The 57,671-nt window shown below is 69.7% G+C and carries 48 protein-coding genes and 1 pseudogene (2 of these 49 only partly in view); 16 read left to right on the top strand and 33 right to left on the bottom strand.

The window, feature by feature from the left end; all coding sequences use genetic code 11:
* On the top strand, window positions 1–437 hold the 3' portion of the coding sequence (locus tag OG272_RS20290) for a TetR/AcrR family transcriptional regulator (RefSeq protein WP_326582246.1). 241 nt of this gene lie to the left of the window's left edge; the window shows 437 of its 678 coding nt (coding positions 242–678); its start codon lies off the left edge, out of view; it ends in the stop codon at window positions 435–437.
* Window positions 438–576: 139 nt separating this feature from the next.
* Here OG272_RS20290 and OG272_RS20295 read toward each other — a convergent pair whose 3' ends face one another.
* The 5 genes from OG272_RS20295 to OG272_RS20315 form a co-directional block, all read right to left on the bottom strand.
* Window positions 577–2,661: a glycosyltransferase gene (locus OG272_RS20295; protein ID WP_405894314.1), complete on the bottom strand. Its 2,085-nt coding sequence runs from the start codon at window positions 2,659–2,661 to the stop codon at window positions 577–579.
* A gap of 480 nt (window positions 2,662–3,141) precedes the next feature.
* A complete protein-coding gene (locus OG272_RS20300; protein ID WP_326582244.1) occupies window positions 3,142–4,008 on the bottom strand; it encodes a PaaX family transcriptional regulator C-terminal domain-containing protein in 867 nt (288 codons plus the stop codon).
* 356 nt (window positions 4,009–4,364) lie between these two features.
* Window positions 4,365–5,729, bottom strand: coding sequence for an MFS transporter (locus OG272_RS20305; RefSeq protein ID WP_405894315.1), 1,365 nt, complete (start codon window positions 5,727–5,729; stop codon window positions 4,365–4,367).
* A gap of 255 nt (window positions 5,730–5,984) precedes the next feature.
* Entirely contained in the window at window positions 5,985–6,344 is a 360-nt protein-coding gene (locus OG272_RS20310; protein ID WP_326582242.1) for a glyoxalase, read from the bottom strand.
* Window positions 6,341–7,159 carry a trans-aconitate 2-methyltransferase gene (locus OG272_RS20315; protein ID WP_405894317.1) on the bottom strand — a complete coding sequence of 273 codons (819 nt, stop codon included), beginning with the start codon at window positions 7,157–7,159 and terminating at the stop codon, window positions 6,341–6,343. The genes OG272_RS20310 and OG272_RS20315 overlap by 4 nt, the downstream gene beginning before the upstream one ends.
* Window positions 7,160–7,308: 149 nt before the next feature.
* On the opposite strand from OG272_RS20315, the gene OG272_RS20320 reads away from it, so the two are divergent.
* Window positions 7,309–7,806 (top strand): MarR family transcriptional regulator, encoded by a 498-nt coding sequence (locus OG272_RS20320; protein WP_328506991.1) that lies wholly within the window; start codon window positions 7,309–7,311, stop codon window positions 7,804–7,806.
* Here the strand turns inward: OG272_RS20320 and OG272_RS20325 are convergent.
* Window positions 7,765–8,547 carry a response regulator transcription factor gene (locus tag OG272_RS20325; RefSeq protein ID WP_326582239.1) on the bottom strand — a complete coding sequence of 261 codons (783 nt, stop codon included), beginning with the start codon at window positions 8,545–8,547 and terminating at the stop codon, window positions 7,765–7,767. The two genes, OG272_RS20320 and OG272_RS20325, sit on opposite strands and share 42 nt — an antisense overlap.
* A gap of 249 nt (window positions 8,548–8,796) precedes the next feature.
* Here OG272_RS20325 and OG272_RS20330 point away from each other — a divergent pair, with 249 nt between their 5' ends.
* The gene (locus OG272_RS20330; RefSeq protein ID WP_405896044.1) at window positions 8,797–9,252 is read left to right on the top strand and encodes a GNAT family N-acetyltransferase; all 456 of its coding nucleotides are present in this window, start codon (window positions 8,797–8,799) and stop codon (window positions 9,250–9,252) included.
* Window positions 9,253–9,594: 342 nt separating this feature from the next.
* Here OG272_RS20330 and OG272_RS20335 read toward each other — a convergent pair whose 3' ends face one another.
* Window positions 9,595–10,380: an ATP-binding protein gene (locus OG272_RS20335; RefSeq protein ID WP_328223263.1), complete on the bottom strand. Its 786-nt coding sequence runs from the start codon at window positions 10,378–10,380 to the stop codon at window positions 9,595–9,597.
* A 541-nt stretch (window positions 10,381–10,921) separates the two neighbouring features.
* On the opposite strand from OG272_RS20335, the gene OG272_RS20340 reads away from it, so the two are divergent.
* The gene (locus tag OG272_RS20340) at window positions 10,922–11,794 is read left to right on the top strand and encodes a helix-turn-helix domain-containing protein (RefSeq protein WP_405894320.1); all 873 of its coding nucleotides are present in this window, start codon (window positions 10,922–10,924) and stop codon (window positions 11,792–11,794) included.
* Window positions 11,791–12,033 carry a DUF397 domain-containing protein gene (locus OG272_RS20345; RefSeq protein WP_328223265.1) on the top strand — a complete coding sequence of 81 codons (243 nt, stop codon included), beginning with the start codon at window positions 11,791–11,793 and terminating at the stop codon, window positions 12,031–12,033. The genes OG272_RS20340 and OG272_RS20345 overlap by 4 nt, the downstream gene beginning before the upstream one ends.
* Before the next feature lie 98 nt (window positions 12,034–12,131).
* On the opposite strand, the gene OG272_RS20350 is transcribed toward OG272_RS20345, so the two are convergent.
* From OG272_RS20350 to galT, 10 genes are all read right to left on the bottom strand, one after another.
* Window positions 12,132–12,359, bottom strand: a complete 228-nt coding sequence (locus tag OG272_RS20350; protein ID WP_328223266.1) for a hypothetical protein — start codon at window positions 12,357–12,359, stop codon at window positions 12,132–12,134.
* A gap of 122 nt (window positions 12,360–12,481) precedes the next feature.
* Window positions 12,482–13,135, bottom strand: coding sequence for a hypothetical protein (locus tag OG272_RS20355; protein ID WP_405894323.1), 654 nt, complete (start codon window positions 13,133–13,135; stop codon window positions 12,482–12,484).
* Window positions 13,135–15,420, bottom strand: a complete 2,286-nt coding sequence (locus OG272_RS20360; RefSeq protein WP_328223268.1) for a hypothetical protein — start codon at window positions 15,418–15,420, stop codon at window positions 13,135–13,137. The genes OG272_RS20355 and OG272_RS20360 overlap by 1 nt, the downstream gene beginning before the upstream one ends.
* 9 nt (window positions 15,421–15,429) lie before the next feature.
* Window positions 15,430–15,900, bottom strand: coding sequence for a hypothetical protein (locus tag OG272_RS20365; protein ID WP_328223269.1), 471 nt, complete (start codon window positions 15,898–15,900; stop codon window positions 15,430–15,432).
* Window positions 15,901–16,074: 174 nt separating this feature from the next.
* Window positions 16,075–17,439 (bottom strand): type VII secretion-associated serine protease mycosin, encoded by a 1,365-nt coding sequence (mycP, locus tag OG272_RS20370; RefSeq protein WP_405894325.1) that lies wholly within the window; start codon window positions 17,437–17,439, stop codon window positions 16,075–16,077.
* A 31-nt stretch (window positions 17,440–17,470) separates the two neighbouring features.
* Window positions 17,471–18,994, bottom strand: a complete 1,524-nt coding sequence (locus tag OG272_RS20375; RefSeq protein ID WP_405894326.1) for a translation initiation factor IF-2 — start codon at window positions 18,992–18,994, stop codon at window positions 17,471–17,473.
* Window positions 18,994–19,545 carry a hypothetical protein gene (locus OG272_RS20380; RefSeq protein ID WP_405894327.1) on the bottom strand — a complete coding sequence of 184 codons (552 nt, stop codon included), beginning with the start codon at window positions 19,543–19,545 and terminating at the stop codon, window positions 18,994–18,996. The genes OG272_RS20375 and OG272_RS20380 overlap by 1 nt, the downstream gene beginning before the upstream one ends.
* 230 nt (window positions 19,546–19,775) lie before the next feature.
* Window positions 19,776–20,936, bottom strand: a complete 1,161-nt coding sequence (gene galK / locus OG272_RS20385; RefSeq protein WP_327729341.1) for a galactokinase — start codon at window positions 20,934–20,936, stop codon at window positions 19,776–19,778.
* A 150-nt stretch (window positions 20,937–21,086) separates the two neighbouring features.
* Window positions 21,087–22,049, bottom strand: a complete 963-nt coding sequence (galE, locus tag OG272_RS20390; RefSeq protein WP_328223273.1) for a UDP-glucose 4-epimerase GalE — start codon at window positions 22,047–22,049, stop codon at window positions 21,087–21,089.
* The gene (galT, locus tag OG272_RS20395) at window positions 22,046–23,107 is read right to left on the bottom strand and encodes a galactose-1-phosphate uridylyltransferase (protein ID WP_327729340.1); all 1,062 of its coding nucleotides are present in this window, start codon (window positions 23,105–23,107) and stop codon (window positions 22,046–22,048) included. The genes galE and galT overlap by 4 nt, the downstream gene beginning before the upstream one ends.
* A gap of 401 nt (window positions 23,108–23,508) precedes the next feature.
* On the opposite strand from galT, the gene OG272_RS20400 reads away from it, so the two are divergent.
* Window positions 23,509–24,051 carry an MOSC domain-containing protein gene (locus tag OG272_RS20400; protein ID WP_327729339.1) on the top strand — a complete coding sequence of 181 codons (543 nt, stop codon included), beginning with the start codon at window positions 23,509–23,511 and terminating at the stop codon, window positions 24,049–24,051.
* 93 nt (window positions 24,052–24,144) lie between these two features.
* Here the strand turns inward: OG272_RS20400 and OG272_RS20405 are convergent.
* Together OG272_RS20405 and OG272_RS20410 are read right to left on the bottom strand one after the other, a co-directional pair.
* Window positions 24,145–25,023 (bottom strand): annotated as a pseudogene (locus tag OG272_RS20405) (hypothetical protein).
* A 36-nt stretch (window positions 25,024–25,059) separates the two neighbouring features.
* Window positions 25,060–25,485, bottom strand: a complete 426-nt coding sequence (locus OG272_RS20410; RefSeq protein ID WP_327729337.1) for an ATP-binding protein — start codon at window positions 25,483–25,485, stop codon at window positions 25,060–25,062.
* 207 nt (window positions 25,486–25,692) lie between these two features.
* On the opposite strand from OG272_RS20410, the gene OG272_RS20415 reads away from it, so the two are divergent.
* The 5 genes from OG272_RS20415 (at window position 25,693) to OG272_RS20435 (ending at window position 29,667) form a co-directional block, all read left to right on the top strand.
* Window positions 25,693–26,544, top strand: a complete 852-nt coding sequence (locus OG272_RS20415; protein ID WP_326582222.1) for a helix-turn-helix transcriptional regulator — start codon at window positions 25,693–25,695, stop codon at window positions 26,542–26,544.
* Between the two features lie 5 nt (window positions 26,545–26,549).
* Window positions 26,550–26,756, top strand: a complete 207-nt coding sequence (locus tag OG272_RS20420) for a DUF397 domain-containing protein (protein WP_326582221.1) — start codon at window positions 26,550–26,552, stop codon at window positions 26,754–26,756.
* Between the two features lie 39 nt (window positions 26,757–26,795).
* Window positions 26,796–27,071 (top strand): DUF397 domain-containing protein, encoded by a 276-nt coding sequence (locus OG272_RS20425; RefSeq protein WP_326582220.1) that lies wholly within the window; start codon window positions 26,796–26,798, stop codon window positions 27,069–27,071.
* Between the two features lie 71 nt (window positions 27,072–27,142).
* Window positions 27,143–28,348 carry a serine hydrolase domain-containing protein gene (locus tag OG272_RS20430; RefSeq protein WP_405894329.1) on the top strand — a complete coding sequence of 402 codons (1,206 nt, stop codon included), beginning with the start codon at window positions 27,143–27,145 and terminating at the stop codon, window positions 28,346–28,348.
* A gap of 353 nt (window positions 28,349–28,701) precedes the next feature.
* On the top strand, window positions 28,702–29,667 hold the full coding sequence (locus OG272_RS20435; protein ID WP_327729335.1) for an SGNH/GDSL hydrolase family protein: 966 nt from the start codon (window positions 28,702–28,704) through the stop codon (window positions 29,665–29,667).
* Window positions 29,668–29,772: 105 nt separating this feature from the next.
* Here the strand turns inward: OG272_RS20435 and OG272_RS20440 are convergent, their stop codons facing one another.
* The 4 genes from OG272_RS20440 to OG272_RS20455 form a co-directional block, all read right to left on the bottom strand.
* A complete protein-coding gene (locus OG272_RS20440; RefSeq protein WP_326582217.1) occupies window positions 29,773–30,477 on the bottom strand; it encodes a LuxR C-terminal-related transcriptional regulator in 705 nt (234 codons plus the stop codon).
* A 274-nt stretch (window positions 30,478–30,751) separates the two neighbouring features.
* Window positions 30,752–32,749 (bottom strand): PQQ-binding-like beta-propeller repeat protein, encoded by a 1,998-nt coding sequence (locus OG272_RS20445; RefSeq protein ID WP_405894331.1) that lies wholly within the window; start codon window positions 32,747–32,749, stop codon window positions 30,752–30,754.
* Window positions 32,750–32,927: 178 nt separating this feature from the next.
* Window positions 32,928–34,730: a PQQ-binding-like beta-propeller repeat protein gene (locus OG272_RS20450; protein WP_405894333.1), complete on the bottom strand. Its 1,803-nt coding sequence runs from the start codon at window positions 34,728–34,730 to the stop codon at window positions 32,928–32,930.
* 365 nt (window positions 34,731–35,095) lie between these two features.
* A complete protein-coding gene (locus OG272_RS20455) occupies window positions 35,096–36,904 on the bottom strand; it encodes an ABC-F family ATP-binding cassette domain-containing protein (RefSeq protein WP_327729332.1) in 1,809 nt (602 codons plus the stop codon).
* Window positions 36,905–37,900: 996 nt separating this feature from the next.
* On the opposite strand from OG272_RS20455, the gene OG272_RS20460 reads away from it, so the two are divergent.
* The gene (locus tag OG272_RS20460; RefSeq protein WP_405894335.1) at window positions 37,901–39,523 is read left to right on the top strand and encodes a S8 family serine peptidase; all 1,623 of its coding nucleotides are present in this window, start codon (window positions 37,901–37,903) and stop codon (window positions 39,521–39,523) included.
* Between the two features lie 133 nt (window positions 39,524–39,656).
* Here the strand turns inward: OG272_RS20460 and OG272_RS20465 are convergent, their stop codons facing one another.
* The 10 genes from OG272_RS20465 to rsmI form a co-directional block, all read right to left on the bottom strand.
* A complete protein-coding gene (locus OG272_RS20465) occupies window positions 39,657–41,669 on the bottom strand; it encodes a nitrate- and nitrite sensing domain-containing protein (RefSeq protein WP_328223279.1) in 2,013 nt (670 codons plus the stop codon).
* A gap of 147 nt (window positions 41,670–41,816) precedes the next feature.
* Window positions 41,817–42,596 carry an MHYT domain-containing protein gene (locus OG272_RS20470; RefSeq protein WP_326582211.1) on the bottom strand — a complete coding sequence of 260 codons (780 nt, stop codon included), beginning with the start codon at window positions 42,594–42,596 and terminating at the stop codon, window positions 41,817–41,819.
* A 231-nt stretch (window positions 42,597–42,827) separates the two neighbouring features.
* Window positions 42,828–44,216 (bottom strand): acyltransferase, encoded by a 1,389-nt coding sequence (locus OG272_RS20475; RefSeq protein ID WP_327729329.1) that lies wholly within the window; start codon window positions 44,214–44,216, stop codon window positions 42,828–42,830.
* Window positions 44,217–44,283: 67 nt separating this feature from the next.
* Window positions 44,284–45,198, bottom strand: a complete 915-nt coding sequence (locus OG272_RS20480; protein WP_405894337.1) for a 4-(cytidine 5'-diphospho)-2-C-methyl-D-erythritol kinase — start codon at window positions 45,196–45,198, stop codon at window positions 44,284–44,286.
* Window positions 45,195–46,190, bottom strand: coding sequence for a 16S rRNA (adenine(1518)-N(6)/adenine(1519)-N(6))-dimethyltransferase RsmA (rsmA, locus tag OG272_RS20485; RefSeq protein WP_327729328.1), 996 nt, complete (start codon window positions 46,188–46,190; stop codon window positions 45,195–45,197). Before rsmA ends, OG272_RS20480 begins: the two co-directional genes overlap by 4 nt.
* Before the next feature lie 149 nt (window positions 46,191–46,339).
* Window positions 46,340–46,468 carry a hypothetical protein gene (locus tag OG272_RS20490; protein WP_405894339.1) on the bottom strand — a complete coding sequence of 43 codons (129 nt, stop codon included), beginning with the start codon at window positions 46,466–46,468 and terminating at the stop codon, window positions 46,340–46,342.
* Window positions 46,469–46,680: 212 nt separating this feature from the next.
* Window positions 46,681–48,051 (bottom strand): ubiquitin-like domain-containing protein, encoded by a 1,371-nt coding sequence (locus OG272_RS20495; RefSeq protein WP_405894341.1) that lies wholly within the window; start codon window positions 48,049–48,051, stop codon window positions 46,681–46,683.
* Between the two features lie 155 nt (window positions 48,052–48,206).
* Window positions 48,207–49,109: a TatD family hydrolase gene (locus OG272_RS20500; protein WP_326582206.1), complete on the bottom strand. Its 903-nt coding sequence runs from the start codon at window positions 49,107–49,109 to the stop codon at window positions 48,207–48,209.
* 59 nt (window positions 49,110–49,168) lie between these two features.
* Window positions 49,169–49,594, bottom strand: a complete 426-nt coding sequence (locus tag OG272_RS20505; protein WP_327729325.1) for a hypothetical protein — start codon at window positions 49,592–49,594, stop codon at window positions 49,169–49,171.
* A gap of 374 nt (window positions 49,595–49,968) precedes the next feature.
* A complete protein-coding gene (rsmI, locus tag OG272_RS20510) occupies window positions 49,969–50,817 on the bottom strand; it encodes a 16S rRNA (cytidine(1402)-2'-O)-methyltransferase (RefSeq protein WP_405894343.1) in 849 nt (282 codons plus the stop codon).
* Window positions 50,818–51,005: 188 nt separating this feature from the next.
* On the opposite strand from rsmI, the gene OG272_RS20515 reads away from it, so the two are divergent.
* The 4 genes from OG272_RS20515 to OG272_RS20530 form a co-directional block, all read left to right on the top strand.
* Complete coding sequence (locus OG272_RS20515; RefSeq protein ID WP_405894345.1) at window positions 51,006–52,745, top strand: dolichyl-phosphate-mannose--protein mannosyltransferase; 1,740 nt, start codon at window positions 51,006–51,008, stop codon at window positions 52,743–52,745.
* A gap of 139 nt (window positions 52,746–52,884) precedes the next feature.
* Window positions 52,885–53,433: an N-acetyltransferase gene (locus tag OG272_RS20520; RefSeq protein WP_327729322.1), complete on the top strand. Its 549-nt coding sequence runs from the start codon at window positions 52,885–52,887 to the stop codon at window positions 53,431–53,433.
* 522 nt (window positions 53,434–53,955) lie between these two features.
* Entirely contained in the window at window positions 53,956–55,590 is a 1,635-nt protein-coding gene (locus OG272_RS20525; RefSeq protein WP_328223284.1) for a penicillin-binding transpeptidase domain-containing protein, read from the top strand.
* A 373-nt stretch (window positions 55,591–55,963) separates the two neighbouring features.
* On the top strand, window positions 55,964–57,671 hold the 5' portion of the coding sequence (locus tag OG272_RS20530; protein ID WP_328223285.1) for a penicillin-binding transpeptidase domain-containing protein. Its footprint extends 26 nt past the window's final position; only the first 1,708 of its 1,734 coding nucleotides appear in the window; its start codon is at window positions 55,964–55,966; its stop codon lies beyond the right edge, outside the window.

Genomic DNA, 57,671 nt, shown 5'->3' on the forward strand with positions numbered 1-57,671 from the left:
TGGTGGACCGCGAGATGAGCCGTCTGCTGGACATGGTCACCAGCTCCCTGACGGCGGGCCACCCCCGCGAACTGCTCGAACAGGCCGCCTTCGCGCTCCTCGACTTCATCGAGGATCACACGGACGGCTTCCGCATCCTGGTCAGGGACTCCCCCATCCCCCAGTCCACGGGGTCCTTCGCGTCCCTGATCTCCGACATCGCCACCCAGGTGGAGGACATCCTCGGCCGCGAGTTCAAGAGCCGGGGCTTCGACCCCAAGCTGGCCCCCCTGTACGCCCAGGCCCTCGTCGGCATGGTCGCCCTGACGGGTCAGTGGTGGCTGGACGTCCGCCGCCCGAAGAAGGCGGAGGTGGCCGCCCACCTGGTCAACCTGGCGTGGCACGGCCTGGACGGCCTCAACTCCAAGCCGCGGTTGATCGGCCACCGCAAGAGTTAGTGGGCGGTACGGATTCGTTGCGGGGTGCGGGTGAGTGGCTGAAAAGCAAGGGGCGCAGCCCCTGCTTTTCAGGGGCGCGGGGAACTGCGCGAGAAGCCCCACCGCACCCGCACCCCGCCGACCCACCCGAACCCCCGAGCTACTGGGCGCCCTCGTCAACATCCTTCGCGCTGAGCGCCAGCTCGTTGTTCACGGTGAAGTACGGCCGCACCCGAGTCCGCCCCCGCTCACCGTGCTGGAACACCTGCCCGGGCACGAGATCCGTCTTCCGCCGTTCCACCACATCCCCACCGATCCGCCCCACCGGAACCTCCCCCAGGTGCAGATCCCACAGATCGTGCTCGACACTCCGCCGGGCCATGATCTCGCCGTACGGAACGGTGAACCGGAACCCGCGCTCGCCCACGGCCCACGCGGCCACGGAGAAGTCGTACGCCGTATCGGTCCGGGAGACGACCCGCACCACGGCCCCCTCCCCCACCGGAGCGGCGGCCCCGTACGCGGCCCCGTACAGCGTCGCGGTCACGGTCACCGACCCGTCCCCCACCTCGACCGTGTCGATCTCCGCATGCGCGGGCCGCAGCCACGAGCGCACCGCAAGGAACCCGTCGGCGGTCGCGTACGGGATCCACGCCCCCACTCCCCGCTGGTCGACACTCGGCGCCCGCCCGACCAGCGCGGCCTGCTCGACCATCCGTGCGGTCAGCCGCACCCGCTTGTTGGTGCCGCGTGGCGCGACATAGCAGTCCCACCGGCCCTCGGCGAGGGTGTGCTCGACTCGGTGGAGGGTCGCTCCGGACACCGTGTCCGGCGCGTCGGCGCTCGGCAGTACCGGCACCCGGACCTGCCGCTTGCCGGGGTCGCGGCGCAGCCGGGCGATGAAGTCGAGGGGCCCGGAAGGCAGCTCGGCCGGGTCGAGGAGGACGGTCACACCACCGTCGGGGGTCGCGCGGGCGTGCGCGGCGGGCGTGGGAGCGCTCCCGTGAGCCTCGGGCGCGGCCTTCGCGGGACGCGGGCGGACGGCACGGGCGGCGAACTGCCTCAGCCGGGCGGCGCCGTCCCATCCGCGGCGCCGGGACCGGGACAGCTCCTCGAAGAGGGTCTCGTAGCGGCGGGCGATGACGGACGGGGCGTAGGCGTCGGCCTTCTCCAGCGCCCCCTTGCCGAGCCGCTCGCGCAGGGCCTCGTCGGTGACGATCCGGTTCAGCGCGTCGGCGTAGGCGTCGACGTCCCCGTCGAGCGGGACGAGGATGCCGTCCTCGCCGTCGGCGATGATCTCGCCGGGGCCGTGCGGGCAGTCGGTGGCGACGACGGGGACCCCACAGTGCATGGCCTCGACGATGGTCATGCCGAACGACTCCATGTCGGAGGAGACGGCGGCGACGGCGCCCTTGGCCCACTCGGTCTCGATCGGTGAGACCGCTCCCATGAGGAACGCGCGGTCGTGCAGCCCGAGCCGGTCGATCTGCTCCCGCAGGTTCTCCTTCTGCGGGCCGCGTCCGTAGATCCGCAGGGTCCAGCCGGGGTGTTCGGCGGCCACCTTGGCGAAGGCGTTCACCAGCCGGTCGTACCGCTTGATGGGGATGAGCCGGCCGGCGGCGACGATGACCTGGGAGTCCAGGGTGGACCGCTCGACGGCGGGGGCCCGGACGCCGTTGGGGACGCACACGATGGCGGTGGTGACGTGTGGCAGGGCGGCGCGGTACTGGGCGGCGTCGGCCTCGGAGACGGTGACGTAGGCGTCGAGTCCGGCGATGGCGTTGTTCTGGTCGGTGCGCAGCGGTTCCCCGTACTGGTCGAGGCTCAGATGCTCCTGGCCGACGCGCAGATAGCGGCGGCGTCCGTCGCGGGCGAGATAGCCGTTGAGGTCGGGGCGGGTGGCGATGACCACGTCGGCCTCGGTGCGGGCGAGGAAGCCGCCGATGCGTTCGTCCTGCAGGGCGGTGTAGGGCAGGTTCCCGGTGGCCCCGGTGTAGGGGAACATCGTGCCGGGCAGCTTGGTGAGCGGGTGGTCGCCCTCGTGGCCGGGGCTTCCTTCCCGCAGGTCGATCAGCGAGGTCAGGCGGACGCGCGGGTCGAACGGGAGGGCCGGTTCGTCGCGGGAGCGGTGGACGCTGACGACCTCGACGTCGTGCCGGTCGGCGAACGCGGCGGACAGGTTGGCCGTCGAGCGGATGGTGCCGCCGATGCCGAAGGCGTTGTTGATCAGGAATGCGATCTTCATATGTTTTCCCCCCTGGAAACCGCCCGAGCGCGGGCGGCATCGCACCCGCGCCCCCCTGGCGGTCAGGTCAGGGGCACGCACGGGCACGGCTAAATACGCGATACGTGGTCGACAATCAAGAAATGAGTGAGTGCGTGAGTGGCTGAATGAGTGGCTGAATGAGCGCAGCGGAAATCGGCCCACCGGGAAAGCCGCAAAGGGATACGCGCGGAAGCGCATCGTGCGATGAAATCCCGACCGGACGGCGGAAAGCCTATGTGGCGCGCGTCACAAACCCCGTCAAGCGCGCCGGACAGCTCAGCAGATACTCACTGGCCCAGATCCCCCCTGGTCACAGCCCCAACTCCCGCTTCCCCGGACAACAGCGAGAGGCAACAAAAAGTGAAACGAGAATATATCCCGCACAAAGGAAAGCCCAAGAACAATATCAGCCACTCCCGCACCGGGAGTATCGGGCACGGAATGCAAAACTCCGTTTTGCTACGGCCTTTCGAGCGGAGCGGGCCGCAACGGGGTCGCTTCCAGAACCTCCGCCGCCATGCGGCCGGCCGGGCCCGCCGTCTGCTCGGCGATGCGCCGGAACGTGTCCTGGGCCTGCCGCGCGGGCCACTCGGCCGGCAGATGCCGTAGGGGCAGGCGCGGGTCGGTACGGATGACGCGCAGCCACTCGGCGACGAGTCGCAGCCGGGTGGCGATCGGGTCCGCGGCGGCGAGGTCGGCGGTGGTCCAGCGCTTGTCGAAGGCGACGTACCGCGCGGCCAGCGTCTCCAGGTCCCAGCTCTCGCGGATCATCAGCCCGACGTCGGTGAACTCGTCGGCCTGCGCGTGGAACACCTTCACATGCGCGTCCAGACCCAGTTCGGAGACGATCTCCCGCACGTCCACCCGCCCCGGCGCGATCCACAGCCCGCTGTAGAGGGCGCCGAATCCGGACCAGGTGAGCCGGGAGCGCAGGTCGTGGCGCTGGCGTTGCCAGGACTCGGGGAGGGAGAAACCGAGGAGGGTCCAGGTGCCGTCCCAGTCCTCGTTGACCGCGCCGTCGCGCCAGATGCGCTGTCCGCCGTCGCGCAGGATGTCCTCCGCGTGCGGAGTGAGCCCGAAGAACATCCGCCGACCTTCGCGCTGCCGCCGCAGCAGCCCCCGGTTCACCATTCGCGTCAGCGTCGACCGCACGGCCTGCTCCCCGGTACCGACCCGCCCGAGCACGTCGATGATGCTCCCCGAGTACACCCCGAGGCCGCTCTCCCCCCGGTCCAGCACGTGATTCCCGAAGAAGGACATCACCAACGACTGCGGCCGCAACTGCGGCGCGTCGACGACATCGGCGTCCAGGATCTCGTCCTCCACAGCGGTAAGGGTACGGGGACCGTACGGCCCCGGTCAGGGGCCGGGGCTACTTGATGCGGGCCCGGCCGGAGCTGAGGAACACGTGACGGCGGGCCTGGCCGGAGGCCGAGGAACACGTGACGGCGGGCCTGGCCGGAGGCCGAGGAACACGTGACGGCAGGCCCGGCCGGGGGCCGAGGAACACGTGACGGCAGGCCCGGCCGGGGCTGGGGCCGACGCGGTCCGCGTCCGGGCTGGGGCGCCGGCCGACGGCCGCGCCCCGAAAGGGGCGCGGGGAACTGCGCGAGAAGCCCCACCCGGCCGCAGCCGAACGACCACCGACAGTCCCCCACCCCACGCGGAGCTCACCGCACCGCCTACGAGGCCACCCCCTCCTTCGCGGCCCCCTCCCGGAGGGACGACCCGCCACCCAGTGACTCCCGGTGGGTCTCCCGCACGAACCACACGGTCACGGCGGTGATCGCCGCACCCCCGCACACCAGCAGCGAGATCGGCGTACTGGACCCCCCGTTGGCCGCCACCAGACTCCCCGCGATCATCGGGGAGAACCCGGCGCCGATGAGCGTGGCGAGCTGGTACCCCAGCGACGCCCCGGTGTAGCGGACCTTCGTGCCGAACATCTCGGTGAGCAGCGCGCCCAGCGGCCCGTACATCACGGACTGGGCGAAGCCGTGTCCCAGGACGACCGCGAGGATCAGCAGTCCGGGTGACTTGGAGTCGACCAGGGCGAGGACGGGGAAGGCGAGTGCGGCGGAGGCGATGGCTCCGGCGAGGACGACCGGGCGGCGGCCGACACGGTCGGAGAGCGCCGACGCGCACGGCAGCACGACCAGCGCGACGGACGCCGAGACCGTGAGCGCGGTGAGCACCTGCGGCCGGGCGTAGCCGATACCGGTGGCGTAGGCGATCAGGTAGCTGGTCAGCAGCGACTGTGCGGTGAACGCGCCGATACCGACACACGCGGCGAGCACCAGCGCGCGCGGGCGGCGCAGTACGTCGACGATCGGCAGCCGGGCCTGCGTGCGGTCCTTCTTGACCTGGGCGAAGAGCGGGCTCTCGACCACCTTCAGCCGGACGAAGAGCCCCACGCCCAGCAGGACGACGCTGAGCAGGAACGGCACCCGCCAGCCCCACGCCGCGAACTCGTCGCGGGGCATGGCGACGACGAAGGTGACCACGAGCGAGGAGAGCAGGGAGCCCAGCGGTGCTCCCATCTGCGTGAAGCTGGACCACAGTCCGCGCCGCTTCTCCCCGGCGTGCTCCACGACCATGAGGGTGGCGCCGCCCCATTCACCGCCGATGGCGATGCCCTGCAGCACCCGCAGGGTGATCAGCAGGACGGGGGCCCAGACGCCGATGGTGTCGTAGGTGGGCAGCAGGCCGATCAGGAAGCTGGCGCCGCCCATCAGACCCATGGTCAGCAGCAGCATGGACTTGCGGCCGAGGCGGTCGCCGAAGTGCCCGAAGAGGATCCCGCCGAGCGGGCGGGCGACGTATCCGGCGGCGAAGGTCCCGAACGCGGCGATCGTGCCGACCGCCGGGTCCGCGCCCGGGAAGAACAGCTCACCGAAGACGAGCGCGGCGACCGTTCCGTAGACGAGGAAGTCGTAGAACTCGACGGCCGTACCGAGCAGCCCGGACAGCGCGACACGACGCAACTGCCGTGTCCGCTGGGCCTGTTCGGCCTGTTCGGCGGGGTTGGGGAGGGGGGACGGGGGCATGCGGGTCTCCCTGGAGCTAAGGGGAACGAGGGAGGAACACCGCGAAGGTAGGCGTGCATCTACCTGCCGTCAATATTTTGCACAACATCGACATCGCCCCCGCACCCCCTCGACGGACCCGCCGCGCCCCCTCCCCACGCCCCGGACTCCCCGCCCCGCACCTCGGACTCCCTGCCCGCACCTCAGAGCCCTCCCCACGGCTCAGGCCGACTCCACGGCTCAGGCCGACTCCACGGCTCAGGCCGGCTCCACAGCTCAGGCCGACTCCAGGAACTCCAGCCGGTTCCCCACCGGATCCTCGGAGTAGAACCGCCGATACCCCGGCAGGTCGTCGTCCCAGACGACCGGCGCCCCGCGCCCGGTCAGACGGGCGGCGTACGCGTCGATGCCCCGCACCCGCAACCCGGGGTGGGCCTTCTTCGGCGGCCGGAAGCCCGCCTCCACCCCGAGGTGCAGAATCACCTCCCCCGCACCGAACCAGCACCCTCCCCGCACCGCGAGCGCGGGCGGTTTCGGGATCTCCGTCATCCCGAGGACCCCGACGTAGTACGCCCGCAGCCGGTCCTCCGAGCCGGGCGGGGCGGCGAGGAGGACGTGGTCGACGGCGGCGATCACCGGCTCACCCCCGGCTTGCGGGCGACGACGAAGATGCGGCGGAACGGGAACGGCGTGCCGTGCGCCGTGGGCGGATAGGCCTCGCGCAGGGCGGCCCGGTACTCGGCGACGAACGGCTCGGCGTCCGCGCCCAGTTCGGTGAGGACCGGCCGCAGCCCCGTCCCCTTCACCCAGTCGAGCACCGGGTCCTCGCCCTGGAGGAGATGGACGTACGTCGTCTCCCACGCGTCGACCTCGCAGCCGAGGTCGGCGAGAACGGCGAGGTAGTCGGCGGGCAGGTGGACCGCGTCGTCGTGCCGGAGGGTCTCGCCGAGCCGGCCCTTCCAGCGGGCGGAGCGGGCGAGTTCGCGCATGAGGCGGTGGCTGGGCGAGTCGAAGTTGCCGGGGACCTGGAAGGCGAAGGTGCCGCCGGGGGCGAGGGCGTCGACCCAGGCCGCGAAGCGGGCGAGGTGCCCGGGCACCCACTGGAGGGTGGCGTTGCTGACGATCAGGTCGTACGGCTCCGGGGGCGCCCAGGTGCGGACGTCCGCCGCGGCGAAGTCGATGCGGCCCCCGCCCGGGGTGGGCCCCTCGTGGTCGACGTGCGCCCTGTCGAGCATCTCGGGCGAGTTGTCGTACCCGGTGATGTGCGCCGAGGGCCAGCGGTCGGCGAGGAGGCGGGTGACGTTGCCGGGGCCGCAGCCGAGGTCGGCGACCCGGGGGTGTTCCGTGGGCGGTTCGGGGACGTGGGCGAGCAGGTCGAGGAAGGCGCGGGCGCGGTGGCCGGCGTGCCGCAGGTACTGCTGGGGGTCCCAGGTGGGGCTGGTCGCGGGCATAGGGGGACTACCTCCTGGCGCTCGGGCGTCTGTCGCCGGTTCCGGACACCTCCACTCTCGTAGCCGCATATCTCGAAGTCAAGAGACTTGGAGCTAATCCTCTCGACATCAAGAGACTCCACATCGACACAACCACTACACTGATCGCCATGGAGGACGAGGTCGATCGGCTGGTCGCAGCGTGGCGCCGGGAGCGCCCCGACCTCGACGTGGAGCCGCTGGCAGTACTCAGCCGGGTGAGCAGACTCGCCCGGCATCTCGATCGCGCGCGCCGGCTGGCGTTCGCCGAGCACCAGCTGGAGCCGTGGGAGTTCGACGTGCTGACCGCGCTGAGGCGTGCCGGGAACCCGTATCAGCTCTCCCCCGGCCAGTTGCTCACACAGACGCTGGTGACGTCGGGCACGATGACGAACCGTATCGACCGGCTCACGAAGAAAGGCCTGGTCGAACGGCTGCCCGACCCCAGTGACCGCCGGGGTGTGCTCGTCCGTCTGACGGACGAGGGCCGGGACCGGGCGGATCAGGCGCTCGCCGGACTCCTCGACCAGGAACGAGCGATCCTGGCCGAGCTGTCCCGCGCCCAGCGGGGCGAACTGGCGGGCCTGCTACGCCAGTTGACCGCCCCGTTCGACAACATCCCCGGCTAGGTCCACGGGCCCGACACCCGCCCGGCGCGCGAGCGCGACCGCGGCGAGGGTGGAGTGGACGCCCAGCTTTCCGAGGACGTTCTGCATATGGGTGCGGACGGTGTGCGGGGAGAGGAACAGGCGCTCGGCGACGGCCTTGCGCCCCAGCCCGGCCACCATGCACCGGAGCACTTCGCGCTCACGCGGGGTGAGGGACTCGACGAGCCGCTCACTCTCCGTGCGGTGCTTGCGCGCGGCGGTCAGCTCCCGCAGGACACCCGTGAGGAGCGCGGGCGGCAGATGGGTCTCGTCGCGCAGCACTCCCCGGATCACGGTGAGCAGCCGGGACAGCGAGCAGTCCTTGGCGACCCACCCGGACGCGCCCGCCTGCAGGGCCAGCGCGGCCCGGCGCGGATCGTCCTTCTCGGCGAGGACGACGATCCGTACGCTCGGCTGTCCCGAACGCACACCCACGACGAGCGATATGCCGTCCACGAGCCCGTCCTCGCCGCTGTCCGAGACGGCTATGGGTACGGCGGCCGGACGCGCGCCGGAGGCGTGGACATGGCCCCCCAGGTCGGCGTCGACCAGCAGCACGTCGAACTTGCGCCCCTCCGCCGCCGCGCGGTCCAGACAGCGCAGCGCGGCGGGGCCGCTGCCGGCGGCGGACACGTCGACGTCCGGCTCGGCGGCCAGGGCCGCGGCGAGCGACTCGGCGAAGATACGGTGGTCGTCGACGACCAGGACTCGGATGCGAACCACTGAAACCCCCACTGGTCGGGGGACGACCGGCGCGAGTACGGCGCCCGGAGCGTGCCCCGGTTTACACCTGGGACGGGGCGTCGCAGCCGCACGGCCGCCGCCGTGCTGAACCGCTACCCCCACTCCGGGCGTCGTACCCGACTGTCTCGCCCCCTGATCAGCACCGGCCCCCACCGGTGCTGTTCATCAGAGTAAGGCCGGGGGGCAGGAGCGGAAGGTAATTTGCAGAACTGGTTGTCCAGCACGCTTATGGTGTGCCGCATGTTTCGTATGGAGACAGAAGTCGACAGGGAACGAAGCCAATTGCTGCGTTCCCGGCTGCGGGCCGACAACACCGCGGCTTCGCCGATCCTCCGGGACCTGCGGGGAACCCCTGGTGAACGGGAGGTTCCGCTCCAGGTGTGGGCTGTGGACGAGGCGGGCGACCTCGCCGGCGGCCTGGTCGACCACACCTGGGCCACCTGGCTTCACGTCACCTACCTCTGGGTCGACGAACGCCACCGGGGGAAGGGCCTCGGCTCACACCTGCTGTCGCGGGCCGAGCGCACGGCCGCCCGCGAACGCGGCTGCCACTCGGTGCGCCTGGAGACCTGGGACTTCCAGGCCCCGGAGTTCTACCAACGCCTCGGCTACGAGGTGGTGTGCGTGATCCCCGACTATCCGCCGGGGATCACGGAGTACACGCTGACGAAGAGGCTCAGCTGACCCTGGGCCGGGTGCGGAGTTGACGGCGTGCGGTTCGAAGGTGATCTCGTAGGTCACTGCGGTTCGGGCCCCAGTCGCCTGCGCACCTCTGCCGTGGGGATACCGGGTTCAAGCATCCCCTCGGCCTTGCGCCGCTGGTATTCCGCGACCGCGAGGGCGTCTTCGAGATCCTCTATCACCTGCGGCGAGACAAGAAGGCGGCCACGTGCCCGTGGTCGGTGAGGGCGATGATCTCGCGGCCGTGGGCGGCGCGACGGACGAGGTCGCCGAGTCGGAACGGGCCGCACTGATCGCAATCTCAGTCATATACCGATCAACCACAAGATTGACCTTGTTACCCATTCATGACTCTGAATTCACCCTTTGTGACCGGGTGGCGAGTTCGGCCCAGACCGTCAGGCCGTCACCCGTCCACCGCTGTCCCCAACCGGTGGCCAGAGCTTCGGTGATCAACAGGCCGCGTCCGTGTTCCTGTGCGGGGCCCGGCGGCCGGGACTGCGCCACGGCCCGGCGGCCCGTGCCCGCGTCGGTCACGCTCACGGTGGCCGCTGCGGCGGTGAGTGCCACGGAGACCGTAATGACGTGGCTGTCGCTGTGCTCCAGAGCATTGGCCGTCAGCTCACCAGTGATGGTTTCCAGATCGTCCACGGCATCCGGCGCCAGGCCCCACCACCGAGCCGTGGCGCGCACGTACCTCCGTGCGACACCTGCGGAGGCGAAGTCCGCGCCGGACAGCGAGAGCAAACCGAACGCTCGCGGTTCGACGGGGCTTGCGCATACCAGTGCCTCGTGGACGCCGGGGATACCGTCCGCCGACGGCGGTGCGACCCGGGTTCCGCCAAGACGAGCGCCCCGAGACCGGGCGATCAGCAACGCGTCCGCGAGCGCATCACACAACTGAGCTGCCAGAGAACCAAGTTCCCCATCCCTCTTCCCGCCACTACCGGCCAGAACATCCCGAGCACGGCTGAGCAGCCGCTCCGCCAGGCCCAGTCGCCCGTTCTCGATCCGGTCGGCCAGCCGAGAGACAGAGCCGTCACCACCGCCGTCCGCGAGGAGGAGGCAAGGCTGACCGTGTGCGCCGGTCCACGGCAGGAGCCGTACGCGGGTCGCATCCCTGTCACCCATCACGCCGCCTCCAGCCGCGCGTGGATGTCACGGGTGTCGAGGTCGACCCCGTACGTCGCACACCACAGGGTGTCGCGGCGCAGTCGTTGGAGCCGGACCTTCTCTTCACGCTCGTAGGCCGCGAGGTAGGGGCGGACGAGGCGGGTGGTGGTGCCGTCGATGGGCTCGTACCAGGCTTGGACCGTGGGGGCGAGGGGGGAACAATCCGACGGGAGGCGCCCGGCGCTCGCACTACGCGCAGGTCGCACCGCTGACGGCCGACCTGCACGGTGACGACCCGAGGAGACCGTGAATCTCCGTAGCCAACCGATCGTCCGCTCCATGAATCCGCTCATGTTTCCAGCCCTTCAGAGTCGACCCCGAACTGACGGGAAGCCTTCCATGGGAATCCCATGATGGGATTCAACGTGAAGGGAATTCACTGATGTGGGTGACTGTCTTCGCATTGATGTCCGACCCAGCCAAGCCGCTCATAGAGTCGGCACCAGGCGGCAGGACGCGACCGGGATGAGGCCGCTGAGCGCGAGAAGGGACATGGCACATGACCGCCACACAGACGGGTCCGGCCGGACGCATGCAGATCGCGCGCGGGCTGGTCTCACTGCGGGAGCGCTGCGGACTGACACAGACTCAGGTGGCCGAGCGAGCCGGCGTCAGCACAACCACCGTCAGCCGCTACGAAGCATGGCAGGACCGCGCCCGCATTCGATGGGCCACGGTCAAAGCTCTGGCTGATGCGTGCGCAGCCACCGCGCAGGAGCGGGAAGCTCTCGTGAACCTCGCCAAGTCGCAGGCCGCCGGGTGGTGGGTGGGCAACAGCGCGGTACCGGAGTGGATGGACCCCCTCGTCTCCTTCGAGCATGCGGCGGCGTACGAACACGTCTTCGCGAACACCGTGATTCCCGGTCTGCTCCAGACCAAGGAGTACGCCCTCGCCATCCACCAGGCACGTGAAGTCCGCAGCTCGAACAAAGAGATCGAGCGCATGGTCGAAGCACGCGTCCAGCGCCAGTACATCCTGCGGCGTGACCCGGCTCTGCACCTGTGGGTGGTCCTGGACGAGGCAGTCCTGCGCAGAACGGTTGGAGACAGCGAGGTCATGACCCAGCAACTCAAGCATCTTCACGAAGCGGCCCAGAGCCCCGACATCGACATTCAGATCCTGCCGTTCAGCGCGGGGGCCCACGCCGCCGGGGCCGGACACTTCGTGATTCTGGGACGGGACGACGAGCGCGAACCCCTCAACTCCATGGCAGTCGTCTACATCGAGATGCGCCGACGTGGGCTGTACCTGGACGACTCAGAGGACGTGGGTGCCTACAAGTTGACGTTCGACTACCTTCGTTCGCAAGCCGCCGACCCTGCGGCTTCGCTGCGTCTTATCGCCAGAGCACGACAGGAGTTGTCCCCATGACCGACATAGCCACTTCCCCTACCGAACCCGTGACCGTGACATGGTTCAAGAGCAGTTACAGCGGCGGCGAGGGCAACGAGTGCGTGGAGATCGCCAGCCTTCGAGCCAGGGTCGGCGTACGGGACTCGAAGGTCCCCCGCGGAGCCATCCTCACGGTGTCGGCAGATACGTTCGCCGCGTTCCTGAAAGGCCTCACAGACACCCGTCGCCATGACGACGCACCCACCAGACACGCATAAGCTTTACGAAGCGGCTTCCCCAATCGCCCGCCAAACTGTCAGGGATCTCCGGGCGATTGACACACCCCAACTCCAGGGCTGACGCAAAGTCGAATTTCTCAGCAAAGTCGCAGGTCGGTGGGTACGCCGAAGAGGTCCAGGGGTGCCTTGTGGGGTGACCGGGCGATCCGGCGCTTGGCGTCCGCGATGGAACTGCCCATGGCGCGGAGGTAGTTCATGGCCACCGATCGCAACGTCGAGGCATTCTGCGGTTCGTGGCCGCTGCGGATGCGCGAGACATCCTCGCCGAAGGTGACATCCCACACGTAGTGGATCTTGTTTTCCACACCCCAATGGCCATGAGCCGCCTTTACAGCGTATCGCGGACTGCACGAACGCTTACCAACACCGCTCCCACCACCCGCCACGTCGTATACCCACCGAAGCATGGACTGATACGCAGAAATCCTTAAATAGCGCCCGGAACTTCTGGACTGTTCTTACACTTGAGACCGTCCACCAGCTCGCGCGTGAAGTGTGCCGTCATTTTACGCAGGACCTCCACATCAAAATCTGGGACGTTTCGCACTTGGGTCTCGATTTCTAGAGGAAGTTGAGACTCTTGGTCTTCGTGAGTCCCCTCCACCTTGCAGGAAATCACTGCAACTAGGTGCAATCCGCCTTCTTCGCGCTTGACGAAGATACTCTTGCCAACAGGCTGCCAACCGCCTCCTGCTTCACCCGCCTTGATCCTCTGCTGTGAATAGGCGGACCAACTCACATAGGATAGAAATTCATCACTTCTTCCCTCAACACCCAAATCGCACGGATGTTCCGAGATGGCGTAATGCAACTCACTCCCAGGCTCCCAACGTCGCGCCATGCCAGAGAGGGACAACATTATTTCATCTACGGGAGTAAGTGAATTTTCAACACGCAGAACCCCGCTTCCCATCTCGCCCTGAAGGGCATCGACACTGCTGGAGCCGAACAGCTCATTACACACACTCCAACCCTTTGGCGAGTTACTTCTATTACTACTCTCGTCGGAACAGGACGAAAGCGTTGAAGACATAAAAACGACGACACCCAGGACTGGAAATACCTTGCCCAAGAACCGCATCAGGACACCTTCTCATTGTCCGAGATCGCATCCTTGCCATCTCTGTATGATCCCTCGATTCCAGGGAGGAGTGCATTCTTTTCTTCTGCGCTCATACCAACAGCATCAGCGTAGTTTGAGAAGGGAACCCACGCTCCCCGTTCACCGACTTTCTCAAGCGTTTGCACCTGCCGCAAGGCTTCCGGATCATTCTTGTATTCATTATCCTCCAAATATTGCAACGTGTGTGTGCCATAGGCCGTGTTAACCGCCTCACCCCCCGATTCCACGACGATCGGTACGACAGTGGCGGCGACAACCCCGGCGGCGGGTCCCAGAAACAATGCAGTCCCACCGGCCACGAGCAGCGAGACGCCACCCGTCATTGCCGACTTCCTCCATTCTCCGGCCTGCTCCATCTTCAAATTCTCCGCACCTTCAATATCCTTGAACTCCTCGCGAATCTGATGCGATCGCGATTCATCGAGGATTCCATGCATTTTGGCCGCATTGTGCGCGAAAGAGACTCCGCTTTCCCGATCGTCCTGGAGAGCCACAAATCCACTCGCTTCATAAATCTGCTGAGCGACGGTCAGAGTCTTGTACCCCTCCTCGTCCCCCGCCACCAGCATCATGAAGTTCCGTGCCTCCACTTCACCGAATGGCGTGCGAGTGGAACCGTCGCTGCTGTGCAGGAAAATCTGATCGCGCTGCAACTCATCGCCCGAGCCACCGAAGTCCTTGATGGAGTAGTTGAGGTCGTCGATATACGCCGCCCCCATCCTGGCCAGGCTGTCCATCATCACCTCGGGGGGAGCGTCCTCGGAGGCGATGTTGTAGCGCCCCATGACCTTCTCCATGACCTTGGCGGTCTCTTCGTCGCGGTGCAGTTCAGGGGGGTTCGCGCCATACGGGTGGCCTGTTGTCGCCGACTCGAGGGCGTGGCCGAGGGCGTCCGGGCCGAAACTGCGGGCCTTCTCGGCCTCGTCGCTGCCGGGGTGGGAAAGGGTGTCGGCCGGCCACTCGAAGTCTTTGTCCGTCAGTTCGTCGAAGTATTTGTAGTCGAGGGTCGCGTTCTTCTTGACCGTCCCGTCGTCGTTGTAGACCGTGGGTACCTCGTCGTTGAAGAACTTGGTAGAAGCTTGGGGGCTGTGGCCCAGGGCTTCGAGCACGCCGGTCAGCGGGTCGTAGCCGGCTCCCGACCGGCCCGACGGGTTGAAACCCAAGTCGAGGTCTCCCGTGTGCGGCTTGTTCGAGACGAACCGGTAGGGGTCCTTGTGGTGCAACTGCACGATGTGCTCTGCGATGGGGTTGAGGAATCTGTGGTCGTAGTTGCCAGATCGAAGGAGCCCACTCAGGATCTGGTAGCCGTAGGGAGACTGGGGAGCGCCTGGCTGTAGTTGGATCGGCTGTGTCCCCAGGCGGCGGAACTCCGTGGCCCAACTCGATGGCAGGTGCGGCTTGTTGTCGGGGTCCGTCGCCGAGGCCAGTGCCATGCCCATGTTGTGCTGGAACTGTTTGGTGAGATCGAGTCGGGTCTTGTGATCACCTGCCGTGCCGTCCAGCGCCATGCGGCCGTAGAAGTCCAGAGCTTCCTTCGGGCCGCCGAGGGACTTGTAGAAGGGTGTTGAGAAGTCGGGGTCCTTCGCGTTGTGCTTCATGATGGAGTTCAGTTCGGTGAACTGTTTATCCGTCATTTCCGGGCCGAGCTTGGCGAGTTCCGCCGCACGTTCCGCCTGTGCTTCGTCCAGGGAGTCGTACGAGCTGTGCCCGGCGTTGTGTCGGTCGTTGCCGTGGCTCTTGCGCAGGGCCCGGGCAACCGAAGCGTCGATCTCCGACGCTCGGGCGAGAAGCCGGTTGATCCGGTCCTCCAACTCCTGCTTGGCGTCGAGCTGTTCCTGCGTGCGCTCGTCGGTGTCGCCCCGGATATGCACGAAGAAGCAACGGACCTGACCGTCGCCGATGTCGTCGACGCGGATACCGAGGTTCGAGGCATCCACCTGGACCGCCGTCTTGATCTTCTTCTGGAGTGAGTCCAGCTCCGTGTGGGCGTCGTCAAGGACGTGGTAGATGCTGTTCGCCTCGGTACGGAGGTCAGCGATCTCCTTCGCCGTCTTGGTGACGAACCCGCGTGTCACCGTGGCGTTCTGTCCGGCCCAGCGAGCCGCGTCCGACTTCGCCTGCATGCCCTTGCGGGCATTCTCCGAGAGTGTCTTCAGGCCGTCGACGGTTTTCTTCCAGTCGGAGACAGCCGTGCCGAGCTTTCCCAGATCGACTTCGAGGAGGTCCGTGTAGGTAAGGGACATCGGGCGCTCCTACTTGAAGTACTCGTTGAGTTGGGACACCGGAACGGTCAATCCGTCATAGGACTGGAGAACGGAGGAGATCTTCTCGTCGTCGTTGGCGTGCAACTTCTTGCTGTAGTCGAGATGGTTGGAGATGTGCGCGCAGGCCTGAAGGACCGACTTCACCTGAGACGTCCAGATCTCGACCGTCGTCTCCAAGGCGCCGCCCATCTCGAAATTGTGGGACTTCAGCGTGGCGGCCGACTGAGCGGTGGATCCGACACCGGTCTTTTCAGAACCGGCGCCCGCGATGTCCGCCTCTTTGTGAAGCTGGTCGTAGAGGATGAACGCCTCATGCCCTACGGCCCCCAAGTCGTCCTGGTGCACCACCAGATCGCCGCCGCTGGCGCTCCCCTGGTCGGCGAGCTGGTTGAGCTGCATGTGCGTTCCAGGTGTCCCAGCCACATTGGCCTTCGACTGCTCCCACTCATCCCAGGCCATGCGCCCGCTTCCCCCCGAAGTCCCGTATGCACCAGGCTCGCGCTCACAACTGCTCGCGGCGCTTCTTACCGCCGCTTCAACTTACCAAGGCAGCCCTTGACGTGAATCGCCTACACGGCGTCTCACATGAAGGTTTCACACACGTCCGGGCCGGCAGGGACCTGATGTCTGGCCTCAGGTGGAGCCCGTCCCCCGGTCGGTGGGAGCGTGGTGGCCCGGGGCGTTGGGAGGTGAGTACGGAGAAGGCGGATAGTGCGGTGCGGGGTACTGGAGTTGGCCCGGGGGGTACGTGGTTACCGGGCTCGGCACGGCTTTCGGGGCACGGTGTTTGCGGACGACTACGAAGGCTGTGATCGTCCCGCCGAGAAGTGCTGCGGCGATGCCGCCCAGGACGATCCACACCATGGAGTTGTCCTGGGACGTGGAGGCTGTCGTCTCGGTCTCGGTGTTCTTCTCCTGGGCCCGGGAATCGGCGCCATCGGTTGCCGACGGCTCGGGAGACGGCGACGCGGAGGCTGCCGCCGCGAGGTCCGGGAGCGGGTATTCGTCGGCGGGGCCCGGGTCGCCGGGGTTCTGCAGGGCGATGCGGGGGCGGACGATGCCGTAGCCGATGGAGTCGTTGCGCTTGGCGCCGTCGGTGGGGGCTCCGATGGTGTTGAGCATGACTCGGAGGACCTGGTTGTTGGTCCAGGTCGGGTGCTTGGACCAGATAAGGGCGGCGCTGGCGGAGGCGATGGCGGTGGCATCGCTGGTGCCGCTGGTCTTGCAGAGGCCCGTCTCGCTGCCACAGGCGTGGACCATGTCTTCGCCAGGGGCGGAGACATCCACCTCGGGGCCGTACTGGGACCAGGACGCCCGCCGGAGGTTCTTGCCCACCGCTGCTACAGCGATGACACCGGGCGTGGCAGCCAGGGGGTTGACATGGTGCTGCTTGTCGGCATCGTTGCCTGTGGCTGCGAAAACAAGTGAGCCCTTGTCGAGGGCGTACCTGACCGCCTCGGTCAACTCAGGGCTCTTGATGCCACCACCCATCGAGACGTTGATGACCTGGGCTCCGGAGTCGACCGCATAGCGGATGCTCTTGCTGAAATATGCAGACACTTCAAACGGACTGACGTCACCGTCATCAGGCATCCGGACAGGGAGGATGTCGGCATCAGGGGCGAGCCCGAGCGCACCGTTTCCGCTCTCAAGTGCACCCGTACCAGCGATGAGTCCGGCCATTCCGGTGCCGTGGCCGTCATAGTCCGTGTGCTCGTCGCCAGCACGGCTCGAGGGCGCAAAGTCCTTGCCATCGAGCACCCGCCCTTTCAAGTCAGGATTGTCCGGATCGACTCCGGTATCGACGACGGCGACCGTGATGCCTTTCCCCGTGCTGGTCTGCCACATCTCCTCGGCCTTCATGGCATCGAGGAACCACTGCTGCTGGCGGATGGACTCTGCGTAGGCCGGTGCCCCTGCGGTGCCCACCAGCAGCAGGCTGAGTATCGCGGACGCCGCAGCACGGTGGCTCCCGTGCCGAGTGCTGGTGATGCGCATCAGGTTCACTGTCTCCGTTCCGGGATACGCGTCAATCGACCGTCGGTGGTGCGGTCTGGCTGTTGCCCTGCCGTCGGCTCTCCTCATTGTCGGCCGAGCGGTGCAGCCGAACGTTCCTGTTGTCCGTGCTCGTTGAGGTGGTCGGCCCGGATACGCGAGGAGTGCCTGTTCCTCTGTTCGTGCCAGGGCGAACCACGCTGGGTGCACCGCCTACGATGCCGCCACGCGTCGTACCACCGCCGGAGGTCGTACCGGTTCCGGCCGTCCCACCCGAGCCACCAGAGCTGCGCACCGTACGGCCCGTCTGTTGCGGAGCGCCTCCGATGACGCCGCCGTTCGGCGAGGGGAGACGGCGACCGGACGTCGGTGCCTGCTGACCGGCCGGTCGCCCTGTGGAAGCCGCCGTACCGGTCGTGGGACCCATCGGGGGACGCCCCGTCGTGCCGGGTGGTGCCCCCACCACTGTTCCACGATGGGTCGTTCCCGCCTGCCCGCCCAACGGCGGGGTGACCGGACGACCGCCGATGATGCCGTTACTACCGCCCGGGACCCGCGCGGCATTCGGAGACGGGACAGCTGGACCGGCAGGGAACTGAGGCATACGGCCAGTCACGGCCGACCGCCCCTGCGCCGGCGGGCCACCGGCAGGCAGACCCTGCCTGCCCGTCACTGGGGGAACCCAATTCGAGTGCGGAGGACTTCCAGGCCCCTCCAACCGTCCAGCGCTGGGCGGACCGCTTGGCGGACCCGTCGCTGTCCGCTTGTCCTGCGGCAACGTCTCTACGGAATCGAGACCCATCCGGGTCGGAGGCTCATCCACCGACGGCGCGGAGCGCTCTGAAGACCGGGTGTCCAACGACCGCCTCACGTCAGAGGTGTCGGAACCGGTATCCCTGCTCGGCGCCGAATCCAGCGGAACAACGCCACGGGGCGAAGAGGCGCTCTGCTCGGAAGAGCCCGGACGTTCCAGGTCAACGCTCTGATAGCTCGAGTCGTGCGGAAGAACCGCCGTCGGCGGTGGCGCGAACCTGGGCCTCTCCAGCGCGTTCAGCTGCACCGCCGAGAACTCGTAGGCCTGCCCCAGCTTCACCATCTCCGCGGCGGCCTCCTGCCGCACCTTCTCCTTGCCGGCCGCCAGCGCCGCGAGTTCGGCTGCGGACTTGGCGGAGATGGTGTCCGCGTCGGGGTCGTTGTGCGCCATCGTCGCCGCGTCGAGGTTCGCCTGGGCGCCCTCCGCCGTGCGCGGGATCGCGGCCTGGGCCCGGGCGATGGCGTCGGAGGCCTGGGCCAGCCACTTCGCGGAGCTCTCGCTGAAGTCGCCCAAGCGCAAGGTGGAGTTGGCGAGGTCGGCCGTCCAGGCGCGGAAGGCGTCGGCGCCCTCGCCCTTCCACTCGACCCATTGGGGGCGGATCTTGAGCTCGTCGGCGATCTTGTGGATCTCCTCGGCCACGGTTGCCAGCCGGTCGGCAGCGGACTGGACTGTGCCGCTGTTGGCCTGGTCGAGCCACTGGAGCATGCGCTCGTGGCTCATGCCGTCGAAGATGCCGCCTGTCATCAGATCGTGCCTCCCGAGTCGCCGCCGTCCGCGGGTGCCTGTGCCTGATCCGGTGGTGTCGCGTCCCGGCTGGTACCGCCCCGCTGTGGCAGACCCGGGTCGTACGCCCCGCCGTAGTGCTCCGTCGTCTCCGCGCTGATCGCCGCCATGCGGTCGCGGATGTCGAGGTCGATGTTCTGGTAACCCTTGTGGGCGGCGAGGACGGCGATGCCCATGCCCTCCATCGAGTCGGAGAGGAGCTTCGAGAGGTTCTCCAGTTCGGTGATCACCGTCTCGTACGCGGTGAACAGGCCCGCAGCCTCCGCCCACTCGCCGTTGCCGCCGCCGAACTGGGTGCGTACGAGCTGTTCCTGGCCAACCTTGCCGGGGCCGGCGTCGGAGTCCTTGAGGTCGCTGATCAGCTGGTCGACGCGCTTCTGGAAGGCCGTGATCGACGACAGTTCGGTGACCAGATCGGTGGCCGCGTCCCGCGCGGAGTCGAATGCGGAGTCGAACAGGCTGGACGCCCACGAACCACCCGAGGATCCATCCGTCCCGTCGCCGTTCGACATCGTTGCCCTCCCATGAAAGCCGCTACCTCACCGACAACTCTAACTACCCGGTGTGACAGTGTCGTGGGCGAGTTCCGTGAACACATGAGTGCTCGTACTCAGATGTGGCGCTGGAGTGGGGAGAGTTGGCGGTGGTCATGGTTGTGGGGCGGGGCCCTCCGGCCCCGCCCCACACCTCACACCTCACACTTCACACCTCAAGTCATGACTCTCGCGTCATGATCTCCAGGTCAAGAAACCCGTCGTGCCCCCGCCGAAGGCACCGCCACGAAGACGCGGGGGGCCGTGAAGCCGGCCGCGGCGAAGGCCTCCTCGATCGCCTTGGTGATCGTGTCCGCGTCGGGAGCGTCGACGAGGACGATCGCGGAGCCGCCGAAGCCGCCGCCGGTCATGCGGGCGCCGAGCGCGCCGGCGGACAGGGCGGTGTCGACGACGAGGTCGAGTTCGGGGCAGGAGATGCGGAAGTCGTCGCGGAGGGAGGCGTGGCCCTCGACCAGGACGGGGCCGATCGCGCGTGTCTCGCCCGACTCCAGGAGGGAGACCACACGTTCGACGCGCTGGTCCTCGGTCACCACGTGGCGGACCAGGCGGCGGACCTCCTCCTCGTCGCCGAGGCGGTCGAGGGCGGCGTCCAGCTCGTCGTACGCGATGTCCCGCAGCGCGTCGACGCCGAGCAGGGCCGCGCCCTTCTCGCAGCCGGCGCGGCGCTTGCCGTACTCGCCCTCGCTGTGGGAGTGCTTGACCTGGGTGTCGACGACGAGGAGCTGCATGCCCTCGGCGGCCAGGTCGAAGGGGATCTGGCGCTGCGAGAGGTCCCGGGTGTCGAGGAACAGGGCGTGGCCGGTCTCGCAGCACGCGGAGGCCGTCTGGTCCATGATCCCGGTCGGGGCGCCGACGTAGACGTTCTCCGCGCGCTGGCACAGGCGGGCCAGCTGCCAGCCCTTGAGGCCGAGGGAGAAGAGGTCGTTGAGGGCCAGGGCCACCACGACCTCCAGCGCCGCCGAGGAGGAGAGGCCGGCGCCCGTCGGGACCGTCGACGTGAGGTGGATGTCGGCGCCGGTGACCGCCGTGTGGCCGGCCTCGCGCAGGGCCCAGACGACGCCGGACGGGTACGCCGTCCAGGCGCGGTCGGCCTCCGGCGTCAGCCCGTCGAGGGACAGCTCGACCACACCGCCGTCGATGTCGTCGGAGTGGAGGCGCAGCCGGCCGTCCGTGCGCCGGGACACCGCCGCGATCGTGGTGTGCGGGAGGGCGAAGGGCATGACGAAGCCGTCGTTGTAGTCGGTGTGCTCACCGATGAGGTTCACCCGGCCCGGCGCGGCCCACACTCCCTCCGGCTCCGCCCCGTACAGCTCCTCGAACCGCTCGGCGACGACGACAGCCTCGCTCATCCCCTGACCCTGACCTTTCCGTACTCAACCGACGAACTGGCTCAGCCGGCGAACTGGCTGAGCCGGCACACTTCTTGGCTCGAACAGGCGCGAACCCGCGCGACTTGGCGCGAACAGGCGCGAGCAGGCGCGAGCAGGCTCGCACCCGGGCTACTTCGCCCGCGCCTGCGCGAACTCCCACGCGTCCGCGACGATCTCCGCGAGGTCCGCCCGGGACGGGTTCCAGCCGAGGCGTTCGCGGGCGGTGGCGGCGGAGGCGACCAGGGTGGCCGGGTCGCCGGCGCGGCGCGGGGCGACGACCTCGGGGATCGGGTGGCCGGTGACCTGGCGGACGGTCTCGATCACTTCGCGCACCGAGAAGCCGTTGCCGTTGCCGAGGTTGCAGATGAGGTGCTCGCCAGACCGCGCGGCGGCCAGCGCCAGCAGGTGGGCGTCGGCGAGGTCGGCGACGTGGATGTAGTCGCGGATGCAGGTGCCGTCCGGGGTCGGGTAGTCGTCGCCGAAGACGGAGATCGCGTCCCGCCCGCCCTGTGCGACCTGGAGGACCAGCGGGATCAGGTGCGACTCGGGGTCGTGGCGCTCGCCGCAGGAGCCGTACGCGCCGGCCACGTTGAAGTAGCGCAGCGAGACGGCGCCCAGCCCGTGGGCGGCGGCCTCGCCTGTGATCATGTGGTCGACGGCGAGCTTGGAGGCGCCGTACGGGTTGGTCGGCTTCGTCGGCGCGGACTCGACGATCGGGGTCGTCTCCGGCTCGCCGTACGTGGCGGCGGTGGAGGAGAAGACCAGCTTGCGGACGCCCGCCTCGCGCATCGCGCCGAGGAGCGCCATGGTGCCGCCGACGTTGTTGTCCCAGTACTTCTCGGGCTTCACGACGGACTCGCCGACCTGCGAGAACGCGGCGAAGTGGAGGACGGCGTCGAAGGAGGCGTCCAGCCACTTCGCGGCGTCGCGGATGTCGCCCTCGATGAAGGACGCGCCCGCGGGCACGCCCTCGCGGAAGCCCGTGGAGAGGTTGTCGAGGACGACGACCTCGTGGCCCGCCTCCAGCAGATGCTGGGCGACCACGCTGCCGACATAGCCCGCGCCACCGGTGACCAGGTACTTACCGCTCATGAACTCGCTACCTCTCGCAGTCGCTCGGCCGCGCGCTCCGGCGGCACATCGTTGATGAACACGTTCATGCCGGATTCGGAACCCGCGAGGAACTTCAGCTTGCCGGAGGTGCGGCGGATGGTGAAAAGCTCGAGGTGGAGCGCGAAGTCGTCGCGGTTGACGCCGTCGAACTCCTCCAGTGTGCCGAACGGCGCCTGGTGCCAGGCGGCGATGTACGGCGTCGGAGGCTCACCCTCGCCGAAGATCCGGTCGAAGCGCCTCAAGAGTTCCAGATAAACCTTGGGGAATTCTGAGCGCGCGTCCTCGTCGAGGGCGAGGAGGTCCGGCACGCGGCGCGTGGGGTACAGGTGGACCTCGTACGGCCAGTGCGCCGCGTACGGCACGAAGGCGACCCAGTGCTCGGTCCGGAGCACGATCCGCTCGCCGGCGAGCTCCTTCTCCAGGACGGCGTCGAAGAGGTTCTCGCCGCCGGTGGCGTCCTTGTGGGCCGCGAGGGAGCGCAGCATCAGCGCGGTGCGGGGTGTGGTGAAGGGGTACGCGTAGATCTGCCCGTGCGGGTGCCCCAGGGTCACGCCTATCTCGGCGCCGCGGTTCTCGAAGCAGAACACCTGCTCGACGGAGGGGAGATGCGACAGCTCCGCGGTGCGGTCGGTCCACGCGTCCAGGACGAGGCGTGCCTGCTCGTCGGTCAGGTCGGCGAAGGACGCGTTGTGGTCCGAGGTGAAGCAGACGACCTCGCAGCGGCCGGAGTCGCCGGCGAGGGAGGGAAAGCGGTTCTCGAAGACGACGGCGTCGTACGACGAGTCCGGGATCTCACTGAGCCGGTCGCCCTCGGAGGGGCAGAGCGGACATTCGTTCGCCGGGGGGTGGTAGATGCGGCCCTGCCGGTGCGAGGCGATCGCGACGGAGTCACCGAGCAGCGGGTCCCGGCGCACCTCCGAAGTGGTGACGGTGCGCTCCAGGGGCCGCTTGTCCACCGCGTCGCGCACGGTGTCGTCGCGCAGGTCGTAGTAGATCAGCTCACGACCGTCGGCCAACCGGGTCGAGGTCTTCTTCACGCCGGACTCCCCATCCCACCCATCAAACAGAACCAAACACATCAAAGCACAAGTTCCGACGCTCGTCACCATCAGAAACAAACAAAGATCACCAGATCCCAACTGAAGCGAGCCGCCCCATGCCGCGCAGGGAGAATCTCGCCGACCTCACGGCCGAGCTACGGCTCATGGCTGCCGACAGCGCGCGGTACGGCGTCTGCGTTTGAGCCCCGGCATGGAGGAACCGCCCCCGGCGAGGGTGCCGACACGTGGTGCCGGCGTCGATCCTGCTCGGTGTTGAGCGGCCGACGGAGTAAAGGGAGCGGGGCCCCGAGCAGCGCCCTGGGTGCGCTCGGGCCCTCGCACACAGACCCGAGGCTAGGGTCGTGACTGTCGTTTTCACCGAGGAGGGGGAGCCAAGGATGAGCGGAACGGTCACGGCGGTCAGCAGCAACGGCGAGTACTCGTTCACCAAGCCGAACCGGGACAGCGTCACGCTGCTCGCCGGGCTCGGCGTAGAGGGTGACGTACATGCCGGAGTGACGGTCAAGCACCGCTCGCGGGTGGCGCAGGACCCCACCCGGCCGAACCTGCGCCAGGTTCACCTGATCCATGAGGAGCTCTTCGCCGAGGTCGGCGCGGAGGGATTCAAGGTGGGGCCCGGCGACCTCGGCGAGAACATCACCACCCGCGGCATCGATCTGCTCGGGCTGCCGGTCGGCACACTGCTGTATATCGGGGACGACGCGGTGCTGGAGGTGACCGGGCTGCGCAATCCCTGCCTGCAGATCGACAACTTCCAGGACGGGCTGCTGAAGCGGGTTGTCGGCCGCGACGAGGCCGGGAACCTCGTGCTCAAGGCCGGAATCATGAGCATCGTGAGGGAGGGCGGTGCGGTGCGTCCGGGCGACACGATCAAGGCGGAACTTCCCGCCGGGCCGCACCGCCCCTTGGAGCGGGTCTGACCGCACGCCGACCCCACACGAATGGCGAGCCGACCCGCAGCCGTCGAGCCTGTCCCGCTCACTCCGCGACGGATCATCCGGCCCACCGCTCGGTCAGCGGAACAGGTCCTCGGCGTCGGTCACGCAGAGGGCCCGTTCCGCCCAGACCATGAGCTGAGCTCGGTCGGGGCAGTCGGTGACTCGTTCGCGGACCTGGTCCGGCACCGGGATGCCACGCCATTCGAGGGTCTTGAAGATCATCTCGATCTGAGCCTCGATCCGGCCTTCCTCACGGCCTTCCTCACGTGTCTGCTCAGCGAGCGGGTGTCGCCAGAAGTACTGCGTATCCGTCATGAGGTCCCTCCAGATCTGCTGTGCCTCGGGGTCCTTCAGGCACGAGTCGACGAACTGCACGAAGACCGCGGCGCTCTCCGCGTCGATGGTCCGTAGGGCGGTTACCAGGGATTCCAGTATGGCGGCAGCCTTGGGCCCCTTGCCATGCGTCATCGCCGAGAGGACTGCGAGGGGTACGTCCCGCTCGGCCGCCCGCTCGTCCTCGATGACCGGTACGTTGTCCGGGCCCAGCACCAGTGGCCGTACCGTCAGCGAGGGGCGGCCGCGCACCCCGAGGTGAATGGGCTGCGCCGCCCAGCGAGCCGTGGCGCCGTGCTGGGTGATCACGATGAGCACCGGGTCGCAGTGGTACTTCGCGTACAAGTAGCTGAGGTAGTAGGGCCAGCTGCGGCGCTTGCCCTCGTCCTTCTTCCCCTGCGACTCGACGACCAGGAGATACGTCCCCTCGTCGGTCTCCGCCCGCAACAGCGTGTCCACGCGCCGCTCGACCGGTTCGATCTCCGTGAGGTCGACGTTCATGGCCGCGAACTCGCGCGGCTCGGGGAAGGGCACGTCCAGCACCTGTTACAGGGCGCGGGTGAGCAGCGCGGGATCCTTCTGGAAGATCCGGTGCAGCGCCTCATGCGGCGAGCTGACCATCGGCTCTCCCTCCTTTCTTTCGAAGTGATCAACGCGTCATGCCGCGACCGGGTCACAGAGCAGTTCGCACCACACGTATTTGCCCCGGTGCCCGAAGCGGGAGGACGGCTGCCAGCCCCATACGTCCGTGCAGGCCCGTACGAGGGCGAGGCCTCGGCCGGATTCCGTGTCGGGCGTGGCCGCCAACCGGGCCGGGGGTTCCGGGGGTCCGGGGTCCGCGTCCCAGGCTCCGATCCACAGGGTGGTGCCCGACCAGCGCACGCGCAGGGCCGCTGGGCCCTTGGTGTGTAGTACGGCGTTGGCGATCAGTTCCGTGGCGAGGAGTTCGGCGGGATCCAGGAGGGCGGTCAGGCCGTGCGCGGTGAGGATGAGGCGGAGGGTGCGGCGGGAGACGGTGACGGCTCGGGGGTCGTGGGGGATGTGGAGGACGTACTCCCAAGGTTCGGGGGCGTTTTCGGGCATGGGGCAGCTCCGTCGGAAGAAGGGTGGGGTGCGGGCGGTGGCATTGCCTCAGCCGTCATGGCAGGACGGAGTGGTGCGCTTCCGGGGTCCCGGCGTTCCGCAGAGTGTGCGGCGCGTCACTGAAAGTAGGGTATAAATTAATACCCTCGCAACAGCCTGCCGTAATCTGACACCCGAACGAGGAGTCGTGGAGAGGCAGTTACTCGGATGACCATGCGGAACCAGCCCACGGCACGACAGGTGCGCCTGGGGTCCGAGCTGCGCAAGCTGCGGGAGGCGGCGGGCAAGCCCGCCAAGGAAGTGGCCGGACTCCTGGGGGCGAGTTCAGCCCACATGAGCCAGATCGAGGCCGGCAGTTCGGCGATCGGCGAGGAGCGGCTGCGCAGACTGGCGGCCCACTGCGCCTGCTCGGACACGGAACTGATCGAGGCCCTCGTGGCGATCGCGGCCGACCGCACACGCGGCTGGTGGGAGGAGTACCGGGGAGTCCTTCCCCAGGTGAACCTGGACGTCGCCGAGGCGGAGCACCATGCGACATTCCTGCACGAGGTCGCCATCGCCTACGTGCCCGGACTGCTGCAGACTTCCGACTACGCGCGAGCGGTTTTCAGTTACACGCGTCCTGAACTGCCGGAGAGCGAGCTGTTTCCCCGGGTGGAACACCGGATGCGGCGACGCGCGGTCATCGAGGGTGAGCATCCGCTGCCGTACGAGACGATCGTCCACGAGTTCGCGCTGCGGGTCCGCGTGGCCGATCGGCAGACCTCAGTCGCCCAACTCCGCCGCATCCTGGACGAGATCGAACAAGGGCACGCGGCGGTGCGCGTCATCCCTCTTGATCAGGACGGCTTTGCCGGTGCCGCCGCCTCGATGATGCACCTGGGTGGTCCGGTGCCCCAACTGGACACGGTGCTCCGCGACACGCCCACCGGCACCCTGTTCATCGATGCGGAAGCACAGTTGAAACAGCTCCGAACACTCTTCCGTAAGGTGGAGAAGGCATCGCTGGATCCCGTCGCGTCACGGGACTTCATCCACCGCCTGATGAAGGAGCTGTGAGCTGCATGAATCACGCGCTGCGCTGGCAGAGGTCCACGTTTTCCGGGGGCGGTGAGGGAAACACCTGCGTCGAACTGGCCGCCATATCTCCCCACTTGCTCGGCCTCCGCGAATCCGATGTCCCTGGCGCCGTCCTCACCACCACGCCCGCCCCGGTCACCGAACTCCTCCGCGCCATAACCTCCGGCAGGTTCACCCCGCGCCGCCCGTGATCACCGAAGCTCTTCGGACGAAGAACCTCGAGGCAGCCCATGACGATCCCCTGCACCTGGCAGAAGTCGACGTTTTCCGACGGCGGCGAAGGAGGTACCTGTGTCGAATTAGCCGCCGCCCCCGACAACTGGCAGAAGTCATCGTTCTCCGGCTTCGGTGACGGCAACGACTGCGTCGAAATCGCCACCTCCCCCGCCACCCTCCACCTCCGCGAATCCGACACCCCCGCCACCCACCTCAGCACCACCCCCACCCCCCTCGCCGCCCTCCTCCACCACATAAAAGCCGGTGGCCCCGGGACTACGGCGGACTGAGGCAAGCCCCCGGCGACACGCGGGGGCTCACCGGCTGGCATGTCCGGAATGCCCACTCCTACGGTGATCCCATGCCCATCCGCCGAACAGCCACGGCCTCAGCCGTCGCCCTCGCTCTCGCCCTCCTCACCAGCCTCGCCCCGGCCCACGCGCAAGGCGCGGCGAACCCCCTGCAACGCGATGCCGACGCCCTGCGCGACACCGGCGTGACCGGGGTGTCCGTACGGCTGGAGACACCTCACGGCACCCGCACCGCCCGCAGCGGCGTGGGCGACCTCGCCACCGGCGCACCCGTGCCCCGCGACGAGTACATCCGTCTCGGCAGCACCACGAAGACGTACGTCGCGACGGTCGTCCTCCAACTCGTCGGCGAGGGGCGGCTGTCGCTGGAGGACAGCGTGGAGCGCTGGCTGCCGGGCGTGGTCCGGGGCAAGGGGAACGACGGCCGCCGGGTCACCGTCCGTCAGCTTCTCCAACACACCAGCGGCCTGCCGGACTACATCGCGGACGTCGTCCCCGACCTGAGCGAGGCCGGTTATCTCCAGCACCGCTCGACGACCTACACCTCGCGGCAGCGCGTCGCGTTCGCCATGACGCATCCGCCGGTGTTCGAACCGGGGGCCCGCTGGGAGTACTCCAACACCAACTACATCCTGGCCGGAATGGTGATCGAGGCGGTCACCGGCCGGACCTGGGACCGAGAGGTGCGGGACCGGATCCTGCGCCCGCTCGGGCTCACGCGCACCTTCAACCCGGGCGACGATCCGCGCATGCCGCGCCCCCACTCCCGTAACTACCAGCAGTTCGAGCGGTCCGCAGACGGATCGGAGGGCGGCCCCATGACGGACACCACCCTCGCCTACCTCCCCTTCGACGGTGACGCCGACGGCTCGCTGATCGGCACCGCCGCCGAGACCAACCGCTTCTTCTCCGCGCTCCTGAGCGGCGGGCTCCTCGCCCCCGCCCAGCTCGCCGAGATGCGGCGCACGGTCGCCGTGCCGGACAGCCCCGACGGGGTACCGGGGTCGCGCTACGGCCTGGGCCTGGAGTGGACGCCGTTGACCTGCGGCGGCGGCTACTGGGGACACAGCGGCAGCGGCTTCGGCTATCTGGCGTGGCCCGCGACGACGTCCGGCGGTCGCGTCGCGGTCACCGTCGCCGTACACAGCCGGCCCGCCGTCGAGGAGACCGCCGCACGCCAGATCCGAGGCATCACGGACCTGGTCGACCACGCCGTGTGCGCCCGGCCCGGGAAGGCCGGGGTTCCGCATCGATGAACGCGGTGCCGTGGAGGGGGAGGTCCACCTCGCCCTCCACGGTTGAGCACCGTCCGCGTCGGCCGGTGGTCGTGAACAGGACAGCCGACGCAGGCCGCTCGGCGGGCCGGGATCCGAGGGGTTGTCCGGGAAAGCCTTCGCGGCGATCACACGTCGCGCCGGATCCGTCGACAGAGGGGCCCACTTGGCCCACATGTCGACCTCGCCTGTTCAGAACACGTCACCCGTGACCGGGGTGATCCCGGAGACCTGACGGTAAGTCACTGTCCGTATTGGATCTAGTGCGCTGAGTAATCCTCCTCGTACGGTCATAGCGCCGCCAAAACCGTATCTCTGGAGGATTCGTGGCAAACATGCGCACTCGACTGGCCGTGCTGGGCTCCACCGTGGCTCTCGCCGCAGGCGCCCTCGTCCCCGTGCAACTCGCCGGCGCCACCCCGGCGGCCGCGGCGGCCTACGAGTGGGTCGCCCTGGGCGACTCCTACACCGCCGGGGTCATCCCGGCAGCGGGTGAGGTCTTCGAAATCCCCCGTGACGGCTGCGAGCGCACCGACCTGTCGTACCCCCAGGTCATCGACCGCGACCTCGGCTCACTGGTCGAACTCACCAATGTCAGCTGTGGTGCCGCCACCATCGAGGACATCACCTTCAACGCCCAGCAGCCGATCGGCCGCCACCTGCCGCCGTTCTCCGAGGACCCGGACTACCCGTTCCCCCCGGTGCCGCCCCAGTCCGAGGCGGTGAGCCCCGGCACCGACGTGATCACCGTCGGCGCGGGCGGCAACACCCTCGGGTTCGCCGAGATCCTCTTCACCTGCCTGCAACTGGGCGACGGCAGCGGCGGCGTGGGCACGCCGTGCCGGGACAGCCTGGCCGACAACATCCCCGAGCGGCTGACCAAGGTGAGCCAGGACTACGACGACATGCTCGCCACGCTCCACGAGCGCGCCCCGCACGCCAAGGTCGTGAACGTCGGCTACCCCACCGTCATCCCCGAGGACACGTCCAAGTGCCGGTACAACGACTTGGAGCAGTTCGCTTCCATCACCCCGGGGGACCTCGACTGGCTCCGCGACGACGTCCTGAACCCGCTCAACGCCACCATCGAGAAGGCCGCCGCTGAGCACGGGGACACCTTCGTCGGCCTCTCCGACTCCACCCGGAACCACAGCGTCTGTGACGCGGGCAGGTGGGTCGAGGGCCTCTTCACCAGCCTCGACCCGTTCCAGGTGGCCTTCGTCCACCCCAACGCCCAGGGCCACAAGAACGCCGCCGACCATGTCGCCGAGGCGGTTCTGAACGCCCTTGGCGTGAACTGACCCGCATCCGGCATCCCCGGGGAGCCGCATCGAGCCGTCGGCCCGGTGCGGCTCCCCCATGCCGTCGCGCGCCCGAACCCGGCCGGGCGCCGCGAGCCGACCGCCCTACACCTCCGCCCCCGGCGGACCCGGCGGCCCCTGCGGTACCGGCCCCGCCCGGTCCAGCAGCCCCGTGCGGGCCGCCAGTGCCGCCGCCTCCAGGCGGGAGCCGACCCCCAGCTTCATCAGGACCCGCTGGACGTGCGTGCGGGCGGTCGACGGGGCGATGCCCATGCCCGCCGCGATCAGTCTCGTGTCCTCGCCGTCCGCGACCCGGACCAGCACCTCGACCTCGCGAGGCGTCAGCATCTGGAGCAGCCGCTGGCCCTCGTCGTCCGGCTGGGCGGCGGGGTTCAGCAGCTCGGCGAAGGCGCTCTGCAACAGCTGTGGTGCCACGGCCGCCTCGCCCGCGCGGGCCTTCATGATGGCCCGCTCGACCCCCTCGATGCGCTCGTCGTGCCGGACGTAGCCCGAGGCGCCTGCGGCGAATGCCGCCGCGATGCCGCGCGGGCTGGGCACCGGGCCGAGGACCAGCACCGCCACCTGCGGGCGTTCCCGCTTGATCCTGACCACCGGGTCGAAGATGCCCGGCTCGGCGGGTGTCGCCGTACCGAGCAGGCACACCTCGGGTGCCCTTGTGATCACCAGCTCCGCCGCGCCGGCGGCGGGCGCCGCCGCCGCGAGCACCCGGTGCCCGCGCAGCTTCAACGCCGAGGCCAGCGCCTCGGCCAGCAGTCGGTGGTCGTCGACCACCATGAGCCGCACTCCCATCGAGCCACCCCACCCCCCAGTCCCCCCAGATGGTTGCCCACTATGGCTGCCCACTGGTCCTCACGGACAGAAGCCCCCCGACTTCCCCGTCGACTCCCCCGCTCTCATGCCCCCGGAAGCTACACGCTTGTTCGACGTTGCGCTCCCCCTACGGGAGAGAAGTGCCCCGGATTACCGAAATTCCCTCCTATTCGAGCGTGATGAGGGATACGTGCACGGCCCCGCCCCTGAGCTGGGGCGGGGCCGTGTCGCGAGGCCGAGGGGGCGCGTGGGGTTACTTCGCCCCGAAGCCGAGCGCCGTGTACTCCTTCTCGTCGTCCGAATACGGCTTACTGACGAGTTCCGAGCCGATGAACCACCGTCCGTCGGTGTAGAGCATCTCGCTCATCGTCGGCGTCATGGCGCTGATCGCGCGGAGCACCGACTCCGAGGACGGGGTCTCCAGGAGCTTGGTCTGCTTCAGCGTCTTGCCGTCGACGGAGACGACCTGGGCTCCCTTGTCGTACGGGCCGTCCTTGAAGGCGATGATGTTCGGCCCGTCCATGCGGATCGGGAACAGCTCGTAGTCGTCGCCCGCGTCGACCCGGTCGCCGGTGGACTTCCCCGAGGCCAGCGAGAAGGAGACGATCTCGTTGGTGGAGCTGTAGGAGCCGGTGCCGTCGTGGCTCTTGGTCGGCATGTACACCTTGTCGTTGCCGACGTAGATGCCCTTGCAGGCCCAGACACCGCGGACCGGGCACTCGTAGTCGTACTTGTCGTCCGGGATGGAGATCTTGGCGCGCAGCTTGCCGCTGTCGTCGAGCGAGAAGATGTCGGTCGTGCCGGTCAGCGGGACGTCGCTGCCCGTCACCACACCGAAGACCACCGGATTCGTGGAGATGATCTTGGCGCGCTGGATGCCGGAGGGCACCTTGTAGGTCCACTTGACGCTGCCCGACTTCGGGTCGAGCAGCTGGACCTCGAAGGTCTCGCTGCCGTAGTCGCCGCACTTGCGGACCGCGATCAGCTGGGCGCCGCCCGCGTAGCCCTCGTCGGTGCACTCGCCGGCCTTCGGCGACCACAGCACCTTGCCGGAGTTGACGTCGAACGCGGCGCCGCCGGAGTAGCCGCCGGCCGCGGCGACCGTCGTACCGGAGATGGTGACCTCGCCGAACGGCACCTTGCTGCCGCTGAGGTCGGCGTTCTTGGTCCACACATGCTTGCCGGTCTCGACGTTGAACGCGGTGACCTCGGTGCAGGGCTGGCGGTCGTCGTTGTTCTTGCGCTTGGCCGACTCGGTCACCACGACGGCGATGCCCTCGGTGGTGATCTCACGGGAGCCCGCACAGGTCTGACCGGCCAGGTCCAGCGTCCACTTGGACTTACCGCTGTCCGGGTCATAGCCGATGATCTTGTTCAGGGCGGCCTTGGCGTACGTGGTCTTCGTCAGCCAGGAGCCCTTGACGCTGTCGATCGTCAGCTTTTCCTTGACCTCGTGCGCGGGCACCTGGAAGAGGATCTTCGCGCTGGTGCTGGACGGCACCTTCTCCTGGGCCTCGGTCGGCACCTCGACGCCACCGGTCGACGAGCCGCCGGACGACGACGAGCCGCCGTCGTCGTCGCCCTTGGTGTCGTCCTTGCCGCCGGTCGTGCCCTCCGAACTGGCGGTGTCCTTCTTGCCGTTGTCGTCGTCGCCGCTGGAGGTGGCGACATAGACACCGCCGCCGATGATGAGCGCGATGGCCGCGACCGCCGCGGTGATGATGATCGCCGTGGAGTTGACCTTCTTCTTGCCGACCGGGGCCTGGCCCACCTGCGGCTGCATCGGCATGGTCTGCGGCTGATAGCCGTACGGCTGCTGCCCGTAGGGACCGGGGTGCGGCTGCTGGCCGTACGGGCCGGGCTGCGGCTGGCCGTAGGGGCCCGGCTGACCGGGCTGGCCCGGGTAGCCGTAGCCCTGCGCGGGCGGGGGCGTCTGCGGGTAGCCGTAGCCGGGGCCCTGCGCGGGCGGGGGCGTCTGCGGCGGCTGGGCCGGCGGCGGGGTCTGCTGCGCCGGGGGCGCCTGCGGGTAGCCGTAGCCCGGGCCCTGCGCGGGCGGGGGCGTCGGGGCGCCGAAACCGCCGGGCGGTGGGGGCGTGGGCGCGCCGAAACCGCCCTGCGGCGGGGTGTCCTGCGGCGGCTGGCCCTGGGCCGGAGGCTGGGCGGGCTGTTGCCCCTCGGCCGGGGGCTGCGCGGGCGGCTGGTTCGGGGGCGGGCCCGGGGGCTGGTTCGGCGGGGGCGGCGGCTGCGTCATGACGTGGATACCTCGAAGCGGATCTCGGAGGACGGGTGAGGGACGGATGAGGATGTCGACCGGGCTACGGCGGGGCCGGGCGGCGGTGGCGTCGGGAGGCCGGTGTCCGCGGCCCGCGGCGACGGCCCACGGCGACGGCTCGGAAGGGCCGGTCCGCGGCCCGCGGCGGTCGCGCGCGTCACTTGCCGTAGGCCAGCATCAACTTCTCCTTCGCGTCGTCGACACCGTTCAGCAGGGTCGTGGAGATGTAGAAGCGCCCGTCCACGTAGTCGATGGCCTTCGAGTAGAAGGAACTCTCGATCTCCGCGGCGCTCGCCGGCATCTGGATGAGCTTGGTCGCCTGGCGGCTGTTGCCGGTGGTCGCAACGGACACCACCTGGCCGCCCGCGTCGCGCGTGGACTCCACGTACGCGATGAGCTTCGAACCCTCGACCCTGATCGGGGAGATCTCCGCGTCGGAGGAGGGTGACGTGAGACGCCACTTCTCCTTGCCGGTCGCGAGGTTCAGCGCGACGATCTCGTTCGTGCCGTCCTTCTCCTCGGTCGGCAGGTAGAGGGTGTTCGCGTCGGCCGCGACGCCCGTGCAGCCCTGCATGTCGCGGGTGAGGATCCCGCCGTCGCACTCGGGCGCGAACGAGTCGTCGGAGTCGACCTGCGAGCGGGTCGAGCCGTCGGCCTTCAGGGTGGAGATGTTCCAGGTGTTCTCGTCCTCGTTGGTGAGGTAGAGGACGAGGGGATCCACCGAGTACGCGTGCTCGACCTTCCAGCCCTTGGGGATCTTCCGCGTCCACTTGGCCTTGCCGGTCTTCGGGTCGAGCTCCTGGACCTCGTCGTGCTCCTTGTCGGTGGTCACCGCGCAGGAGGAGACGGAGATCAGCCGCGCGCCGCCCGCGAACCCGGCCGGGTAGCACGACTGGCCGTAGTTCTTCTTGTCGAACAGCTTCTTGCCGGTGTCGATGTCGTAGGCCGTGCCGGACTGCGAGCGGCCCACCATGAGCGTGTCACCGGTGACGGACAGTCCGACGCTGATGGCGCTGTCGAACAGGTCGCCCTTCTCCAGCTCCGTCGACCAGCCCTTGTCACCGGTGTTCAGGTCGATCTGCTGGAGCTGGTCGCACTCGGCGTCGCTCCCGGTGCCGCTCTGGTACGAGACCACGATCCGGTCGGCGGAGGTCGCCTTCGGGGTGACCGCGCAGATCTTTCCCTCGAACTCGATCGGGTCCCAGGCGGGGTTCCCGTCACCCACGTTGTAGGCGAACAACTGCTTGTACGCGGCCTTCACCGCGACCTTGTCGGTGACCCACAGGCCGGGGGCGCTCGCGCCGGAACCGGGGGCGTCGGGGGCGCTCTTGTACCAGAGCACCTTCGCCTCGCCCGCCTTGCGGTCCGCGTTGAGGTCGGAGATGTCGAGGTCCTCGCCGCCGTCGCCGCTGCCGTCGCCCTGGTTGACGGGCCCGGTGGGCGTGGGGGAGGGCTTGCCGTCGTCGGTGGGGCTCGCGCTCTCCTTGGCGACCGGCTTCTTCTCGCCGTCGCCGCCGAGGCTCGTCACCGCGAACACCGTGCCGCCGACCACGAGCAGCGCGGCCACGGCGGCGCCGACGACCATCGCTGGCCTGCCTTTGAAGGGGTTCCTGGAACCACCGCCGCCGCCACCGACCGGCGGCGGGGTGGGCGCGCCCGCGTACTGCGACTGCGGGTAGCCGTAACCGGCCTGCGACGCCGGGTTGTACGGGCCGGGCTGCGCGTAGGGGCCGGGCTGCTGCGGCTGGCCGTACGGGCCGGGCTGCGTGTACGGCCCCGGCTGCGCGGGCGACTGCTGCTGGGGATAGCCGTAGCCGGGGGCCGGCGCGGGCGGGCCCTGCGGCGGCGGGGTCTGCGGGTAGCCGTACGGCTGTTGCGGCGGTTGCGGCTGTGACTGCGGTGGCGGATTCTGTGGTGCTCCGTAGCCGCCCTGCGGTGGCTGATCGGGTGGCTGAACCATCAGCGCTTTCCCCCTGTTCGCTGCTTTCGAGCCACCCGTGGTCACGCGTGGTGTCGCTTCTCAGACTGTGAAGGCTCTTCTCAGACGGCTCTTTCTATCACTGCGACGCTCCCCCGCACGGGGCCGGTCGCTCCCCTGTTCCCAAGGGAGAACCGGCCCGTGATGCCCTCGTTACGCTCCTTCACGCCCCCTTCACGGGACGTGCGTGCCGTGCGCGATAAGCATTTTGAAGGCGGGGGGACCGATGAGCACCGGCCGGGAGCCGCGCCCTTGAGGGGCGCGGGGAACTGCGCGATCAGCCACGGACAACCCGCACCCGGCATCGAACATCAGCCCCAACGGCGAGTAGCCGCCCGGCTCTACCGCTACGCGTCCTCGGCAAGTTCCAGCCAGCGCATCTCCAGCTCTTCCTTCTCCCCGTGCAACGCCCTCAACTCGGCGTCCAGTTCCCCCACCTTCGCGAAGTCCGTCGCGTTCTCGGCGATCCGCGCGTGCAACTTCGCCTCCTTCTCGGTGACCTTGTCCAACTGCCGCTCGATCTTCTGGAGTTCCTTCTTCGCGGCACGGGAGTCGGCGGCGGAGACGGCCTTCTCCGAGGCGGCCTTCACGGCGACGGGCGAGGCCGCGGCGGCGGCCTCCTCCATCTGGTGACGCCGCTCGATGTACTCGTCGATCCCGCGCGGCAGCATCCGCAGCGCCGCGTCGCCGAGCAGCGCGAACACCTTGTCGGTCGTGCGCTCGACGAAGAACCGGTCGTGGGAGATCACGACCATCGAGCCGGGCCACCCGTCGAGGAGGTCCTCCAACTGCGTGAGCGTCTCGATGTCGAGGTCGTTCGTCGGCTCGTCGAGGAAGAGGACGTTGGGCTCGTCCATCAGCAGCCGCAGAATCTGGAGCCGCCGCCGCTCACCACCGCTGAGGTCGCCCACCGGCGTCCACTGCTTCTCCTTGTTGAACCCGAAGGTCTCGCAGAGCTGCCCCGCCGTCATCTCGCGCCCCTTGCCGAGGTCGACGCGGTCGCGGATCTGCTGCACGGCCTGGAGCACCCGCAGGTTCGGGTCGAGCTCGGCGACCTCCTGGGACAGGTACGCGAGCTTGACCGTCTTGCCGGTGACGACCCGCCCGGCGGCCGGCTGCTTCTCCCCCTCGCTGCGCGCGGCGTCCGCCATGGCCCGCAGCAGGGAGGTCTTGCCGGCGCCGTTGACACCGACGAGGCCGACCCGGTCGCCCGGCCCGAGCTGCCACGTCAGATGCTTCAGCAGCACCTTCGGCCCGGCCTGCACGGTGACGTCCTTCAGGTCGAACACGGTCCTGCCCAGCCGGGACGACGCGAACTTCATCAGCTCGCTGGTGTCCCGCGGCGGCGGTACGTCCGCGATCAGCTCGTTCGCCGCCTCGACCCGGAACCGGGGCTTCGACGTACGGGCCGGGGCCCCGCGCCGCAGCCACGCCAGCTCCTTGCGGACGAGGTTCTGCCGCTTGGTCTCCTCGGTGGCGGCGATGCGCTCACGCTCGGCGCGGGCGAAGACGTAGTCGGAGTATCCGCCCTCGTACTCGAAGACCGAGCCCTTCTGCACGTCCCACATCCGGGTGCACACCTGGTCCAGGAACCACCGGTCGTGGGTCACGCAGACGAGTGCGGAGCGCCGCTCCCGCAGGTGGCCCGCGAGCCAGGAGATGCCCTCGACGTCCAGGTGGTTGGTGGGCTCGTCGAGGACGATCAGGTCCTGCTCCTCGATGAGCAGCTTGGCGAGCGCGATGCGCCGCCGCTCACCGCCGGAGAGCGGACCGATGACGGTGTCGAGCCCCTGCGGGAAGCCGGGCAGGTCGAGCCCGCCGAACAGCCCGGTGAGCACGTCCCGGATCTTGGCGTTCCCCGCCCACTCGTGGTCCGCCAGGTCCCGGATGACCTCGTGCCGGACGGTGGCGGTGGGGTCGAGGGAGTCGTGCTGGGTGAGCACGCCGGCGTGGAGGCCGCCGGAGTGGGTGACCCGGCCCGTGTCGGCCTCCTCCAGCTTGGCGAGCATCCGGATCAGGGTCGTCTTGCCGTCGCCGTTGCGCCCCACGACGCCGATCCGGTCCCCTTCGGAGACGCCGAGCGAGACCCCGTCGAGCAGGGCGCGGGTGCCGTACACCTTGCTGACGTTCTCGACATTGACCAGGTTGACGGCCATTACTCTCCTGCCACGGGGACGATCGACCCTCCAGAGTAGTCCGCGGGGCGCGGGGGTGTGACGGGCGGCGGGGACGAGGGCCGGGGGAGACGCCCCGAAGCCGGGGGCGGGCTCCGAGGAGCACCGCGACCGAAGCGGGAGGCGGGCTCCGTCGTGCGCCGCGACCCACGCCGGGGGCGTGCTCCAACGATGGCTTCGACGCGGCGTACGAGGCGTGGGACGAGCGCCTGGCCGCGCTCCTGTGGACGCCCGAGCGCACCGCCGGCGCGATCGCCCTCTGCCACCTGGGCTGCGCCCAGCGCGAGTGGCTCATAGCTGGGGTGGCTGGAGAAGGCGGAGCGGGTGATGCGGGCGGTGCGGGGCGCCTAATGGCTCGGGGGTGCGGGAGCGTTTGCGGGTGCGGGTGCGTGGGGCTTCTCGCACAGTTCCCCGCGCCCCTCAAAGGCCAGGCCCCGCAGGCCTGAAAGGCCAGGCCCCGCGCCCCTGAAAGGTGATGGCCGGGCGGGCCTGAAAGGTGATGGCCCCGCGCCCCTCAAAGGCGATGGCCCCGCGGGCCCGAAAGGCGGCGGGCGGGCGGGCCCGAAAGACGGCGGGCGGGCCTGCTAGGCAGCGGCCGGGCGGGCCCGAAAGACGGCGGGCTGGCGGGCCCGAGAGACGGCGGGCGGGCCTGCTGGACAGCGGCCGGGCGGGCCGAGAGACGGCGGATGGGCCTGCTGGACGGCGGGTGGGCGGGCCCGAGAGACGGCGGGGGCCTGAAAAGCACGGGCCCCCGCTTTTCAGGGGCGCGGGGAACTGCGCGATCAGCCACGAACCACCCGCAGTCGCCCGATCACAGGACACCCCGAGCCTTGGGGCGCCCCCGCCAAGCGGCGCAGCCCGGACGTAGGGATTCCCCTTATTGACGTGACCCCGTCAATACCGTCACCGTATGCGACCAGGACGCCACCCCCCACATGGTCAGTCCGCGCAAGTCTTCACGAGAGGGGACCACCCCCAATGTTCGTGCAGAACTCCCCCGCCCCCCACGCCCCCGGCCGCCGCAGACGCGGCGCGCTCGCCGCCGTGGTGTCCGCCGCGGCCCTGTTCACCGTCGGTGCCGCGACCGCCACCCCCGCCGTCGCGGCACCCGCGGAGGGCAAGATCGTCGGCGCCAACGCCGAGAACGCCGTCCAGGGCAGCTACATCGTCACGCTCAAGGAGAGCCTCCCCTTCAAGGCGGCCTCCAGCAAGGGCAAGGCGGTCGCGACCCGGTACGGCGCCGAGGTGCAGCAGACGTACAAGAAGGCGCTGAACGGCTACGCCACCGAGATGACCGAGGCGGAGGCGAAGCAGCTCGCCGCCGACCCGGCCGTCGCCGCGGTCGCCGTCAACAAGACCGTCCACATGAGCGACACCCAGACCGGCGCGACCTGGGGCCTGGACCGCATCGACCAGGCCGACCTGCCGCTCGACTCCTCGTACACGTACCCGAGCAGCGCGGGCAGCGGCGTCACCGCCTACATCATCGACACGGGCGTACGGATCACCCACACCGACTTCGGCGGACGGGCCTCCTACGGCTACGACGCCGTCGACGACGACTCCTCCGCCGACGACGGCAACGGGCACGGCACGCACGTCGCCGGCACCGTCGCGGGCACCACCTACGGTGTCGCCAAGGCCGCCGACATCGTCGCCGTCCGCGTCCTCGACGACGAGGGCTCCGGCACGACCGCCGGCGTCGTCGCCGGTATCGACTGGGTGACCGAGAACGCCCAGTTCCCGGCCGTCGCCAACATGTCGCTCGGCGGCAGCGCGGACTCCACCCTCGACGCGGCCGTCGCCAACTCCATCGCGGCCGGCATCACCTACGCCGTCGCGGCCGGCAACGACAACGCCAACGCGTCGAGCTACTCCCCGGCCCGGGTCGCGAGCGCCGTCACCGTGGGCGCCTCCACCAGCGCCGACGCGCGGTCGTCGTTCTCCAACTACGGCTCGTCGCTGGACATCTTCGCGCCGGGGTCGTCCATCACCTCCGCGTCGAACAGCTCCAACACGGCCACCGCGACCTACTCCGGTACGTCGATGGCGTCCCCGCACGTCGCCGGCGCCGCCGCCGTCTACCTCGGCGAGAACCCGAGCGCCTCGCCCTCCGCGGTCACCACGGCCCTGACCTCGGCGGCCTCCGCCTCCACCCTCACCGGCGTCGGCACCGGCAGCCCCAACCTGCTGCTCCAGGTCACCCCGAGCGGTGACGGGGACGACGGCGGAGACGACGGTGGCGACACCGGTACGGCCTTCGAGTCGACCACCGACGTCTCCATCCCGGACACCGGTTCCGCCGTCTACTCGCCCGTCACCGTCAGCGGTCTCACCGGCAGCGCGCCCAGCGACCTGTCCGTGTACGTCAACATCGTCCACACCTACCGCGGTGACCTGGTCATCGACCTCGTCGCCCCGGACGGCTCGACGTACCGTCTGAAGAGCAGCAGCTCCTCCGACTCCACGGACAACGTCGACGCCACCTACACGGTCAACGCGTCCAGCGAGACGACGGTCAACGGCACCTGGCAGCTGAAGGTCCAGGACGTCTACAGCGCGGACACCGGCTACATCAACAGCTGGAAGCTGACCTTCTAGACCGGCCGCGCCAACGCGGGAAGCGAAGAACGCGGGAACGCGGGAACGCGGGAACGCCGAAACGCGGGAAGTGGAAAAGGCCGTGCGCCCCGGGGACACCACCACCCGAGGCGCACGGCTGTCCTGCGGGCCCCTATCGGCGCTGTTGCCGGCTCGGCGCCGGGGCCGAGGCCGGGGCCGGGGCCGGTGAGCGACCGTCGGGGGCCGACTCGTGGTGGACGGGCATGTCGTCGCGGATCAGGTGCTCGGGGATGAAGACGGCCGCGGCGACGCCTCCGTCGGTCGACTGCCGCAATTCGACGCGCAGGCCCTGGCGGCCGGCGAGGCGGTTCACCACGATGAGCCCGATCTGCTTGGCGTCGAGGAGGTCGACCTTCTCCGACTGGATCTTGCGGTTGGCGTCGGCCATCGCCTCCTCGTTCATGCCGAAGCCGCTGTCCTCGACCTCGACGAGGATGCCGTCGCGCAGCCGGGCGGCGCGCAGCTGGACCTTGGTGGAGGGCGGGGAGAACGCGGCGGCGTTCTCGACGAGTTCGGCGAGCAGGTGGATGACGTCGGCGACGGAACCGCCGTTCAGCGACACCCGCGGTGCGGCCCAGATCTCGACCCGGGTCGCGTCCTCGATCTCGGCGACGGCCGCCCGCAGGACGTCCGACAGCGCGATCGGGTCGCGCCACCCACGGCCGGGGGCGATCCCCGACAGGATCAGCAGCGACTCGGAGTGACGCCGCATCCGGGTGGCGAGGTAGTCGACGCGGTAGAGGTCGTACAGCTCGGCGTGGTCCTGCCGTTCCCGCTGCCGCTGCTCCATCACGCTGAGCAGGTCGAGCTGGCGGTGCAGCAGCACCTGGCTGCGGCGGGCGAGGCTCACGTACACCCCGGAGATGCCGCTGAGGAGTTCGGCGCGCTCGGAGGCCGCCTTGAGCGCGGCCCGCTGCACGGCGGTCAACGCGCTGCCCACCTGGGCGAGTTCGTCGCCCGCCAGACGCCGCATCGGGGCCTCCGCGTCGATGTCGACGCCCTGCCCCGCGTGCAGTTTGCGCATGGCCTGCGGCAGACTGCGCCCGGCGACTTCGAGGGCGGAGTTGCGCAGGTCGAGGAGTTCCACGATGAGGCCGCGCCCGACGCTCACGGAGACGAGGAGCGACAGGAGCACGCCGACGAGACCGAGGACCACGGCGACGCCGGACGCGCCCAGCGTGTCCCAGCCGAAGGCGTCCGCCTTGGCGGCAGCGCCGGTTCCCGCGTCCTTCTCCGCCTCGGCCAGGCCCTTGAGCACGGCCGCCGAGGAGGAGTCCCAGTCCTTCAGCACGGCCGCCGACACCGGGCCCGCGCCGGCGTCCGTCACCCCGTCCTCGATCTCGACGAGGGAGGCGTAACGGTCGCTGTCCAGCAGCACGTCGTAGGCGGGCCGGTGCTCGGCCCTGAGGTCGGCGACGGCCGGCTTCAGCAGTTCGCGCCGGGTGGCGACGGCGCCGACGAACCGCGCGTAACCCTCCTTGCTCAGCGTCCCGGACGCGGTGGCGGCGGCCAGCAGCGCCTGCTCGCGGGCCACGGCGTCACGGACACGGGAGAGTTCGAGGACGACGCGCGCCTCGGAGGTCGCGTCGGTGCCCTTCTCGCTGGTGAGCGCGCCGGTCACGGCGAAGGCGTGGTCGATGACCACCGAGTACGCGGTGTACGCCGTCGACACCGCGTCCCTCGCGCCCCCGATGCTGTTCGCGCGCAGGGCGGCGAGGTCGCTGAAGTCGGCTTCGAGGGTGTCCAGACGGGCGGGCAGACCGGTGTCGATGAGGGCCGCGTCCGAGCCGGCGGAGGTGAGGCCCTCGCGGAGCACCGTCACGGCCTTGTCGGTGGTCTGCTGGTCGGCCCTCAGGTCGTCGAGACCCGCTTCGGCGCGCCGGGCGGCGTACCGCATCGCGGCCGTCCGTTCGGCCTGCAGCGCGGTCACGAACTCGGCCACCGGCGCGAGCAGTTCGCTGTTGACGTCCTTGGCCCGCTCGGTGTCACCGATGGCGGCCACGGTCGTCACGGCGGCGTAGCTCCACAACGCCATCAGCGACACGATGGGCAGCATCAGCAGGGCGACGATCTTCGCCCGCACGGATCTGGGACGCAGCCGGGCGGTCATACGGAAGACTTTCATGCGGACCTCTTCGGGACGGGGGGCTACCACGCCCCGAAGGGGCGCGGGGCTGTGTCGATGTGCGGCTCCGCCGCGCGGGCGCGACCAGCCCCCACCGGCCCGCAGGTCACAACGGCGCTCAGAAGAACGGCGTTCGGAGCGGAGCGCTCACGCCGTCGACAGCTCGACCTCACGCAGCAGTTCATCGGCGAAGGACGACTCCGCCCGCTTCCCCGTGGGCGACAACGCCACATACGCCGCGGCCAGGAAGAGGAACGACCCCAGCAACACGGCCAGCGGGAACAGGAACTCCGTGGCCGTGGCGCCCGCCAACGGGTCCGTACTGGGCGTGAGATCGATGCTCACGGCGTACATCGCGGTGTAGTGCATGCTGCTGACCGCGAGCCCCATGACGAGCGCGGCGAGCGCGGCGAGGAGACCCCCGCGCACGATCAGCGTGAGCGTCAACGCCGCGGTCGCGGCGACGACGGCGATCACCACGGAGGCGATGACCAGGGCCGGGTTGTAGCCGACCTCGCCGTGCAGGTTGAGCGCGGTCATGCCGGTGTAGTGCATCGCGGCCACGCCGAGCCCGGTGCCGAGGCCGCCGAAGGCCACCGCGCGGACCCGGGAGCGGCCGTAACCGGCGGTGAAGACACCGGCGCCGACCACGGCGATCGCCATGACCAGGCTGAGGACGGTCATCGGGACGTCGTAGCGGATCGACGTCCCTTCCACGCCGAAGCCCATCATCGCGACGAAGTGCATGGTCCAGATGCCGGAGCCGATGGCGAAGGACGCCAGCGTCAGCCAGTTCCGCTTGGAGGCGCCCTCCGCCTCAAGTGCCCTGACGGTGCAGCGCAGTCCGAGCGCGGAGCCGACGCAGGCCATGACGTAGGAGAGGACGGGGGTGACCCATCCGGCGCTGAAGTGGTCCATGTGTCCCATGAGGAACCCCTCTCGCCCGCCGCGGGGACGACACCACGCGCACGGGAAGTACCGCTGGTAACAAGACACCGGGCATCGAGATCATGCCACCCGGAAACGGCGGGCGAATCCCACTAAATGGACCCAGAGGGGATTTTGCTGAACATTAAAATACTGTGGCGTGGATTACAAACTCAGGGGTATGTCAGACCAATGCCTGACCTGCACGCTTCCTCCATCGGACCGCCTCGGTCAGGCACTTGACCGTTCACCGCGACCAATGAGTTCCACCAGCGCCCACCCGGCGAGTGTCATCGCCACCGCCGTCGGCGCCGTCACCTGAACGGCGATCAGCAGGGCCGAACGCCCTTCGAAGAGCCCGCCGAACCCGACCATGGAGAGCCCGAGCACACCGAAGAGACACAGCGTCACCCCGAGGGCGGCCGCGGGGCCGGAATACGCGCCCGACCTGCGGGAACCGTTCGTTCGGGACGGTCGGGCGGCGGGCCGTTCGACACCCCGGAAGGCGGCGACGAGAACCGCCGTGAGGACGGCCGCGGCGGCGATACGCAGGGGCAGTTGGGTCCACCAGGCGCCCGTCGCGGGCGCGGGCAGGTCGGCACCGAGGGCGAGCAGCACGCCGTACACCCCGAGCATGGCCGAAAGATGCCACAGGAACGCCGTCATCGAGACGCCGTTGGCGGCCACGACCGCCCGCCACACCTTCGGCCGCTCCAGCCACCTCGCGACCGGCCCGCGCAGCCACTCCACCGCACCGACCAGCCACAGCCCGTGGCACAGCAGCGCGAACGTCGGCGGCGCCATGTTCGACACCTTCTCGCCCGGCATCCCGACCATCGACAGCGGATACGGCCCGTACGCCACCAGCAGCGCGGCCCCCGCGAGCCCGGCCCCGGCGAGCAGATACGGCCGCGTCAGCCGCCCGTCGGCGCGCAGGAACCCGAGCTGGTGGATCGCGAGCCACACGAAGGCGAAGTTGAGGAACTCGACGAAGGGGACGTCGAGCGCGAAGCGCAGGACGTCGACGAGCGCGGCGGCCGCCACGAGCCCGCCGAACGCGCCCCACCCCCATCGCTCGTGCAACCTGAGCAGCGGCGGAGTGAAAGCGACCATCGCGAGATAGATCCCGATGAACCACAGCGGCTGCGCGACCAGTCGCAGCGCCACGTCGAGCAGTCCCCCTCCCTCGCCCGCGAGTTGGAGGAGGACGGCGACGACGCCCCACACCCCTATGAACACCAGGGTCGGCCGCAGCAGCCGTTGGAGGCGGGCGCGGAGGAAGGCGGGGTAGACGCCGCCGCCCGGGTGCCTGCGGCTGAGCGAGCGGTAGGAGAGGGCGTGCGAGAAGCCGCCGACGAAGAAGAACACCGGCATGACCTGCAGGGCCCAGGTGAGGATCTGCAGCCGCGGCTCGACGGCGAGCAGGTTGCCCACCTCGACCCCGCCGTCTCCCCCGCCGTCTCCCCCGCCGCCGGTCGTGACCGCCGCCATCAGCCAGTGGCCGAGGACGACCGTGCCGAGGGAGGCGACGCGCAGGAGGTCGACGTACCGGTCACGGGTGGACGGGGTGGCGGCGGCTAGCTCGCTCGCACTCACGCTCGCACTCACGCTTGCACTCATGGGAGTACGGTCGCGCCGACGCCCGGGTGGGCGTCAGCGCTCACGTACTCAACTCGCCTCTGAGTACCTACGGTTGGGCGGCCGGGAGCACGGTCGCCCCCGGCGCCGGTGAGACGGCCACCCGCGCCGCCCGGCACGTACCGGACGCGAGCAGCCCCTCGGCGATGGTGTGGGCCGAGTCGGCGTCCCGGGCGAGGAAGGCCGTGGTCGGGCCCGAGCCGGAGACGAGTCCGGCGAGCGCGCCGGCCGCGCGGCCCTCGGCGAGGGTGTCCTTCAGCTTCGGGAAGAGCGAGAGGGCGGCGGGCTGGAGGCCGTTGGAGTCCGGCAGGAAGGCCGCGAGCGCGTCGACGTCCCCCTTGGCGAGCGCGTCCAGCAGCACCTGGGAGGCCACGGGCTCGGGGACGGCGTCGTGCGCGTGCAGCCGGTCGAACTCGCGGTAGACGGCGGGTGTGGAGAGCCCGCCGTCGGCGACCGCGAAGACCCAGTGGAAGGCCCCGCCCACGTCGAGGGCTTGGAGCCGCTCGCCCCGGCCCGTGCCGAGAGCCGCCCCGCCCACCAGGCTGAACGGCACGTCGCTGCCCAACTCGGCGCAGATGTCGAGGAGTTCACCGCGTGAGGCGTTCGTACCCCACAGGGTGTCGCAGGCCAGGAGCGCGCCGGCCGCGTCCGCGCTGCCGCCGGCCATGCCGCCCGCGACGGGGATGTCCTTGGCGATGTGCAGGTGGACGGCGGCCTCGATGCCGTGGCGTTCCGCCAGCGCGAGCGCGGCCCGGGCGGCGAGGTTCGTACGGTCCAGGGGCACCTGGTCGGCGCCGGGGCCCTCGCAGGTGACCGTCAGCTCGTCGGCGGGGGTGACGGTGACCTCGTCGTACAGCCCGACGGCGAGAAAGACGTTGGCCAGGTCGTGGAACCCGTCGGGCCGGGCACCGCCGACCGCGAGCTGCACATTGACCTTGGCGGGGACGCGAACGGTGACGCTCACGGCTGACGGGACTCCTTGTCGTCGGCGCGCTCGGCGCTCTCTGCGCGTTCGGTGCCCTCGGCGCGTTCAGTGCCCTCTGCGCGTTCAGTGCCCTCTGCGCCCTCTGCGCCCTCTGCGCCCTCTGCGCCCTCGGAGACACGGTTCTCGGCGATGGCGGCGAACTCCTCGACCGTCAGGGACTCACCGCGGGCCTGCGGGGAGACTCCGGCGGCGACGAGGGCGGCCTCGGCGGCGGCCGCGGAACCGGCCCACCCGGCGAGGGCGGCCCTGAGCGTCTTGCGCCGCTGGGCGAAGGCCGCGTCGACGACCGCGAACACGTCCCGCCTGGCGGCGGTGGTCTTGATCGGCTCGGTCCGGCGGACCAGCGAGACGAGCCCGCTGTCCACGTTCGGCGCCGGCCAGAAGACGTTCCGCCCGATCTTCCCGGCCCGTTTGACCTCCGCGTACCAGTTCGCCTTCACCGACGGCACGCCGTACACCCTCGATCCCGGCCCGGCGGCGAGCCGGTCGGCGACCTCCGCCTGGACCATCACGAGCGTGCGCTCGATGGTCGGGAAGGTCTCGAGCATGTGCAGCAGCACGGGGACGGCGACGTTGTAGGGGAGGTTCGCGACGAGGGCCGTGGGGGCCGGGCCGGGAAGCTCGGTCACCTGCATCGCGTCCGAGTGCACGAGCGCGAAACGGCCGGCGCGGGTGGGCATGCGGGCGGCGATGGTGGCGGGCAGCGCGGCGGCGAGCACGTCGTCGATCTCGACCGCGGTGACGCGGTCGGCGACCTCCAGCAGGGCGAGGGTGAGGGAGCCGAGACCCGGACCCACCTCGACGACCGTGTCCTGCGGGCGGACGTCCGCGGTCCGCACGATCCGGCGGACCGTGTTCGCGTCGATCACGAAGTTCTGGCCGCGCTGTTTGGTGGGGCGTACGCCGAGCGCCGCCGCGAGTTCGCGGACGTCGGCGGGGCCCAGCAGGGCGTCGGGGGTGGGGCTGGTCACGGCACCAGGGTACGGGGCGGGGGCCGGGGTTCGGTTCTCGGGCGCCTTGGGGGGTGGGGGGTTCGGTGCGTCGGCGGGTGCGGGTCCGGTGGGGGCTGGTCGCGCAGTTCCCCGCGCCCCTGAAAAGCAGGGGCTGCGCCCCACGCTTTTCACCCCGCCGAGCCGTCGCCTCCCAGGCCCACCGGCCTGTCGCCCTCCAGGCCCACCGGCCCGTCGTCTTCCAGGCCTCCGGCCGTCGTCTTCCAGGCCTCCCGGCCCGTCGTCTTCCAGGCCCGCAAGGGCCCGGTCCTCCAGGGGCGCGCGCCCGTCGTCTTCCAGGCCCGCAAGGGCCCGGTCCTCCAGGGGCACGGGCCCGTCGTCTTCCAGGCCCGCAAGGGCCTGGTCTTTCAGGGGCGCGGGGAACTGCGCGACCAGCCCCCACTCACCCGCACCCACCCATCCACCTCAGACACCCCACCCAAGGAACAACCCGCCCACCCCAAGCCTGCGGTCAGCCACGCAACCGCGCCCCGCAATGCGGCCAGGGGCTGGCCCCCCGCTGCGCATACAGCTTCTTCGCCCGGAAGGTCTGTTCACTCGCGGACGCGTCCTGCGGACGACCGCTGCCACCGAGACTCCGCCAGGTCCGCGTGTCGAACTGGTACAACCCCCCGTACGTCCCGGATGGATCGACCGCGTTCGGCCGCCCCCCGGACTCACACGCGGCCAGCGCCGCCCAGTTCAACCCGTCCGCCCCCGCCACGGACGTCGGCATCGCCCTCGTCCCCACCTTCACGGTCTGGTCCCGCGGCTCACGCAGCACCTCCGTGCGCAGCAGCCGGGGTCGCTGCCCGACCCCGTTGACCGTGCGAAGCGCGTACGTGAGCCGACGGGTGCCCGGATGGCCGGCGCGCTCGACGACCTCCGTGCCCTGGAAGAGCGCGGGGTCCTCCATGCGGTGCACCCGGAACGGGATCAGTTCCTCGCGGACCTCCCTGGACCCGATCACCCGCATCACGGTCACGGTCTGCCCGTCCCGGGGGAAGCTCGACCACGCGACCGAGGCGGTGTCCTCCCCGCGCAGGGTGACCCCGGCCTGCTCCACGGCCTCCCCCACGGTCGCCGCGTTCGTACGGATCGTCCGGGTCCGCCCGTCCGCCATGATCGTGACGGTGCGTTCGGTGCGGACGTCCAGCTCCAGCCCCTCACGCCCGATGCGCCGGGAGCGCGAGGTCGAGACGTACGCGCCCTCCGCACGCACCCCGAGCTGCTGAAGCGCCCCGTCCACCGTGTGGGCGGTCGTCCAGACCTTGCGTTGATGACCGTCCAGGGTGAGGGCGACGGGCCGCCCGTAGTGCACGGCGACCTCGTCACCGCTGCTCAGCGCGGTACCGGGGGCGGGCGCGATGACGTCATGGGCGCCGAACGCGACCCCCTCGTCGGCGAGGAGCTCGGTGACGTCGCCGGCGAAGGTGTGCAGCATGCGCGGCCGCCCGTCCACGGTCAGCTCGATCGCCTTGTCCTTCGCCACGAACGCGGAGGTCCCGCCCGCGAGGAACGCCACCACCAGCGCCTGCGGCACCAGCCGCCGCAACGAACCGAGCCTCCCGGCGCCCCGTCTGCGCCGCACGGCCCGCCGGGAGGCGCCCCGACCACCACCGGCCGGCGCGGCTGACTCGGGGATCGGCCCCTCAGGGCCCTCGTGGCCGGGCCCGTCCTCGTGGCCGGGCCCGTCTTCATGGCCGGGCCGGTCCTCGTAGGCGGGCCGGTAGGTGTCCGCGTAGGCCCCGTGCGGCAGCGTCCCGGCCTCGTACGCCGGCTGCCAACTCGTACCCTCCGGGGGGCCATAGGTCTCGTACGACGACGACTGCACGTTGCTCACGACGACACGCTCCAGAGGGATCCGGGTCCGGGTCGGGCGACGTGAACCTAGCGGACTCCGGTCACCCTCCAAAGCAACGTGGTCACGCAGTGTCGCGACACGGGGAGCTGATCATCTTTTTGGGGTCCCTCGGACGGCCGACGAAACGTGACCCGTCAGTAATCGAACGCCCTCGCCGTGTTCGCCGCGAGCGCCGTCGCCAGCGCGTCCTCGCCGATATCCCGCACCTCGGCCATCGCCCGAACCGTGACCGGAATGAGATACGGCGCGTTGGGCCGTCCGCGGTACGGCGCGGGTGTCAGGAAGGGCGCGTCGGTCTCGACGAGGACGAGTTCGAGGGGCGCGACGGCGAGCGCGTCGCGCAGCGGCCGGGCGTTCTTGAAGGTCATGTTCCCGGCGAAGGACATGAAGTAGCCGTGCTCGGCGCACACGGCGGCCATGTCGGCGTCGCCGGAGTAGCAGTGGAAGACGGTGCGCTCGGGCGCGCCCTCCTCCTTCAGGATCCGCAACACGTCGTCGTGGGCGTCGCGGTCGTGGATGACCAGCGCCTTGCCGTGCCGCTTGGCGATCTCGATGTGCGCGCGGAACGACCGTTCCTGGGCGGCCTTGCCCTCCGGCCCGGTCCGGAAGTAGTCGAGCCCCGTCTCCCCGACCCCCTTGACCTGCGGCAACGCGGCCAGCCGGTCGATCTCGGCGAGGGCGTCGTCGAGCGCGGCGTCCCCGCCCGCCGTACGCGCGCCCTGCCGGGACCAGCCGTCCGGGTCGCCGTGCACGATCCGCGGTGCCTCGTTGGGGTGCAGCGCGACCGTCGCGTGGACCGCCGCGTACCGCTCGGCCGTCTCGGCGGCCCAGCGGGAGCCCTTGATGTCGCAGCCGACCTGGACGACCGTCGTCACCCCCACGGAGGCGGCCTTCGCGAGGCCCTCCTCGACCGTGCCGGACTGCATGTCCAGATGGGTGTGCGCATCCGCGACCGGCACCCGGAGGGGTTCGGGGAGCGGGGGCGCGGCGTTCTTGTCGTTCTTGCCGGACGCGTTGCCGGAGTCGTTCGAAGGCATGCCCCGATCCTACGAATCGCGGGATCGGGGCATGCTCTCCAGGCTCGCTGGGGGGAGGGTCAGCTCGCCTTGCGGTGGAACGGGTGCAGCAGGTCGGACAGGTGCCAGTGGTGGTGCTCCTCGGGCTCCGCCGCGCCGGGCGCCTCGACGTCCGTCGCGTCCGTCGCGTCCACCGCCACCGGGCGGGGCTTCGGCACGTGCCGCCGGCGCTCGGCGTCCCGCACCGACGACACCTGGCCCGCCCGCATGATCCGTACGACATGACCGTCGCAGTTGTGGCACGTGGGCCGCGACAGCGGAGACGGCACGACCTGGCCGTCGGCCACGTACATCACGAAGTCGTGCCCCTGGGCGTCGTTGTGGTGCTCTATTTCGAACGACTGCTCCCAGCCGTGCCCACAGCGCATGCAGGCGAACGAGTACGACTCGTGAACGACGGCGGTGGCGGTGTTCCGCAGGACGGCCCGCTCTGCGATCTCGGTCATTGCCAGCTCCTCTTGTCCGCTGGACGGTGGGGACGTGTACGCCCTCACCACCCAGTTGACGCCTCGGCAGACCCGAAGTGCACCCCACCTGCCGACTGTTGAAGCCGTTTTGGCCTTCCCTTGTGGGAAGGCCGTCGATACAAGAGTTGCCCTTTGCGCGGCTTTACCTGGGCATGGGCTGTCAAGCGCCGCAGGGGAGGGGCCGCGTTGTCGGGTGCGGCTGGGTGGGGCTTCTCGCGCAGTTCCCCGCGCCCCTGAAAAGCAGGGGCTGCGCCCCGTGCTTTTCGGCCCGAAAGGGCCGTAGGCCCTCAGGGGCGCGGGGAACTGCGCGATCAGCCACGAAGCACCCGCACCCGACAACGCGGCCCCCTCCCCTACGGCGCAGCCCTCTTCGCGGCCACCACCGCGTCGAAGACCTCCCTCTTCGGCACCCCGGCCTCCACGGCCACCGCCGCGATCGCCTCCTTGCGCGGCTCCCCCGCTTCCTCCCGCACGCGAACCCGCCGCACCAGCTCCGCCGCGTCCAGTTCTTCCGGCCCCTTCTCCGGCGCCCCCTCGACCACGACGGTGATCTCCCCGCGCACACCGGCCGCCGCCCACTCGGCCAGCTCCCCGAGAGGGCCGCGCCTGACCTCCTCGTACGTCTTGGTCAGCTCACGGCAGACGGCGGCCCGCCGCCCGGTGCCGAAGGCCTCGGCCATCGCCGCGAGTGTCGCGTCCAGGCGGTGGGGCGCCTCGAAGTACACGAGCGTGCGCCGTTCCTCCGCGACCTCGCGCAGCCGTCCGAGCCGCTCCCCGGCCTTGCGCGGCAGGAAGCCCTCGAAGCAGAACCGGTCGACGGGCAGCCCGGACAGCGCGAGCGCGGTGAGCACGGCCGAAGGCCCCGGTACGGCCGTGACGCGGATGTCCTTCTCCACGGCGGCGGCGACCAGCCGGTACCCGGGGTCGGAGACCGACGGCATCCCCGCGTCCGTGACCAGCAACACCCTCGCCCCGCCCACCAGGGCCTCGACGAGTTCCGGCGTCCGCGCGGCCTCGTTGCCCTCGAAGTAGGAGACGATCCGCCCACCCGGTTGGACCCCCAGCGCCTGGGTGAGCCGCCGGAGCCGCCGGGTGTCCTCGGCGGCCACCACATCCGCACCGCGCAGCTCCTCGGCGAGCCGGGGCGGCGCGTCCGCGACATCGCCGATGGGGGTGCCTGCCAACACAAGGATTCCTGTCACGCCTCCATCCTCCCAGGGGCGAAGCCCCTGACAGGGCGCGGGCCTGTGCCGCTGTGCGGCTCCGCCGCGTGGGCGCGACCGGCCACGCCCCACCCGCCGCCGGGGAACGGCATGCGCCCTGGGCCATCAGGCGCCCCCACATCCCCGTCCCACGGGACTCACACAGCGGTGTTCCCTACGATGGCGCGGTGACCAGTACCGCGTCCTCCACGGACACCCGGCAGGACCAGGCCACCGAAGACCAGCGGCCGTCGTGGCAGCACCGCCTGCGCCGATTCGGCTACGCGGCGCCGCCGAGAGGCGACGTCCGCACCCGACTGGTGCCCCCGTACACCCGGCCGAGCCCGCGTGTATGGGCCGTGCTCGGGCTGCGCGAGGAGGTCGCGGGGCGCCTGGTCCGCTGGTCGGCGTGGGGCGGTCCGCTGCTGGTGACGCTGGTCGCGGGGCTGATGCGGTTCTACAACCTGGGCAGCCCGAGGGCGGTGATATTCGACGAGACGTACTACGCCAAGGACGCGTGGGCGATCGTCCACCGCGGATACGAGGTCAACTGGGCCAAGAACGCCAACGAGCTGATCCTCCAGAACAACGGGAACGTTCCGATCCCGACGGACCCGGCGTACGTGGTGCACCCACCGGTCGGCAAGTACGTGATCGGGCTGGGCGAGCTGATGTTCGGGTTCAACCCGTTCGGCTGGCGCTTCATGGCGGCCCTGCTCGGCACGCTGTCCGTGCTGATGCTCTGCCGGATCGGCCGCCGGATCTTCCGCTCGACGTTCCTCGGCTGCCTCGCGGGCGGCCTGATGGCGGTGGACGGCCTGCACTTCGTGATGAGCCGCACGGCACTGTTGGACCAGGTGCTGATGTCCTTCGTGCTGGCCGCGTTCGGCTGCCTGGTCATCGACCGCGACAAGGCACGCCAACGCCTGGCCGCCGCGCTCCCCCCGGACGGCGACGGAGTCGTACGCCCCAACTCCCTCATCGCCGAGACGACCCGCCTGGGCCCGCGCCCGTACCGCTGGCTGGCCGGCCTCTGCCTGGGCCTGGCCCTCGGCACCAAGTGGAACGCCCTGTACTTCCTGATCTTCTTCGGGATCATGGCGGTGCTCTGGGACTACGCGGCCCGCAAGGTCGCCGGCGCCCGCCGGCCGCTGATCGCCATGCTCCAGCGCGACCTGGGCCTCGCGTTCCTGTCCACGGTCCCGGTCATGATCGTCACGTATCTGGTCTCCTGGACGGGCTGGATCCTCTCCCCGGACGACGGCACCGGCGGCTACTACCGCAACTGGGCCGCGACCGAGGGCAAGGGCGGCTGGTTCAGCTGGCTGCCGGACTGGCTGCGCAGCCTGTGGCACTACGAGCACGCGGTCTACGAGTTCCACATCGGGCTGTCGTCACCGCACACGTACCAGTCGAACCCGTGGAGCTGGATCGTCGTCGGCCGCCCGGTCTCGTACTTCTACGAGTCCCCGTCGCCCGGCAAGGACGGCTGCGCCACCGACACCGCCGACAAGTGCGCCCGCGAGGTCCTGGCCATCGGCACGCCGCTCCTGTGGTGGGCCGCCGCCTTCGCGGTCGTGTACGTCCTGTGGCGCTGGTTCTTCCGCCGCGACTGGCGCGCGGGAGCGATCGCCTGCGGTGTCGCCGCCGGCTACCTCCCCTGGTTCCTCTACCAGGAACGCACGATCTTCTTCTTCTACGCCATCGTCTTCCTCCCCTTCCTCTGCCTCGCCGTCACGATGATGATCGGCGCCATCCTCGGCCCGCCCGGCGCGCCCGAACGCCGCCGAGTGGCCGGCGCCGCCGCCGCCGGCGTCCTCGTCCTCCTCATCACCTGGAACTTCATCTACTTCTGGCCCGTCTTCACGGGCCAGGCCATCCCGATCGACAGCTGGCGGTCGCGGATGTGGCTGGACACCTGGGTCTAGCTGGACCAACGACGACTACGAGGGCGCGGCGGTCTGCCGCGCCCTCGTAGTCGTCGTTGGTCGTTACGTCACTCACCGCGCATCCTTCGGGCTTCAAAACCGTGTGCGAGCGACTGGGACGGGTCCTTACCCTCCGGTCATGGATCTTCGCGAGGAACTTCCGAGCGACAGAGAGTCCGTGCGGGACATCCACCTGCGGGCGTTCGGTGATCACGGCCCTGTCGTGGCCGACCTGGTCGATACCCTGCGGGGCACGATCACGCCCGCGGACGGTCTCTCACTGGTCGCTGAGCTCGACGGGCAGATCGTCGGGCACATCATGTTCACCCGCGGTCTGCTCGACGCCCCTCGGCGACTGGTCGAGGTGCATGTGCTCAGCCCGTTGGCCGTCATGCCCGAGCATCACCGGCGCGGTATCGGCTCGGCCCTGGTCCGGCACGGGCTGAAGACCCTCGCCGAGCGGGCCGTCCCCCTGGTCTTCCTGGAGGGCGATCCGGGCTACTACTCCCGCTTCGGCTTCGCGCCCGGTGACGACCAGGGCTTCCGAAAACCGTCCCTGCGCATTCCGGATGGTGCCTTCCAGGCCCTCGGACTCCCGGGGTACGAGCCATGGATGACAGGGACGCTGGTCTACGCGGAGCCGTTCTGGCGCCACGACGCAGTCGGCCTCCGCGACCCCAGCGCATAGCGCCGCGAGAACCTCTACCCTTTTCGTGCCATGCCGTGTCGTGACGTGACGTGACGTGTCGTGACGCGCCGTGCCGTGCGGAGCTGGTCCCGACGGCGCGAGGTCGCCAGGCTGTCCGGGGGCAGAACGCGTGCGCGTCCGCCAGATCGAGATCGAGGACGACGAGGACAGCGCCTGCTGCGTGCCAGGGCTTCTCGCCTCGCCTTCCCCGACGGGGCAAACCCACCGCGCCGCCTTCCCCGACCGGGCAACCCACCGCGACGCCCTGCGGACCACCCGCGCCCGATGCCGACCGCGGCCGATATGGCCGGATAACCGGGCGCGCTGGCCTGAACCCGGTTCGTTGGGGTTGCTGGGCTAACAATCAGGGCACGCACAGGAAGCATTTCTCCCACGCGTCACTCCGGCGTGTTTACAGTGAGCCTCGGCAAGCGGTTTCTGAACGTGTTCAAAGGGTTTGGAGGCCGCCTGGCGTAAGGCCATCAGGGCGCGACGGGGTAGGCACGGGGAGAGGGGCGCGGGATGCGCAAGGGGGTCAAGGTCGCCATAGTCGGCGGGGTGTTCGCGGCGATGGTGGGGGGTGCCGGGTACGGCGGGTACAACTTCGTGACGGCGCTCAACGAGAGCGGTGCGGGCCCGGAGAAACGGACCGGGCCGCCGAGCGCGGACGAGGTCCGGGAGACGTCGGAGAAGTTCTTCGCGGCCTGGGAGAAGGGCGACTCGGCCACGGCGTCGTCGTACACGAACAACGCGGTGGACGCGGGGAAGGTGTTCGGCAGCTTCGTCGACACCGCGCGGATCGACGACGTGAAGATCGAGCCGGGCAGACCGACCGGCACCGGCGGCCGGACCGTCCCGTACTCCGTCGAGGCGACGGTGTCGTACCAGGGGAAGAGCAAGGAACTCGCCTACAAGAGCCGGCTGACCGTCGTGCGCGGGAAGACGACCGGGCGGGCGCTGGTCGACTGGCAGCCCTCCGTCGTGCACCCCGAACTGAAGGACGGCGACACGCTGTTCACCGGGGAGGCCGCGGCACCGCCCATCGAGGCCGTGGGCCGGAACGGCGAGGTGCTGACCAAGGAGAAGTACCCCTCCCTGGGACCGATCCTCGACACCCTGCGCGAACGCTACGGCGCCGACGCGGGCGGCACCCCCGGTGTCGAGCTGGGCATCCTGCGCACCACCACGAACGCCGGCGACACCACCCTGCTGACCCTCGCCAAGGGCAGGGCGGGCAAGCTGGAGACCACGATCAGCGCGCGGGCGCAGGCGGCGGCCGAGAAGGCGGTCAAGAAGTACGCCGAGTCGTCCGTGGTCGCCCTGCAGCCCAGCACCGGTCAGGTGCTGGCCGTCGCCAACAACCGCGAGGACGGCTTCAACGCGGCCTTCCAGGGCGAACTCCCGCCCGGCTCCACGATGAAGATCGTCACCGCCGCGATGCTCATCGACAACGGCGTGACCTCCATGAACGGCCCCGCCCCCTGTCCCGACACGGCCACCTGGATGAGCCAGACCTTCAAGAACCTGCCGGGCCTGAAGGCCGACGAGACCCCGAACGCCACGCTCGCCAAGAGTTTCACGCAGTCCTGCAACACGGCCTTCATCAAGCTGATCGACGAGAAGCCGCTCACCGACGCGTCGTTGACCGAGGAGGCGCAGGAGCGGTTCGGGATCGGCCGGGACGACTGGAAGACGGGCATCGTCTCCATGGACGGCAAGGTGCCGCCGTCCGGCGGGCCGAACCGGGCCGCCAACGCCATCGGTCAGGGTGACGTCCTGATGAACCCGTTGAACATGGCGTCGGTGACGTCCACGGCGATCACGGGGCAGTTCCGGCAGCCGTATCTGGTGTCACCGAAGCTGGACGACCGGGAGTTGGCCACGGCGAAGGGTCTGCGGGCCGGCACCTCGTCACAGTTGAAGCAGATGATGAGGCTGACCGCGACGCAGGGGACGGCGGCGACCGTCATGAACGGGCTCAGCGGGGACATCGGGGCGAAGACCGGGTCAGCGGAGATCGACGGGCAGGCCGTGGCCGACAGTTGGTTCACCGGGTTCCGCGGGGATGTGGCGGCGGCGGCGATGTCGGAGGGCGGCGGCCGCGGGGGCGAGTCGGCCGGGCCGATCGTGGTGGAGGTGCTCAAGGCCGGGGGGTGAGCGCCCCGGTCGCGCCATAGGGGTGCGGATCGGTTCCGGGGTGCGGTTGTGTGTGGTTGCGTGTGGTTGCTCGCGCCGTTCCCCGCGCCCCTGAATGACGATCCCGCGCCCCTTGGATGACGATCCTGGGCCCCTTGGATGACGATCCTGGGCCCCTTGGCAGGGGGTCCTGCGGGCTGGAAAGCACGGGCGCAGCCACTGCTTTCCAGGGGCGCGGGGCCGTGTCGATGTGCGGCTCCGTCGCGGGGCGCGACCAGCCCCCACCCACCCGCACATATCCTCGGCCGAACCCACGGAGTGATCCGCGGGACTCTAGTGTGGTGGTTCTCGTTGAGGGACGAGAGGCAGCCGGGGGCAGCGGAAGGTCGGGAGCGTGGGTAAGAGAAGGCGTGTCGACGAGCGGAAGGCCGCGAAGTCGGGCAGGTCACGGCGGCACCTGGTGCTGGGCGGCGTGGCGGTCGCCGCCCTCGGTGGCGGAGCGGTCGCCGTGTACACGGTGTTCGGCGCCGGTGCTTCGGCCGACGACGGTTCGGCCGACGCCAAGGCCGTGAAGAGCGGTCCCCTGTCCGCCGGAGAGGTCCGTACGGCCGCGACCACGTTCCTCACCGCCTGGCAGAAGGGCACCGTCACGAAGGCCGCCGCCGCCACGGACGACTCGGCGTCCGCGAAGACCGCGTTGACCGGCTTCACCAAGGACGCCCACATCGAGGACGTCACGCTCACCCGTGGCAAGCGCTCGGGCGACGAGGTGCCGTTCACGGTCAAGGGCACGGTCTCCTACAAGGGCACGGAGAAGCCGCTGACGTACAAGTCCGCCCTCACCGTCGTGCGGGCGGAGAAGGACGGCGAACCCGTCGTCGACTGGCAGCCGTCCGTCGTCCACCCCGACCTCGACGAGGGCGACCGGCTGGTGACCGGCGAGGCGGGAACGCCCCCGGTGAAGGCCCTCGACCGGGACGGCGGCGAACTGACGACGAAGAAGTACCCGTCGCTGGGCTCGGTTCTGGACGGCCTGCGGGAGAAGTACGGCAAGAAGGCGGGCGGCAAGGCGGGCGTCGAGCTGCGGATCGTCCGGGCGGACCCGGCGCAGGACGAGTCGAACGCGTCGGATGGGTCGGCTGGGTCGGACAAGTCGGACGACAAGTCCGCCAAGGAGAAGGCCGCCGACAAGACGCTGCTGGAGCTGAGCGAGGGCACCCCGGGGGAGTTGAAGACGACGCTCAGCCCGGCGCTCCAGGCCGTCGCCGAGGAGAAGGTGGCGGCCACGAAGCGGGCGTCGGTGGTCGTGATGCGGCCCTCGACCGGCGAGATCCTGGCCGCGGCGAACTCCAGCAGCTTCAACGTGGCGTTCCAGGGCTCGCTCGCCCCCGGCTCCACGATGAAGATCGTGTCGTCGGCGCTGCTCATCGACAAGGGCCTGGCCTCGGCGGACAAGGTCCACCCGTGCCCCAAGTTCTCGTCGTACGGCGGCTGGAAGTTCCAGAACGACGACAAGTTCCAGATCAAGAACGGCACGTTCAAGGCGAGCTTCGCGCGCTCCTGCAACACCGCCTTCATCTCCCAGGCGAAGAAGCTGGACGACAACTCCCTGACCCAGGAGGCCCAGCAGGTCTTCGGGCTCGGCCTGAACAACTGGGCGATCGGCGTGTCCAGCTTCGACGGCGCGGTGCCGGTGCAGAGCGACGCCCCGATGGCGGCCTCGCTGATCGGCCAGGGCGGGGTGCGGATGAATCCGCTGAACATGGCGTCGGTGGTGTCGACGGCCAAGACGGGCGTCTTCAAGCAGCCCTATCTGGTCGCGCCGTCCGTCGACGGCCGCACCCTCGCGACCGCCACCCGGCCCATGTCCGCCACCGTCCGCTCCCAGCTCACCGAACTCCTGCGGTACACCGCCGCGGCCGGTACGGCGGCCGAGGCGATGTCGGGCCTCGGCCCCGACTACGGCGCCAAGACGGGCTCCGCCGAGGTCGACGGCCAGAAGGAGCCCAACGGCTGGTTCACCGCCTGGAAGGGCGACCTGGCCTCCGCCGGAGTCGTCCAGCAGGGCGGCCACGGCAGCGAGTCGGCGGGCCCGATCGTGG

Origin of the sequence: Streptomyces sp. NBC_00104, assembly GCF_045160825.1 — a bacterium.
Taxonomy (GTDB): Bacteria; Actinomycetota; Actinomycetes; order Streptomycetales; family Streptomycetaceae; genus Streptomyces.

Bases quoted from the DNA above. Each gene is read 5' to 3' on its own strand.
- OG272_RS20525 (WP_328223284.1), top strand. From the start codon at position 53,956: ATGCGCAAGGGGGTCAAGGTCGCCATAGTCGGCGGGGTGTTCGCGGCG.
- OG272_RS20440 (WP_326582217.1), bottom strand. From the start codon at position 30,477: ATGGGAGTGCGGCTCATGGTGGTCGACGACCACCGACTGCTGGCCGAG.
- OG272_RS20430 (WP_405894329.1), top strand. From the start codon at position 27,143: ATGCCCATCCGCCGAACAGCCACGGCCTCAGCCGTCGCCCTCGCTCTC.
- OG272_RS20410 (WP_327729337.1), bottom strand. From the start codon at position 25,485: ATGCCCGAAAACGCCCCCGAACCTTGGGAGTACGTCCTCCACATCCCC.
- OG272_RS20520 (WP_327729322.1), top strand. From the start codon at position 52,885: ATGGATCTTCGCGAGGAACTTCCGAGCGACAGAGAGTCCGTGCGGGAC.
- OG272_RS20505 (WP_327729325.1), bottom strand. From the start codon at position 49,594: ATGACCGAGATCGCAGAGCGGGCCGTCCTGCGGAACACCGCCACCGCC.
- OG272_RS20415 (WP_326582222.1), top strand. From the start codon at position 25,693: ATGACCATGCGGAACCAGCCCACGGCACGACAGGTGCGCCTGGGGTCC.
- OG272_RS20500 (WP_326582206.1), bottom strand. From the start codon at position 49,109: ATGCCTTCGAACGACTCCGGCAACGCGTCCGGCAAGAACGACAAGAAC.
- OG272_RS20355 (WP_405894323.1), bottom strand. From the start codon at position 13,135: ATGCGGTTCTTGGGCAAGGTATTTCCAGTCCTGGGTGTCGTCGTTTTT.
- OG272_RS20470 (WP_326582211.1), bottom strand. From the start codon at position 42,596: ATGGGACACATGGACCACTTCAGCGCCGGATGGGTCACCCCCGTCCTC.
- OG272_RS20460 (WP_405894335.1), top strand. From the start codon at position 37,901: ATGTTCGTGCAGAACTCCCCCGCCCCCCACGCCCCCGGCCGCCGCAGA.
- OG272_RS20425 (WP_326582220.1), top strand. From the start codon at position 26,796: ATGACGATCCCCTGCACCTGGCAGAAGTCGACGTTTTCCGACGGCGGC.
- OG272_RS20365 (WP_328223269.1), bottom strand. From the start codon at position 15,900: ATGGCCTGGGATGAGTGGGAGCAGTCGAAGGCCAATGTGGCTGGGACA.
- galE (WP_328223273.1), bottom strand. From the start codon at position 22,049: ATGAGCGGTAAGTACCTGGTCACCGGTGGCGCGGGCTATGTCGGCAGC.
- OG272_RS20340 (WP_405894320.1), top strand. From the start codon at position 10,922: ATGACCGCCACACAGACGGGTCCGGCCGGACGCATGCAGATCGCGCGC.
- OG272_RS20475 (WP_327729329.1), bottom strand. From the start codon at position 44,216: ATGAGTGCAAGCGTGAGTGCGAGCGTGAGTGCGAGCGAGCTAGCCGCC.
- OG272_RS20380 (WP_405894327.1), bottom strand. From the start codon at position 19,545: ATGTCGAACGGCGACGGGACGGATGGATCCTCGGGTGGTTCGTGGGCG.
- OG272_RS20420 (WP_326582221.1), top strand. From the start codon at position 26,550: ATGAATCACGCGCTGCGCTGGCAGAGGTCCACGTTTTCCGGGGGCGGT.
- OG272_RS20465 (WP_328223279.1), bottom strand. From the start codon at position 41,669: ATGAAAGTCTTCCGTATGACCGCCCGGCTGCGTCCCAGATCCGTGCGG.
- OG272_RS20305 (WP_405894315.1), bottom strand. From the start codon at position 5,729: ATGCCCCCGTCCCCCCTCCCCAACCCCGCCGAACAGGCCGAACAGGCC.
- OG272_RS20320 (WP_328506991.1), top strand. From the start codon at position 7,309: ATGGAGGACGAGGTCGATCGGCTGGTCGCAGCGTGGCGCCGGGAGCGC.
- OG272_RS20375 (WP_405894326.1), bottom strand. From the start codon at position 18,994: ATGACAGGCGGCATCTTCGACGGCATGAGCCACGAGCGCATGCTCCAG.
- OG272_RS20435 (WP_327729335.1), top strand. From the start codon at position 28,702: ATGCGCACTCGACTGGCCGTGCTGGGCTCCACCGTGGCTCTCGCCGCA.
- mycP (WP_405894325.1), bottom strand. From the start codon at position 17,439: ATGCGCATCACCAGCACTCGGCACGGGAGCCACCGTGCTGCGGCGTCC.
- OG272_RS20330 (WP_405896044.1), top strand. From the start codon at position 8,797: ATGGTGTGCCGCATGTTTCGTATGGAGACAGAAGTCGACAGGGAACGA.
- OG272_RS20445 (WP_405894331.1), bottom strand. From the start codon at position 32,749: ATGACGCAGCCGCCGCCCCCGCCGAACCAGCCCCCGGGCCCGCCCCCG.
- OG272_RS20455 (WP_327729332.1), bottom strand. From the start codon at position 36,904: ATGGCCGTCAACCTGGTCAATGTCGAGAACGTCAGCAAGGTGTACGGC.
- OG272_RS20335 (WP_328223263.1), bottom strand. From the start codon at position 10,380: ATGGGTGACAGGGATGCGACCCGCGTACGGCTCCTGCCGTGGACCGGC.
- OG272_RS20450 (WP_405894333.1), bottom strand. From the start codon at position 34,730: ATGGTTCAGCCACCCGATCAGCCACCGCAGGGCGGCTACGGAGCACCA.
- OG272_RS20315 (WP_405894317.1), bottom strand. From the start codon at position 7,159: ATGCCCGCGACCAGCCCCACCTGGGACCCCCAGCAGTACCTGCGGCAC.
- galK (WP_327729341.1), bottom strand. From the start codon at position 20,936: ATGAGCGAGGCTGTCGTCGTCGCCGAGCGGTTCGAGGAGCTGTACGGG.
- OG272_RS20295 (WP_405894314.1), bottom strand. From the start codon at position 2,661: ATGAAGATCGCATTCCTGATCAACAACGCCTTCGGCATCGGCGGCACC.
- OG272_RS20360 (WP_328223268.1), bottom strand. From the start codon at position 15,420: ATGTCCCTTACCTACACGGACCTCCTCGAAGTCGATCTGGGAAAGCTC.
- OG272_RS20400 (WP_327729339.1), top strand. From the start codon at position 23,509: ATGAGCGGAACGGTCACGGCGGTCAGCAGCAACGGCGAGTACTCGTTC.
- OG272_RS20345 (WP_328223265.1), top strand. From the start codon at position 11,791: ATGACCGACATAGCCACTTCCCCTACCGAACCCGTGACCGTGACATGG.